At 56.3% G+C, this 57,671-nt stretch carries 54 protein-coding genes and 1 pseudogene (1 of these 55 running past the window's edge); 20 read left to right on the forward strand and 35 right to left on the reverse strand.

All coding sequences use genetic code 11. The features are described from left to right. Window positions 1-122 precede the first annotated feature (122 nt). Window positions 123-1,352 (reverse strand): peptidase T, encoded by a 1,230-nt coding sequence (pepT, locus tag CWM52_RS16555; protein WP_100685096.1) that lies wholly within the window; start codon window positions 1,350-1,352, stop codon window positions 123-125. 274 nt (window positions 1,353-1,626) lie between these two features. Here pepT and potA point away from each other — a divergent pair, with 274 nt between their 5' ends. The 7 genes from potA (at window position 1,627) to CWM52_RS16595 (ending at window position 7,582) form a co-directional block, all read left to right on the forward strand. Continuing rightward, window positions 1,627-2,745 carry a spermidine/putrescine ABC transporter ATP-binding protein PotA gene (potA, locus tag CWM52_RS16560; protein ID WP_100685097.1) on the forward strand — a complete coding sequence of 373 codons (1,119 nt, stop codon included), beginning with the start codon at window positions 1,627-1,629 and terminating at the stop codon, window positions 2,743-2,745. Then, window positions 2,729-3,586: a spermidine/putrescine ABC transporter permease PotB gene (gene potB, locus CWM52_RS16565; protein WP_100685098.1), complete on the forward strand. Its 858-nt coding sequence runs from the start codon at window positions 2,729-2,731 to the stop codon at window positions 3,584-3,586. The genes potA and potB overlap by 17 nt, the downstream gene beginning before the upstream one ends. Then, window positions 3,583-4,368 carry a spermidine/putrescine ABC transporter permease PotC gene (gene potC, locus CWM52_RS16570; RefSeq protein ID WP_100685099.1) on the forward strand — a complete coding sequence of 262 codons (786 nt, stop codon included), beginning with the start codon at window positions 3,583-3,585 and terminating at the stop codon, window positions 4,366-4,368. The genes potB and potC overlap by 4 nt, the downstream gene beginning before the upstream one ends. Continuing rightward, window positions 4,365-5,411: a spermidine/putrescine ABC transporter substrate-binding protein PotD gene (gene potD, locus CWM52_RS16575; protein ID WP_100685100.1), complete on the forward strand. Its 1,047-nt coding sequence runs from the start codon at window positions 4,365-4,367 to the stop codon at window positions 5,409-5,411. The genes potC and potD overlap by 4 nt, the downstream gene beginning before the upstream one ends. A 405-nt stretch (window positions 5,412-5,816) precedes the next feature. Continuing rightward, window positions 5,817-6,428 (forward strand): cytochrome b/b6 domain-containing protein, encoded by a 612-nt coding sequence (locus tag CWM52_RS16585; RefSeq protein WP_100685160.1) that lies wholly within the window; start codon window positions 5,817-5,819, stop codon window positions 6,426-6,428. 10 nt (window positions 6,429-6,438) lie between these two features. Continuing rightward, window positions 6,439-7,227, forward strand: a complete 789-nt coding sequence (locus tag CWM52_RS16590) for a molybdopterin-dependent oxidoreductase (protein WP_100685102.1) — start codon at window positions 6,439-6,441, stop codon at window positions 7,225-7,227. Window positions 7,228-7,276: 49 nt separating this feature from the next. Then, on the forward strand, window positions 7,277-7,582 hold the full coding sequence (locus CWM52_RS16595) for a pentapeptide MXKDX repeat protein (RefSeq protein ID WP_100685103.1): 306 nt from the start codon (window positions 7,277-7,279) through the stop codon (window positions 7,580-7,582). Between the two features lie 159 nt (window positions 7,583-7,741). Here the strand turns inward: CWM52_RS16595 and cobB are convergent, their stop codons facing one another. From cobB to lolC, 5 genes are all read right to left on the reverse strand, one after another. After that, window positions 7,742-8,566, reverse strand: a complete 825-nt coding sequence (cobB, locus tag CWM52_RS16600) for a Sir2 family NAD+-dependent deacetylase (RefSeq protein ID WP_100685104.1) — start codon at window positions 8,564-8,566, stop codon at window positions 7,742-7,744. A 14-nt stretch (window positions 8,567-8,580) separates the two neighbouring features. Further along, window positions 8,581-9,492: an N-acetylglucosamine kinase gene (nagK, locus tag CWM52_RS16605; protein WP_100685105.1), complete on the reverse strand. Its 912-nt coding sequence runs from the start codon at window positions 9,490-9,492 to the stop codon at window positions 8,581-8,583. A gap of 149 nt (window positions 9,493-9,641) precedes the next feature. Next, a complete protein-coding gene (lolE, locus tag CWM52_RS16610) occupies window positions 9,642-10,886 on the reverse strand; it encodes a lipoprotein-releasing ABC transporter permease subunit LolE (RefSeq protein WP_100685106.1) in 1,245 nt (414 codons plus the stop codon). Then, window positions 10,886-11,587, reverse strand: a complete 702-nt coding sequence (gene lolD, locus CWM52_RS16615; protein ID WP_100685107.1) for a lipoprotein-releasing ABC transporter ATP-binding protein LolD — start codon at window positions 11,585-11,587, stop codon at window positions 10,886-10,888. The genes lolE and lolD overlap by 1 nt, the downstream gene beginning before the upstream one ends. Next, window positions 11,580-12,779 carry a lipoprotein-releasing ABC transporter permease subunit LolC gene (lolC, locus tag CWM52_RS16620; RefSeq protein ID WP_100685161.1) on the reverse strand — a complete coding sequence of 400 codons (1,200 nt, stop codon included), beginning with the start codon at window positions 12,777-12,779 and terminating at the stop codon, window positions 11,580-11,582. The genes lolD and lolC overlap by 8 nt, the downstream gene beginning before the upstream one ends. 565 nt (window positions 12,780-13,344) lie before the next feature. Between lolC and mfd the strand changes: the two genes are divergently transcribed. Then, window positions 13,345-16,791 carry a transcription-repair coupling factor gene (gene mfd, locus CWM52_RS16625; RefSeq protein ID WP_100685108.1) on the forward strand — a complete coding sequence of 1,149 codons (3,447 nt, stop codon included), beginning with the start codon at window positions 13,345-13,347 and terminating at the stop codon, window positions 16,789-16,791. A 168-nt stretch (window positions 16,792-16,959) separates the two neighbouring features. Continuing rightward, a complete protein-coding gene (gene ldtC, locus CWM52_RS16630) occupies window positions 16,960-17,922 on the forward strand; it encodes a L,D-transpeptidase LdtC (RefSeq protein WP_100685109.1) in 963 nt (320 codons plus the stop codon). Between the two features lie 212 nt (window positions 17,923-18,134). Here ldtC and bhsA read toward each other — a convergent pair whose 3' ends face one another. After that, entirely contained in the window at window positions 18,135-18,392 is a 258-nt protein-coding gene (gene bhsA, locus CWM52_RS16635) for a multiple stress resistance protein BhsA (RefSeq protein ID WP_100685110.1), read from the reverse strand. A gap of 248 nt (window positions 18,393-18,640) precedes the next feature. Here bhsA and CWM52_RS16640 point away from each other — a divergent pair, with 248 nt between their 5' ends. Both CWM52_RS16640 and CWM52_RS16645 read left to right on the forward strand, forming a co-directional pair. Then, the gene (locus tag CWM52_RS16640) at window positions 18,641-19,276 is read left to right on the forward strand and encodes a TetR/AcrR family transcriptional regulator (protein ID WP_100685111.1); all 636 of its coding nucleotides are present in this window, start codon (window positions 18,641-18,643) and stop codon (window positions 19,274-19,276) included. A 244-nt stretch (window positions 19,277-19,520) separates the two neighbouring features. Next, a complete protein-coding gene (locus CWM52_RS16645) occupies window positions 19,521-21,707 on the forward strand; it encodes a TonB-dependent siderophore receptor (RefSeq protein ID WP_100685112.1) in 2,187 nt (728 codons plus the stop codon). A gap of 56 nt (window positions 21,708-21,763) precedes the next feature. Here the strand turns inward: CWM52_RS16645 and CWM52_RS16650 are convergent, their stop codons facing one another. The 22 genes from CWM52_RS16650 to yceD form a co-directional block, all read right to left on the reverse strand. Then, the gene (locus CWM52_RS16650) at window positions 21,764-22,303 is read right to left on the reverse strand and encodes a glycine zipper 2TM domain-containing protein (RefSeq protein ID WP_100685113.1); all 540 of its coding nucleotides are present in this window, start codon (window positions 22,301-22,303) and stop codon (window positions 21,764-21,766) included. Window positions 22,304-22,559: 256 nt separating this feature from the next. Then, the gene (locus CWM52_RS16655) at window positions 22,560-23,864 is read right to left on the reverse strand and encodes an NAD(P)/FAD-dependent oxidoreductase (protein ID WP_100685114.1); all 1,305 of its coding nucleotides are present in this window, start codon (window positions 23,862-23,864) and stop codon (window positions 22,560-22,562) included. Window positions 23,865-24,104: 240 nt separating this feature from the next. Further along, on the reverse strand, window positions 24,105-24,647 hold the full coding sequence (gene ycfP / locus CWM52_RS16660; RefSeq protein ID WP_100685115.1) for an alpha/beta hydrolase YcfP: 543 nt from the start codon (window positions 24,645-24,647) through the stop codon (window positions 24,105-24,107). A gap of 26 nt (window positions 24,648-24,673) precedes the next feature. Next, complete coding sequence (gene nagZ / locus CWM52_RS16665) at window positions 24,674-25,696, reverse strand: beta-N-acetylhexosaminidase (RefSeq protein WP_100685116.1); 1,023 nt, start codon at window positions 25,694-25,696, stop codon at window positions 24,674-24,676. Window positions 25,697-25,716: 20 nt separating this feature from the next. Beyond that, window positions 25,717-26,535 (reverse strand): thiamine kinase, encoded by an 819-nt coding sequence (gene thiK, locus CWM52_RS16670; protein WP_100685117.1) that lies wholly within the window; start codon window positions 26,533-26,535, stop codon window positions 25,717-25,719. Continuing rightward, on the reverse strand, window positions 26,516-27,151 hold the full coding sequence (gene lpoB, locus CWM52_RS16675) for a penicillin-binding protein activator LpoB (RefSeq protein WP_160704053.1): 636 nt from the start codon (window positions 27,149-27,151) through the stop codon (window positions 26,516-26,518). The genes thiK and lpoB overlap by 20 nt, the downstream gene beginning before the upstream one ends. Window positions 27,152-27,172: 21 nt before the next feature. Beyond that, the gene (locus CWM52_RS16680) at window positions 27,173-27,547 is read right to left on the reverse strand and encodes a YcfL family protein (RefSeq protein WP_100685119.1); all 375 of its coding nucleotides are present in this window, start codon (window positions 27,545-27,547) and stop codon (window positions 27,173-27,175) included. Window positions 27,548-27,550: 3 nt separating this feature from the next. Continuing rightward, on the reverse strand, window positions 27,551-27,907 hold the full coding sequence (gene hinT / locus CWM52_RS16685) for a purine nucleoside phosphoramidase (RefSeq protein ID WP_100685120.1): 357 nt from the start codon (window positions 27,905-27,907) through the stop codon (window positions 27,551-27,553). A gap of 344 nt (window positions 27,908-28,251) precedes the next feature. Next, window positions 28,252-29,685 (reverse strand): PTS glucose transporter subunit IIBC, encoded by a 1,434-nt coding sequence (gene ptsG / locus CWM52_RS16695; protein WP_100685122.1) that lies wholly within the window; start codon window positions 29,683-29,685, stop codon window positions 28,252-28,254. A 303-nt stretch (window positions 29,686-29,988) separates the two neighbouring features. Continuing rightward, a complete protein-coding gene (locus tag CWM52_RS16700) occupies window positions 29,989-30,774 on the reverse strand; it encodes a metal-dependent hydrolase (RefSeq protein WP_100685123.1) in 786 nt (261 codons plus the stop codon). A gap of 10 nt (window positions 30,775-30,784) precedes the next feature. Next, window positions 30,785-31,789, reverse strand: a complete 1,005-nt coding sequence (holB, locus tag CWM52_RS16705) for a DNA polymerase III subunit delta' (protein ID WP_100685124.1) — start codon at window positions 31,787-31,789, stop codon at window positions 30,785-30,787. Beyond that, window positions 31,786-32,427: a dTMP kinase gene (gene tmk / locus CWM52_RS16710; protein ID WP_100685125.1), complete on the reverse strand. Its 642-nt coding sequence runs from the start codon at window positions 32,425-32,427 to the stop codon at window positions 31,786-31,788. The genes holB and tmk overlap by 4 nt, the downstream gene beginning before the upstream one ends. Continuing rightward, window positions 32,417-33,439, reverse strand: coding sequence for a cell division protein YceG (gene yceG / locus CWM52_RS16715; RefSeq protein ID WP_100685126.1), 1,023 nt, complete (start codon window positions 33,437-33,439; stop codon window positions 32,417-32,419). The genes tmk and yceG overlap by 11 nt, the downstream gene beginning before the upstream one ends. 2 nt (window positions 33,440-33,441) lie before the next feature. Beyond that, entirely contained in the window at window positions 33,442-34,251 is an 810-nt protein-coding gene (gene pabC / locus CWM52_RS16720) for an aminodeoxychorismate lyase (RefSeq protein WP_100685127.1), read from the reverse strand. A gap of 132 nt (window positions 34,252-34,383) precedes the next feature. Then, window positions 34,384-35,625, reverse strand: coding sequence for a beta-ketoacyl-ACP synthase II (fabF, locus tag CWM52_RS16725; RefSeq protein ID WP_100685128.1), 1,242 nt, complete (start codon window positions 35,623-35,625; stop codon window positions 34,384-34,386). Window positions 35,626-35,711: 86 nt separating this feature from the next. Continuing rightward, entirely contained in the window at window positions 35,712-35,948 is a 237-nt protein-coding gene (gene acpP / locus CWM52_RS16730) for an acyl carrier protein (RefSeq protein ID WP_000103754.1), read from the reverse strand. Between the two features lie 210 nt (window positions 35,949-36,158). Beyond that, a complete protein-coding gene (fabG, locus tag CWM52_RS16735) occupies window positions 36,159-36,893 on the reverse strand; it encodes a 3-oxoacyl-ACP reductase FabG (RefSeq protein WP_100685129.1) in 735 nt (244 codons plus the stop codon). Between the two features lie 12 nt (window positions 36,894-36,905). Further along, window positions 36,906-37,835 (reverse strand): ACP S-malonyltransferase, encoded by a 930-nt coding sequence (gene fabD, locus CWM52_RS16740; protein WP_100685130.1) that lies wholly within the window; start codon window positions 37,833-37,835, stop codon window positions 36,906-36,908. A 15-nt stretch (window positions 37,836-37,850) separates the two neighbouring features. Next, a complete protein-coding gene (locus tag CWM52_RS16745; RefSeq protein WP_100685131.1) occupies window positions 37,851-38,804 on the reverse strand; it encodes a beta-ketoacyl-ACP synthase III in 954 nt (317 codons plus the stop codon). A 53-nt stretch (window positions 38,805-38,857) separates the two neighbouring features. Beyond that, complete coding sequence (gene plsX / locus CWM52_RS16750; RefSeq protein WP_100685132.1) at window positions 38,858-39,955, reverse strand: phosphate acyltransferase PlsX; 1,098 nt, start codon at window positions 39,953-39,955, stop codon at window positions 38,858-38,860. Window positions 39,956-40,155: 200 nt separating this feature from the next. After that, a complete protein-coding gene (gene rpmF, locus CWM52_RS16760) occupies window positions 40,156-40,329 on the reverse strand; it encodes a 50S ribosomal protein L32 (protein ID WP_000290724.1) in 174 nt (57 codons plus the stop codon). Between the two features lie 16 nt (window positions 40,330-40,345). After that, window positions 40,346-40,867, reverse strand: coding sequence for a 23S rRNA accumulation protein YceD (yceD, locus tag CWM52_RS16765; protein WP_032695736.1), 522 nt, complete (start codon window positions 40,865-40,867; stop codon window positions 40,346-40,348). Between the two features lie 141 nt (window positions 40,868-41,008). Between yceD and CWM52_RS16770 the strand changes: the two genes are divergently transcribed. After that, window positions 41,009-41,593 (forward strand): Maf family protein, encoded by a 585-nt coding sequence (locus CWM52_RS16770; protein WP_100685134.1) that lies wholly within the window; start codon window positions 41,009-41,011, stop codon window positions 41,591-41,593. 136 nt (window positions 41,594-41,729) lie between these two features. On the opposite strand, the gene rluC is transcribed toward CWM52_RS16770, so the two are convergent. Next, on the reverse strand, window positions 41,730-42,683 hold the full coding sequence (gene rluC, locus CWM52_RS16775) for a 23S rRNA pseudouridine(955/2504/2580) synthase RluC (protein WP_167686242.1): 954 nt from the start codon (window positions 42,681-42,683) through the stop codon (window positions 41,730-41,732). 828 nt (window positions 42,684-43,511) lie between these two features. Here rluC and rne point away from each other — a divergent pair. Then, entirely contained in the window at window positions 43,512-46,703 is a 3,192-nt protein-coding gene (gene rne, locus CWM52_RS16785; protein ID WP_100685136.1) for a ribonuclease E, read from the forward strand. Between the two features lie 42 nt (window positions 46,704-46,745). Here the strand turns inward: rne and CWM52_RS16790 are convergent. After that, window positions 46,746-47,774: pseudogene (locus CWM52_RS16790) on the reverse strand (LysR family transcriptional regulator). 16 nt (window positions 47,775-47,790) lie between these two features. Here CWM52_RS16790 and CWM52_RS16795 point away from each other — a divergent pair. Further along, window positions 47,791-49,005 carry an MFS transporter gene (locus CWM52_RS16795; protein ID WP_100685137.1) on the forward strand — a complete coding sequence of 405 codons (1,215 nt, stop codon included), beginning with the start codon at window positions 47,791-47,793 and terminating at the stop codon, window positions 49,003-49,005. 52 nt (window positions 49,006-49,057) lie between these two features. Here the strand turns inward: CWM52_RS16795 and murJ are convergent, their stop codons facing one another. The 4 genes from murJ to rimJ form a co-directional block, all read right to left on the reverse strand. Beyond that, window positions 49,058-50,593, reverse strand: a complete 1,536-nt coding sequence (murJ, locus tag CWM52_RS16800; RefSeq protein ID WP_100685138.1) for a murein biosynthesis integral membrane protein MurJ — start codon at window positions 50,591-50,593, stop codon at window positions 49,058-49,060. Window positions 50,594-50,705: 112 nt separating this feature from the next. Further along, a complete protein-coding gene (locus tag CWM52_RS16805; RefSeq protein WP_100685139.1) occupies window positions 50,706-51,629 on the reverse strand; it encodes a Gfo/Idh/MocA family protein in 924 nt (307 codons plus the stop codon). Between the two features lie 2 nt (window positions 51,630-51,631). Then, window positions 51,632-52,279 carry a YceH family protein gene (locus CWM52_RS16810; protein ID WP_100685140.1) on the reverse strand — a complete coding sequence of 216 codons (648 nt, stop codon included), beginning with the start codon at window positions 52,277-52,279 and terminating at the stop codon, window positions 51,632-51,634. 9 nt (window positions 52,280-52,288) lie between these two features. After that, window positions 52,289-52,873, reverse strand: coding sequence for a ribosomal protein S5-alanine N-acetyltransferase (rimJ, locus tag CWM52_RS16815; protein ID WP_100685141.1), 585 nt, complete (start codon window positions 52,871-52,873; stop codon window positions 52,289-52,291). Window positions 52,874-53,102: 229 nt separating this feature from the next. On the opposite strand from rimJ, the gene mdtH reads away from it, so the two are divergent. The 6 genes from mdtH to solA form a co-directional block, all read left to right on the forward strand. Next, window positions 53,103-54,311 carry a multidrug efflux MFS transporter MdtH gene (gene mdtH / locus CWM52_RS16820; RefSeq protein WP_100685142.1) on the forward strand — a complete coding sequence of 403 codons (1,209 nt, stop codon included), beginning with the start codon at window positions 53,103-53,105 and terminating at the stop codon, window positions 54,309-54,311. A gap of 113 nt (window positions 54,312-54,424) precedes the next feature. Further along, a complete protein-coding gene (locus CWM52_RS16825; protein WP_100685143.1) occupies window positions 54,425-54,985 on the forward strand; it encodes a lipoprotein in 561 nt (186 codons plus the stop codon). A gap of 122 nt (window positions 54,986-55,107) precedes the next feature. After that, the gene (gene pyrC / locus CWM52_RS16830; protein WP_100685144.1) at window positions 55,108-56,154 is read left to right on the forward strand and encodes a dihydroorotase; all 1,047 of its coding nucleotides are present in this window, start codon (window positions 55,108-55,110) and stop codon (window positions 56,152-56,154) included. Window positions 56,155-56,226: 72 nt separating this feature from the next. Next, on the forward strand, window positions 56,227-56,478 hold the full coding sequence (dinI, locus tag CWM52_RS16835) for a DNA damage-inducible protein I (protein ID WP_100685145.1): 252 nt from the start codon (window positions 56,227-56,229) through the stop codon (window positions 56,476-56,478). 381 nt (window positions 56,479-56,859) lie between these two features. After that, window positions 56,860-57,114: a biofilm formation regulator BssS gene (bssS, locus tag CWM52_RS16840; protein ID WP_100685146.1), complete on the forward strand. Its 255-nt coding sequence runs from the start codon at window positions 56,860-56,862 to the stop codon at window positions 57,112-57,114. Window positions 57,115-57,239: 125 nt separating this feature from the next. Next, window positions 57,240-57,671, forward strand: partial view of an N-methyl-L-tryptophan oxidase gene (gene solA / locus CWM52_RS16845; protein ID WP_100685147.1) — the 5' portion only. The gene runs 687 nt beyond the window's last position; the window shows 432 of its 1,119 coding nt (coding positions 1-432); it begins with the start codon at window positions 57,240-57,242; its stop codon lies off the right edge, out of view.

Below are 57,671 nucleotides of genomic sequence, written 5' to 3' on the forward strand. Positions count from 1 at the left end.
CCGGTGGCGGCTCGCGCCTTACCGGGCCTGTGGGCCGGGCTCCGGGTTTGTGCGCTGTGGTGGATGTGTCGCCCGGTGGCGGCTCACGCCTTACCGGGCCTGTGGGAGCGACGGGAGCGGGATCAGGCGCTGCGTTTTGCCGTCAGCTCCGAGATGCGCACAATCACCTGCACCGCCTTCTCCATCCCTTCCAGCGTCACAAACTCATGCTTACCGTGGTAGTTGTAGCCGCCGGTAAACAGGTTGGGACAGGGTAAGCCCATGAAAGAGAGCTGCGCGCCGTCGGTGCCGCCGCGAATCGGTTTCATTTGCGGTTCAATATCGCAATCCACCATCGCCTGGCGGGCAATCTCAACGACATGCGGGTGCGACATCACTTTTTCATGCATATTGTAATAGCTGTCTTCAATCACCAGCTCAATGTAGCAATCCGGATGCAGCCCCTTGCCAACCTTTTTGGCAATTTCCATCATTTTGCGCTTGCGGGCCTCGAACTGCTTACGGTCAAAATCGCGAATGATATAGTGCATTTCTGCCCGATCAACGCTGCCTTTCATGCTCGCCAGATGATAAAAGCCTTCGTAGCCTTCGGTCGTCTCCGGCGCCTCATCGGCAGGAACTTCGGCATGAATCCGTGCCGCCAGCGACAGCGCATTCACCATCACCCCTTTTGCGGTGCCCGGATGGACATTGTTGCCCACGATCTTAATGGTCACCGACGCGGCGTTGAAGTTTTCAAACTCCAGCTCACCCACGCCGCCACCGTCGACGGTATAGGCCCAGCGGGCGTCAAACGCGGCGACATCAAAATGCTTCGCCCCTTTCCCGACCTCTTCGTCCGGCGTGAAGGCCACGCGGATATCGCCATGGGGAATGTTTTTCGCCTTCAGCGTCGCCAGCGCGGTCATTATCTCGGCGATACCGGCTTTATCATCGGCACCAAGCAGCGTTTTGCCATCGGTGGTAATCAGCGTTTGCCCCAGCAGCTGGTGCAGGACCGGGAACATCACCGGCGAGAGCACTTCGTCACCAATCCCGAGAGCGATATCACCGCCACGGTAGTTTTCAACGATTTGCGGGTTGACGTTTTTGCCGCTGAAATCCGGCGCCGTGTCGACGTGGGAAATAAAGCCAATGGGCTGAATAGTGCCGGCAACATTGGCCGGCAGGGTTCCCGTCACCGTCCCTTTCTCGCTTAGCGTCACATTAACCAGTCCCATTTCTTCCAGCTGCGCTTGCAGCAGGCGTAACAGTTTCCACTGACCTTCCGTGCTTGGAACCTGACGCACGCCAGGCTTCGACTGTGTATCCAGAGAAACGTACTGTAAAAAACGCTCAAGCAATTTATCCATGTAGCCACCCTCATCTTTTGTGACAACATTATTCATAAGCGCGAATATACAAATATTGCGTCAGGTCATTTTTAGCCCGGCAAATAAGAATTTAATACCTGAACCCGCGTATTGATGTAAAGGTCGTGCATCCGGATGAGACAAGCATTGGCGTTCGTAAGCGTTTGCCGTAAAATGCCTGCCCTCGTTTATTATGCGCAACCGCAAAGGTGGTTAACCACAAACCCCGCAACGGTCAATCGTCCGCTGCGTCTACATGGGACAGAGTTAAAAATTGAATATACAACCGCGTTCGCTTTCGCCGCTGGTGCAACTGGCGGGAATTCGCAAAGGCTTTGATGGCAAAACGGTTATCTCAGATCTGAATCTGACCATCAACAACGGTGAGTTTCTCACCCTGCTTGGCCCCTCTGGCTGCGGTAAAACCACCGTTCTTCGTCTTATTGCCGGGCTTGAAAACGTCGACAGCGGGCGGATTCATCTCGAAGGTCAGGACATCACCCATGTTCCGGCGGAAAACCGCCACGTCAACACCGTCTTTCAAAGCTATGCTCTGTTTCCCCATATGAGCGTATTCGAAAACGTCGCCTTCGGTCTGCGGATGCAGAAAACGCCGGCGGCGGAAATCACCCCTCGCGTCCTCGATGCGCTGCGCATGGTCCAGCTGGAGGAGTTTGCCCAACGCAAACCGCATCAGCTCTCCGGCGGTCAGCAGCAGCGGGTGGCTATCGCCAGGGCGGTGGTCAACAAACCGCGCCTGCTGCTGCTCGATGAATCCCTGTCGGCACTGGATTATAAACTGCGCAAGCAGATGCAAAACGAGCTGAAGGCGCTGCAGCGTAAACTCGGCATTACCTTCGTCTTCGTCACCCACGATCAGGAAGAGGCCCTGACCATGTCCGACCGCATCGTGGTTATGCGCGACGGGAAAATCGAGCAGGACGGCACGCCGCGTGAAATCTACGAAGAGCCGAAAAACCTGTTCGTCGCCAGTTTTATCGGCGAGATCAACCTCTTTAATGCGACGGTCATTGAACGTCTTGACGAACAGCGCGTCCGCGCCAACGTTGAAGGCCGCGAATGCAATATCTACGTCAATTTCCCCGTCGAGCGGGGCCAGCGGTTGAACGTTCTGCTGCGCCCGGAAGATCTGCGCGTCGACGAAGTCCACCCCGGCAGCGACGCCGACGGACTGATCGGCTACATCCGCGAGCGCAACTACAAAGGCATGACGCTGGAGTCGGTCGTCGAACTGGAAAATGGCAAAATGGTCATGGTCAGTGAATTCTTTAACGAAGACGATCCGGACTTTGACCACCCGCTTGACCAGAAAATGGCCATTAACTGGGTAGAAAGCTGGGAGGTTGTGCTGGCTGATGAAGAATACCAGTAAATTGCAGAATGTGGTGATCGCCACTATCGTCGGTTGGCTTGTGCTGTTTGTGTTCCTGCCCAACCTGATGATCATCGGTACCAGCTTTTTGACCCGCGACGACGCCAGCTTCGTCAAAATGGTCTTCACGCTGGATAACTACGCGCGCCTGCTGGATCCGCTCTATTACGACGTGCTGCTGCACTCGCTCAATATGGCGCTGCTGGCGACCCTCGCCTGCCTGGCGCTCGGCTACCCTTTCGCCTGGTTTCTGGCCAGGCTGCCGGAAAAAGTGCGCCCGCTGCTGCTGTTTCTGCTGATCGTGCCGTTCTGGACCAACTCATTGATCCGTATCTACGGGCTGAAGATCTTCCTTAGCACCAAAGGGTATCTCAATGAGTTTCTGCTGTGGCTGGGGGTGATTGATACGCCGCTGCGCATCATGTACACCCCCTCTGCGGTCATCATCGGACTGGTCTATATTCTGCTGCCGTTTATGGTGATGCCGCTCTACTCCAGTATTGAGAAGCTGGATCGTCCTCTGCTGGAAGCGGCGAGGGATCTGGGCGCCAACAAGCTGCAAACCTTTATCCGCATCATTATTCCACTGACGATGCCGGGTATTATTGCCGGCTGTCTGTTGGTGATGCTCCCGGCGATGGGACTGTTCTACGTCTCGGACCTGATGGGCGGCGCCAAAAACCTGCTGATCGGTAACGTTATCAAGAGTCAGTTCCTGAATATCCGTGACTGGCCGTTTGGCGCCGCAACCAGCATTACTCTGACGCTGGTCATGGGCCTGATGCTGTTGATTTACTGGCGCGCGGCGCGTCTGTTGAACAAGAGGGTGGAACTCGAATGATCGGTCGCCTGCTGCGCGGCGGCTTTATGACCGCCATTTATGCTTACCTTTATATTCCGATCATTATTTTGATCGTCAACTCGTTTAACAGTTCGCGTTTTGGTATCAACTGGCAAGGCTTCACCACCCAGTGGTATAGCCTGTTGATGAATAACGATAGCCTGCTGCAGGCGGCGCGGCACTCGCTGACCATGGCGGTGCTGTCGGCCACCTTTGCGACGCTTATCGGGTCGCTGACCGCCGTCGCCCTGTATCGCTATCGTTTTCGCGGTAAACCGTTCGTCAGCGGGATGCTGTTCGTGGTGATGATGTCACCGGATATCGTCATGGCCATCTCCCTGCTGGTGCTGTTTATGCTGATAGGCATTCAACTGGGGTTCTGGTCGCTGCTGTTTTCCCACATCACCTTCTGTCTGCCTTTCGTGGTGGTGACGGTCTATTCGCGCCTCAAAGGTTTTGATGTGCGGATGCTGGAAGCGGCGAAAGATCTGGGCGCCAGCGAATTGACTATTCTGCGTAAAATTCTTCTGCCGCTGGCGCTGCCTGCCGTGGCCGCCGGATGGCTGTTGAGCTTTACGCTGTCGATGGATGATGTGGTGGTGTCGTCATTCGTGACCGGCCCAGGTTACGAGATCCTGCCGCTGAAGATCTATTCGATGGTCAAAGTGGGCGTCTCGCCGGAAGTGAACGCCCTGGCGACGATTCTGTTAGTTCTCTCTCTGGTGATGGTCATCGCCAGCCAATTGATTGCACGTGATAAAACTCAGGGGACGTTAAAATGAAAAAATGGTCACGCCACCTGCTCGCTGCCGGCGCTCTGGTCATGGGTATCAGCGCCGCGCATGCGGACAACAGCAAAACGCTCTATTTCTATAACTGGACCGAGTATGTGCCGCCGGGTCTGCTGGAACAGTTCACCAAAGAGACCGGCATCAAGGTTATCTATTCGACCTATGAGTCGAATGAAACCATGTACGCCAAGCTCAAAACCTACAAAAGCGGCGCTTACGACCTGGTGGTACCCTCCACCTATTTCGTCGATAAGATGCGTAAAGAGGGGATGCTGCAGAAGATAGACAAGAGCAAGCTGACTAACTTCAGCAACCTCGATCCGCAGATGCTGAATAAACCGTTCGATCCGGGCAACGATTATTCCATTCCCTACATCTGGGGTGCGACGGCCATTGGCGTCAATAGCGATGCTATCGATCCCAAAACCGTCACCAGCTGGGCCGACCTGTGGAAGCCGGAATACAAAAGCAGCCTGCTGCTGACCGACGATGCGCGTGAAGTATTCCAGATTGCCTTACGTAAGCTGGGCTATTCCGGCAATACCACCGACCCGAAAGAGATTGAAGCCGCCTACAACGAGCTGAAAAAACTGATGCCTAACGTGGCGGCGTTTAACTCCGATAACCCGGCTAACCCGTATATGGAAGGCGAAGTGAATCTCGGGATGGTATGGAACGGTTCAGCGTGGGTTGCCCGCCAGTCAGGCACGCCGCTTGAGGTCGTGTGGCCGAAAGAAGGCGGGATCTTCTGGATGGATAGCCTGGCGATTCCGGCGAATGCGAAAAATGTCGACGGCGCGCTGAAGCTGATTAACTTCCTGCTGCGCCCGGAAGTGGCAAAACAGGTGGCGGAAACCATCGGCTACCCGACGCCAAACCTCGCCGCGCGTAAGATGCTCAGCCCGGACGTCGCCAATGATAAGTCGCTCTACCCGGACGCCGACATCATCGCTAAAGGCGAATGGCAAAACGATGTCGGCAGCGCCAGCACGCTGTATGAAGAGTATTATCAGAAGCTAAAAGCGGGCCGTTAATCCCGTCTGGCGGAGCCCCGGCTCCGCCGTTTTTTGCTCCTTGCCCACTCGACGGCGCGCCACGCGCGATGATTTCCGCCAGATTAAACGTAACCGCGATGTAATGGCAAATGGTGGCGCGGGGCAATCCGCGACAGCCAAAGACCGGTTCAGCCCGCCGACGCCCTCCGCGGCATGGCTGATGTCATAGTCCTCCTCGTGTAACAGAAGCCCGGCGCTATTTTCGCCCCCTTCAATTATTAACACTTTTTCAGGCTTCCTCGCTGCCGCCTTACTGAACTCCGTCAGAGAAAGTCTCTACGACATTCGCGGTGCGAGTTATCACATTTAATTTAACTTTTCGTGATACATCGGCGAACAGATTCAGGCCACACTGTAGTTAACGCCATCACCGGGAATATCATGATGAACAGCCCCTCAAATCAGGTTAAGCCCGCTACCGTTCATCCTCTGTGGTTAAGAATTTGCCACTGGATCAATGCGCTTTCCCTGCTGATTATGGTAACCAGCGGTTGGCGTATTTATAACGCATCACCGTTGTTTAACTTTGATATTCCTGACGCGCTGACTCTTGGCGGTTGGCTGGCCGGCGCATTGCAATGGCATTTTGCCGCAATGTGGTTGTTTGCTCTTAACGGCGTATTTTATCTGCTGATGAATCTTGTCAGCGGGCGATTTCAACGGCAATTCTGGCCGCTGTCGCCACGAGGGATAATTCACGATTTTATTTCCGCACTACGCGGCAGGCTGACACATGACAATCCCGGCCATTATAACCATGTCCAGAAACTGGCCTATCTCTTCGTCATGCTCGATAGCATTATTCTGGCGCTATCCGGTGTGGTTATCTGGAAGTCGGTGCAATTTCCCCTGCTGCGAACCTTGCTCGGGGGATATGACAACGCGCGGGTGATTCATTTCCTGGCGATGTCGGCGCTGATGGGCTTTGTCGTTATTCATCTGCTGATGGTGCTGCTGGTGCCGAAAACATTACTGGCGATGCTCCGCGGGCGATAAGGTAAATATCATGAGCGATCATAAAAATATATTCTCCGCTGCCGACAAGGCAATCGTGGTTCAGGAGGCAAGGCGGGAAATCAACAAGCAGCTCTCATCCGAAGGCCGCCGCCGCTTTATCCGGCAGGGGTTAACCTTTGGCGGCCTGATGCTATTAACCGGTTGCGATATCAGCGATAACCGCGAGGTCGAAAAAACCTTAAGCCAGATGTCCCGATTTAACGATCGTATTCAACGCTGGTTATTTAATGCGAATAATCTTGCGCCGGTTTATTCCGAAAGTATAATCGCTCGCCCTTTCCCGTTTAATGCTTTCTACAGCGAGGATCAGGCACCCACGATCGACGGCAGCGATTATCGCCTTGAACTGGCGGGGTTAGTGGCTGATAAACGCCCCTGGACGCTTGCCGATCTCCATAAGATGGCGCAGGTCAGCCAGGTCACCCGGCATATTTGCGTGGAAGGATGGAGCGCCATTGGTAAATGGGGCGGCGTTTCGTTTGCCTTATTTCTCAAAAGTATCGGCGCCGATCTGAGCGCCAGTTACGTCAGCTTTCGCTGTGCTGATAATTATTACACCAGTATCGATATGGCCACTGCGCTCCATCCGCAGACGATTATTGCATTAACTTACGATGGTCAGATATTACCGCGTAAATATGGTTTCCCGATGAAGTTAAGAATTCCGACCAAGCTCGGTTATAAAAACCCGAAGCACATTATGTTGATTGAAGTGACCAATCGTTACCCCGGCGGCTACTGGGAAGATCAGGGTTATAACTGGTTTGCCGGTAGTTAATTCATGGTCGTCATCATCCGTTATTTATACAACCTGAAGGAATTGCAAAATGAAAAAGATGAATACATTACTGATGTGCTCTGCATTGCTTTTTGGCATGTCCGGAGCGTACGCTGCCGATAATATGGCGAAAGATCATATGGCCAAAGATAATATGGGTAAAATGTCTCACGACTGTACCAAAGATAGTATGAAAAAAGAGTGTATGTCTAAAAATGGGGTGTCTAAAGATGGCATGTCTAAAGGCGCCATGTCGAAGGATAACATGAGCAAAGACGCCATGAGCAAAGACGGCATGGCCAAAGATGCAATGACGAAAGACAAGATGGGTAAAGACGCGATGGGCAAACAATAACCGCGCGGCCCGACGACGAGGTCAAAGGGGTGGCCTGCCGACTGGCCAGGTCACCCCTTTTTCATCCTCTGTTCCGCTGCATGGTCGCCAGCCGAAGCCCACAAGCGCCGGAGAACCGTTCTCCTGCGGCCTGAACTTCAGAAGCCTGGCGGCACGGGATCACCAGCCTTTCAACAACTGGTCGACAAACGCCGGTACAACCTCGCTCGCCAGACCGTAGTGTTTTTCGGCAAATTCGCTGCCGACCTGGCTGGGTTCGAGGTTGAGCTCCACGGTATGCGCTCCCTGCAGACGGGCTTCGTGCACGAAGCCTGCCGCCGGGTAAACGTGCCCGGAAGTGCCAATGGCGATAAAGATATCGGCATCGGCCAGCGCGCTGTAAATATCATCCATCCCCAGCGGCATCTCGCCAAACCAGACCACATGCGGGCGCAGCGGCGCCGGGAACTGGCAGCAGTGGCACTTATCTTCCGTCGTGACGTCTCCGGTCCACTCCAGCACCTGACCGCTCCACGAACAGCGCACCTTCAACAGTTCGCCGTGCATATGAATCACCCGGCGGTTTCCCGCGCGTTCGTGCAGGTTATCAATGTTCTGAGTGACCAGCACAAAGCGGTCGCCCAGCTCCGCTTCCAGTCGCGCCAGCGCCTGATGCGCCGCATTCGGCACTATCTCCGGGCTTTGCAGTTGCCGACGGCGGGCGTTATAAAACGCCTGTACCAGCGCCGGATCGCGGGCGAAGCCTTCCGGCGTCGCCACATCTTCCACCCGGTGCTCTTCCCACAAACCATCGGCAGCGCGAAACGTTTTAATCCCGGACTCCGCCGAAATACCCGCGCCGGTCAGCACCACGACTTTGGGCTTAGCTATTGTTTCCACAGCCGACTTATCCTCTTTAAAAAAAATCCGCTGGCGCAGGCGTTCACGCAAGCGACGTTTATTGCGTCGAAAACGGCTCAATCGGTGTAAGCGGCGCGACAACATAGCTCCCCCTGTGGTTAATGAGTCAAATGAAGGAAGGCCGCACCGCGCATACCTCCGGCATCGCCATGGCGCGCGCGTTCGATACGCGGCACCCGGGCAACGGGAAGTAAATGTCGCGGCAGGCGCTGCGCCAGCCCTTCGCTTATGGCAGTAAAGTTAGACAATCCTCCGCCAAGCACCAGCAGATCCGGATCAACAATAGTCAGAATATTACCCAGACAGACCGCCAGCAGGTCAAGATAGCGCTCGACGTGCTCGCGCGCCCGCACATCGCCTTGCTGCCACAGCGTCACGATGTCGGGTGCGGTTATGGCGTGTTGATAATAATGTTCATAGAGCCAGGCAAAACCGCGGCCGGAGAGATAGTTTTCAATGCAGCCCAGCTGGCCGCAGCCGCAGCGGGTGAGCGGGAAGTCACGCCCCACCACCGCCAGCGCATCCACCGGCAGCCGGATATGGCCAAATTCACCGGTAATATAGTTATGTCCGGTAATCGATTTGCCGTTGAGGACCAGGCCACCACCGACGCCGGTACCGAGAATCAGCCCCATGACCAGCGGATATTGCGTAAACTCATCGTCCCAGGCTTCAGAGAGCGCAAAACAGTTGGCATCGTTATCCAGACGAACTTCACGCCCGAGCCGGTCGCTCAGATCGCTGCGCAGCGGCTGACCGCTGGCCGCGGGAACGTTGGCGGCATATAGCGTGCCGTCTGCGGTTTCCGGCATCCCCGGAATCCCGATCCCGACACTCCCCTGACAGTCAAAGCGGCTGTCGGCTTCACCTACCAGCGCCTCAACCGCCTGCAAAAAATCGGCATAACTCGCCTTCGGCGTGGCAACGCGTTTTTCCCACTGCAATCGCCGCGTTTTATCAAACACGCCCAGCGCTATCTTGCTACCGCCAATGTCAAATCCGTAGTACATAGCCATTCCTCTTTACTGACCGCAAAGGTCAGGACGACGTAAAGAGTGGATTACCGGGGACCTTGTCGGCCCGCGTAGCGAGCGCCGCCGGGCGCAAGGTCGGGTGGCGGCTTCGCCTGACCAGAGTGTATACCCCGCAATCCACTGAATTACTGGCCACTCAGCACCCTCGCCGGGTCAATGCGGCTGGCGCGGCGGGCGGGATACCAGCTGGCCAGCAAACTCAGCAATAGTGCCGTCGCCAGCACATAAATAACATCCAGCCAGTGCAGTTCAGACGGCAGGAAGTCAATAAAATAGATGTCGCCGGACAAGAATTTATGCCCGATCAGGTATTCGAGGCCGTTAATAATGGACGTCAGATTCAGCGCGCAAACGACGCCGATCGCTACGCCAATCAGGCTCCCGACCGAACCTGCAAGCAAACCATACCAGACAAAAATGGCGCGGATCAGGCCATCTTTCGCCCCGAGCGTGCGCAGTACCGCAATATCGCTGCTTTTATCTTTCACCGCCATCACCAGGGTGGAAACGATGTTAAAGCAGGCTACGCCTATCACCAGCACCATCGCCAGGTACATAATGGCGCGGATCATCTGGATATCGCGATACATATAACCGTAAGTCCCGATCCAGCTCTTGATGTAAACGTAGCTGTTGGTCACTTCGCCGGCATCGCGCACCAGCGTATTGGCGTGGAAGACATCGGTGACTTTAATCGCAATCCCGGTCACGCTGCCAGCCATATCCAGATACTGTTGGGCATCGTCCATCGGGATCATGGCAAAACTGTGATCGAGCTGGCCGCTGAGCTGCAAAATCCCGGTCACATGCAGCCTGACGCGTTTCGGCTGCAGGAGCTGATGTTCGGCGTCAGAGTTGGGGATCATGATGGAAACCCAGTCGCCCTGCTTCACGTGCAGCGCATCCGCCACCCCTTTACCCAGAATAACCTGCTGTTCACCGGCTTTAAAATTAGCCCACGCGTTATTCTGGACAAACTGAGGCAGCGAACTCAGGCGGCTCTCCTGCTGCGGATCGACCCCTTTTACCTGAATGGCGCGCATGTTGCTGCCGCTCTCCACCAGCCCGGTAAAATTAATATACGGTGCCGCAGCAACAATACCTTTAACCTTTTCCACCTTCGCCAGCGCGTCGCTCCAGTTGGTCCACGGCTGCTTCACCGGCTCGATTTCGCCATGTGGAACCACCGCCAGAATGCGGTTGTTCAGCTCACGTTCAAAGCCGTTCATCGCGCTGAGGCCGACGATTAAGACCGCCACCCCGAGCGCAATCCCGATCGTCGAAATCACCGAAATCAGCGACACCATACCGCCGCGCCGCCGCCCGCGGCTAAAACGCAGGGCAATCAATAACGATAACGGAGAAGTCATTACCTGGCCCCCATCAGGGTCAGTTTCGCGTCCAGATGACCATCACGCATTTCCAGCTGGCGGCCCATCCGTTTGGCCAGTTGCAGGTCGTGGGTCACCACCAGAAACGCGGTGCGCTGGGCAACATTCAGTTCCCCCAGCAGCTGAAAAATGCTGTCGGCATTGCGGGCATCGAGGTTACCGGTCGGTTCATCCGCCAGCACCAGACGTGGCTTGTTAACCAGCGCGCGGGCAATAGCCACCCGCTGGCGTTCGCCGCCGGAAAGCTCTGACGGGCGGTGGTTGCTACGGTGCTCCAGCCCCACGGCATGCAGCATTGCCTTAGCCTGACGTTCAATATCCGCGGCTTTCTGTTTGCCAATCAGCAGCGGCATTGCCACATTTTCGAGGGCGGTGAAATCCGGCAACAGGTGGTGGAACTGGTAGATAAAGCCGAGTTCACGGTTACGCAGGTCGGCGCGTGCGGCGGCAGAGAGCCGGTTCATCGACTGTCCGGAGAAAATCACATCGCCGGAGGTCGGCGTATCCAGCCCGCCGAGCAGATGGAGCAGCGTACTTTTCCCGGAACCCGAGGTACCGACAATCGCCATCATCTCCCCTTCCTCAATACTGAAGCTGACATTGTGCAACACATCGGTTTGCACACTGCCTTCCTGATAGCGTTTGCACAGATTGTCGCATTGCAGCAGGATCTTATTCATAACGTAAAGCCTCAGCGGGTTGAGTGGCGGCAGCGCGCCAGGAAGGATACAACGTCGATAACAGTGCCAGCACCATGGCCACCAGGACGATAATCGTCACCTGTAACGGCTCGATTGCGACCGGCAGCGCCGAGCCGTCAAGGAATGCGCCGATAATCGGCATTAAATTGTTCAACTGGCTGGCGAGCAGCACGCCAAGCGCGGCGCCAAGCAGCGCACCGACGATCCCGGCGCTGGCCCCCTGGACCATAAAGACCAGCATAATCTGTCGCGGGGTCAGCCCCAGGGTTTGCAAAATCGCCACTTCGCCCTGTTTTTCCATGACCATCATCCCCAGCGAAGTAATAATATTAAACGCCGCGACGGCCACGATCAGGCTCAGCAGCAGGCCCATCATATTTTTTTCCATGCGCACGGCCTGGAACAGCTCGCCTTTGCGCTCGCGCCAGTCCTGCCACTTCGTCCCCTGCGGCAGCGCCTGTTGACTGAGGGTATCCACCTGCAAAGGATGACTCAGCCACAGACGCCAGCCGGTGATGTTACCCAGCGGGTAGCGCATCAGGCGCGAGGCATCGTCGATATTGGTCAACATCTGATAGCCGTCCACTTCACTGTTGGCGGCAAAGGTGCCGATAACGTTAAACAGTCGTTGGCTCGGCACCCGCCCCATAGGCGTGAACTGACTGGCGGAGGGCACCATGACGCGAATCTGATCGCCGCGGTTAACCCCTAGCTGACTGGCCAGCTGTTCGCCAAGAATGACGTTATATTTCCCGGCCTGAAGATCGCTTTGCTTCACGTTGACAAGATACGGCGTGAGCGGATCGTTTTGCGTCGGGTCGATACCCAGCATCACGCCAACCGCGACGCTACGGGCGCTTTGCAGCACCACATCACCGGTGGTTAATGGCGCAATGCGCGTGACGCCCTGTAATTTGATGGCACTTTCCGGCAGCTGCTGAGGGTTCACCGAGCCCTGCTGCGCGCTAATTATGGCCTGTGGCATCAGCCCCAGGATGTTGTTCTGCAGCTCGCGCTCGAAGCCGTTCATGACCGAAAGCACGGTCACCAGCGCCATCACGCCAAGCGTAATGCCGATGGTGGATAGCCAGGAGACGAAACGACCGAAGCGGTCGGCTGCGCGCCCGCGCATGTAGCGAAGGCCGATAAAGAGTGCGGCAGGTTGGTACATGTAATCCATCTGGTTGCTGATAGCCGATGCACGAGTATATATGGCATAGCACAACGCGTAAATCACTGAAACGGTAAGTTTTTGTCGCGCAATAAGAAAAAAGTAAAGATAAATCAAATGGATATTTGATTAGTCAGCGCTTATCTATCAGAATCTTTCACCGTAGCGGGCCCGCATGTCGTCAATCAGGTTGGCGAATACGGGTCAATCGCGGATAATCATCAACATTGAATATGCGCGGTTTGCCCTTATATAGCCGTCATACCGCACGCTGCATGTGCATTGACGACGCTGGTTTACCGGAATCGCTTACCTGCATAAGCTCATCGGGAAGCAATCGGGAAATTTGAGAGATATTCTGCTCTCTCGCCAGAGGCAGCGTCGACTGTTCAGGTTCGCTCCTGACGAATTTGTCGCTCACTTGCTGCGTAACCTGGCCTGTGGCCTTGTCCCTTCGGGGTCAGTGCAAGCGCGGTTCAACAACGCCTGAGGTGTTTTGAGCCGCAACTCGAAATATTTAGGGTACACATATAGAGCGAATCAAGAAGGGATCCTGATAACAGCTATGCCTCAACAATACCGATACACACTGCCGGTCAAGCCCGGCGAACAGCGGCATCTCGGTGAATTAACCGGCGCGGCTTGTGCCACGTTGGTTGCGGAAATGGCCGAGCGCCACGGCGGGCCGGTCATACTCGTCGCCCCCGATATGCAAAATGCCCTGCGTCTGAATGATGAAATTCGCCAGTTTACCGACAGCATGGTGACAGGACTGGCTGACTGGGAAACGCTACCTTACGATAGCTTCTCGCCGCATCAGGACATTATCTCTTCCCGTCTCGCCACGCTTTATCAATTACCTACCATGCAGCGCGGCGTGCTGATCGTGCCGGTCAGCACGTTAATGCAGCGCGTCTGTCCGCATAATTTCCTCCACGGACACGCGCTGGTGATGAAAAAAGGCCAGCGTCTGTCGCGCGACGGCCTGCGCACTCAGTTAGATAGCGCCGGCTATCGCCATGTCGATCAGGTGATGGAGCACGGGGAGTATGCTACCCGCGGCGCCCTGCTTGACCTGTTCCCGATGGGGAGCGAGCAACCCTATCGCCTCGACTTCTTCGATGATGAAATCGACAGCCTGCGCCTGTTCGACGTCGACAGCCAGCGTACGCTGGAAGAGGTGGCCGCCATTAATCTACTGCCCGCTCATGAGTTCCCGACCGATCAGGCGGCGATTGAGCTGTTCCGTAGCCAGTGGCGCGATCGCTTTGAAGTCAAACGCGACGCCGAACATATCTATCAGCAGGTCAGCAAAGGGACATTACCGACCGGCATCGAATACTGGCAGCCGCTGTTTTTCAATGAGCCTCTGCCGCCGCTGTTCAGCTACTTCCCGGCGAACGCCCTGATCGTCAATACCGGCGATCTGGAAGCCAGCGCCGGGCGTTTTCAAAACGAAACCCGCGCCCGCTTCGAAAGCCGCGGCGTCGACCCGATGCGTCCCCTGCTGCCGCCGGAACAGCTCTGGCTGCGGAGCGACGAACTGTTCAGCGAGCTGAAAAAATGGCCGCGTATCCAGTTAAAAACGGAGCGTCTGGCCGACAAAGCCGCCAATACCAACCTCGGCTATCAGAAGCTGCCGGACCTCTCTGTTCAGGCGCAAAACAAAGCGCCGCTGGATAATCTGCGCCGCTTCCTCGAAGCCTTTAGCGGCCCGGTGATTTTCTCAGTGGAGAGCGAAGGTCGCCGCGAAGCGCTGGGCGAAGTGCTGGCGCGGATCAAAATCGCGCCGAAACATATTCTGCGGCTGGAAGAGGCCACCGGCAGCGGCCGCTATTTAATGATAGGCGCCGCCGAACACGGGTTTATCGATAGCCCGCGGAATCTGGCGCTGATTTGCGAAAGCGACCTGTTGGGCGAGCGCGTGGCGCGTCGTCGCCAGGATTCGCGACGCACCATTAACCCCGATACCTTAATCCGCAACCTGGCGGAACTGCATATCGGCCAGCCGGTGGTACATCTGGAGCATGGCGTTGGCCGTTATGCCGGCATGACCACGCTGGAGGCAGGCGGCATCAAAGGGGAATACCTGATGCTGACCTACGCCAATGACGCCAGACTGTATGTGCCGGTGTCATCATTGCACCTGATCAGCCGCTACGCCGGCGGCGCGGAAGAGAGCGCGCCGCTGCATAAACTCGGCGGCGATGCCTGGGCGCGCGCGCGGCAGAAAGCGGCAGAAAAAGTGCGCGATGTGGCGGCGGAACTGCTCGATATTTACGCCCAGCGCGCGGCGAAAGCGGGCTTCGCCTTTAAGTACGACCGCGAACAGTATCAGCTGTTCTGCGATGGTTTCCCGTTTGAAACCACCCCGGATCAGGCGCAGGCGATTAACGCCGTTCTCAGCGACATGTGTCAACCGCTGGCTATGGACCGCCTGGTCTGTGGCGACGTCGGCTTCGGTAAAACTGAAGTGGCGATGCGAGCCGCCTTCCTGGCGGTGGAGAATCACAAGCAGGTCGCGGTGCTGGTGCCGACCACTCTGCTCGCGCAGCAGCACTTCGATAACTTCTGCGACCGCTTCGCCAACTGGCCGGTGCGCATTGAAATGCTGTCGCGCTTTCGCAGCGCGAAAGAGCAGGCGCAGATTCTTGAACAGGCTGCCGAGGGTAAAATCGATATTCTTATCGGCACGCACAAGCTGCTGCAAAGCGAAGTTAAGCTGCGCGACCTTGGGCTGCTGATCGTCGATGAAGAGCACCGCTTCGGGGTTCGCCACAAAGAGCGAATCAAAGCGATGCGTGCCGATGTCGATATTCTGACGCTGACCGCCACGCCGATTCCGCGAACGCTGAACATGGCCATGAGCGGTATGCGGGATCTGTCTATTATTGCCACGCCGCCCGCCCGCCGTCTGGCGGTAAAAACCTTCGTCCGGGAGTATGACTCGCTGGTGGTTCGCGAGGCGATTCTGCGTGAAGTGCTGCGCGGCGGCCAGGTCTACTACCTTTATAACGACGTGGAGAATATCCAGAAAGCGGCGGATCGGCTCGCGGAGTTGGTGCCGGAGGCGCGAATCGCCATCGGTCACGGGCAGATGCGCGAGCGCGAGCTGGAACGGGTGATGAATGATTTCCACCACCAGCGTTTTAACGTGCTGGTCTGTACCACTATTATTGAGACCGGGATCGATATCCCGACCGCCAATACCATTATCATCGAACGCGCGGACCATTTCGGCCTGGCTCAATTGCACCAGCTGCGCGGACGCGTCGGCCGTTCGCATCATCAGGCCTATGCCTGGCTGCTGACGCCGCACCCGAAAGCGATGACCAGCGATGCGCAAAAGCGTCTGGAAGCCATCGCCTCGCTGGAGGATCTCGGCGCCGGTTTCGCGCTGGCCACGCACGACCTGGAGATCCGCGGCGCTGGCGAGTTGCTGGGCGAAGATCAGAGCGGGCAGATGACCACCATCGGTTTTTCGCTGTATATGGAGCTTCTGGAGAACGCTGTCGATGCGCTGAAAGCCGGACGTGAGCCTTCACTTGAGGATCTGACCAGCCAGCAGACTGAAGTTGAACTGCGGATGCCTTCGCTGTTGCCGGACGACTTTATTCCTGATGTAAACACCCGACTCTCGTTCTACAAGCGGGTTGCCAGCGCCAGGAATGAGCACAGTCTGGAAGAGATTAAAGTCGAACTGATCGACCGCTTCGGCACGCTACCGGATGCGGCGAGAAACCTGCTGGATATCGCCCGTCTGCGTCAACAGGCGCAGAAGCTGGGGATCCGTAAGCTGGAGAGCAATGACAAAGGCGGCGTGATTGAGTTCAATGAAAAGAACAACGTCAACCCGGTGTGGCTGATTGGCCTGCTGCAAAAACAGCCTCAGCACTTCCGCCTGGATGGCCCGACGCGGCTGAAGTTCATGCAGGAACTTGGCGAACGTAAAACGCGTATGGAGTGGGTTCGCCAGTTTATGCGGCAGTTAGAAGAGAACGCGACCGCATAATCGCAGCGCGAAGGCGGCGCCCGTCACCGCCTTCGCGCCTGTTTTCTTCCCTCGCAGTGACACCCGGTAAACTTTACAAATGTTTTGCAATTCACCTGGGTTTCCCCACAGACAACCGCGTGATAATTCCCGTCCGTTTCCTCATAAAAAAATAACCACTTATTTATTATGACTACTTTTATATCGCGTTTCTCTCTGTGGCTGGCCCTGGCAGCCGTGGCGGCCGTACTGACCCTCCCCGCCCGCGCCAATACCTGGCCGCTGCCGCCTCCCGGCAGCCGCCTCGTCGGGCAAAATCAGTTTCACGTCGTCCAGAATAACGGCGGTTCTCTGGAGGCTATCGCCAAAAAATACAACGTCGGCTTTCTGGCATTGCTTCAGGCGAATCCCGGCGTCGATCCTTACGTTCCACGTGCCGGCAGCGTACTGACCATTCCGCTCCAGACGCTGCTACCGGAAGCGCCGCGCGAAGGGCTGGTGATTAACCTCGCCGAGCTTCGCCTCTACTATTACCCGCCGGGGAAAAATGAGGTCACCGTCTACCCTATCGGCATCGGTCAGCTGGGAGGCGATACCCTTACCCCGACGATGGTCACCACCGTCTCCGACAAGCGCGCAAATCCAACCTGGACGCCGACGGCCAATATTCGCGCGCGGTATAAAGCGATGGGAATAGAGCTGCCGGGCGTGGTACCTGCCGGGCCGGATAACCCGATGGGCCATCATGCTATCCGCCTTGCGGCCTACGGCGGCGTCTATCTGCTGCATGGCACGAATGCCGATTTTGGCATCGGCATGCGCGTGAGCTCCGGCTGTATCCGCCTGCGCGATGATGACATCAAAACCCTGTATAACCTCGTTACCCCAGGGACAAAAGTCAATATCATCAACACGCCAGTTAAAGTCTCCGTGGAGCCTGACGGCAGGCGTCTGGCGGAAATCCATCAGCCGCTGTCCAAACACATAGATGACGATCCGCAGACGCTACCGATCGTCCTGAATGGTGAAATGACAGCATTTAAGCAGGCCGCGCAGACCGACCAGACGGTGATGGAGCGCGCGATGACGCTGCGTTCAGGTATGCCAGTTGACGTGACCCGCCACCACACCGCTGGCGAACAGTCATTGTAAGTGCTTAATGACAGAGATAAAAAAACCGCTGAAGGCGGTTTTTTTATGAGGTAAAAGCAGGGTAAAACGCCAGGACGACGCTTCGCGGTTTCATAAAGGGGTGAAAACCGCGCAACGTAAGTGGCATAACGGAGAACAACTTACTGCTCGCGGCCTGATAAAGGGGTCAGGGGCCGCGTTTTGTCAGTGGCATGACAGGGGTAAAACGAAACTTATTTGTAGATAACCGCAGTGCCGTGCAGGGTGTTTGGACCCGTTACTGAGGTGATACGGAAAGAGGTCGCGCCCATTTCCTGCGCTTTCTGCGCCAGCTGGTCTTCCAGCGAACCCAGGTTGGTCCCGGCGGAGGCTGAAACGGTACCGATTTTGTGTTGGCCAGCAGGTGTGGATTGCACTTCAACAGCCGCGAAGCTGGCGAAAGAAAGAGAACTCAGTACGGCGGCAAGCGTCAGCGTTTTGATGTTTTTCATGATTATTATACCTATGCAGATGTTTTTTAGTCGGGTCGCAAGAATTAACTTAACGATCGATAGGTAAATCATAATGTGACCTGAATCACACGTCAATTTATTTTTATAACGATCGTTAATTTATTTATAAACGACTTAAAATTCATACATATATGAATTATTTATTTTTGTGGGCTCAGTGCTGGAACGTTGTAACATTTATTTTTATAATGCCCGCTTCAACAAACCAACATAGGTACAGCGGCATCATGACAACTGACGTTCAAAGTTGCACAAAAAAAAGCCGTGGCCGACCCAAAGTGTTCGACAAGGAAGCGGCGCTGGATAAGGCTATGGCACTGTTCTGGCAGCACGGCTACGAGGCAACTTCTCTTGCCGATCTGGTGGAGGCGACCGGGGCAAAAGCACCGACGCTGTACGCCGAGTTCGTCAACAAGGAAGGGTTATTTCGCGCGGTGCTGGATCGCTATATTTCACGTTTTGCCGCCAGACACGAAGCGCTGTTGTTTGCCGAAGAAAAAACAGTCGATCAGGCGCTGCGGGACTATTTCACCGCCATCGCCACCTGTTTTACCAGCAAAGACACGCCGGCAGGCTGCTTTATGATCAATACTTCCGCGGCGCTGGCGGCATCATCTACTGCGATAGCCAATACCATTAAGTCGCGGCACGCGATGCAGGAACAAACGCTGACGCAGTTCCTCCAGCAGCGGCAGCTGCGCGGCGAACTGCCGGAAAATGGCGATGTGCGACAGCTGGCGCAGTTCTTAAACTGCGTGTTGCAAGGTATGTCTATCAGCGCGCGCGAAGGGGCTGATTTCACCAGGCTGATGCAAATCGCCGATACCACCCTGCGGCTGTGGCCGCAAATCCTCCAGCACTAATTTGCGTTCCCCCGGTGACGTTCGCCGCCGGGTTTTCACCCCCCGCCCTGATTTATCCCCTGTTTTATTAATGTTTTCACATCGTTACGCGCCATTTTTGTTGTAAATGATATTGATAATAATAATCACTACGTGCAAAATCCGCTCTTAAGTTTTTCTGCTTATTTCCATCTGTAACAATCGATGCGCCCGCATCGAAAACTAAAAACAACATGAATGCCGTTAACTCATAAAAGGAATGCGTATGAACAAGCGTCTCTGGGTGCTGAACCCACTGCTGCTGGCCACCGCCCTGCCCGCTTTTGCCGCGCAGGCAGATGAAGAAAACATTATCGTCAGTGCCAACCGAACTCACCGCACCGTCGCCGAAATGGCCCAAACGACCTGGGTTATCGAAGGCCAGGAGATAGAACAGCAGGTGCAGGGCGGAAAAGAGTTCAAAGACGTTCTGGCCCAGTTGATTCCCGGCATTGATGTCAGCAGCCAGGGACGAACCAACTACGGAATGAATATGCGTGGACGGGCTATCGTGGTGTTGATCGACGGCATACGCCTCAACTCCTCCCGTACCGACAGTCGTCAGCTCGACGCTATCGACCCGTTCAACATTGAGCATATTGAAGTCATCTCCGGCGCGACCTCGCTGTACGGCGGCGGCAGTACCGGCGGCCTGATCAATATTGTGACTAAAAAAGGGCAGCAGGAACGGCAGGTCGATCTGGAAGTGGGCGGTAAAAGCGGATTTGCCAACAGCAACGATCGCGATGAACGCGTAGCGGCGGCGGTCAGCGGCGGCACAGACCATGCATCCGGGCGGTTATCGGTGGCATATCAGCGTTTTGGCGGCTGGTACGATGGCAACAACGATGCGCTGATCCTTGATAATACCCAGACCGGCCTGCAGCACTCGGATCGCCTGGACGTGATGGGGACAGGCACCATCAACATTGACGATAACCGTCAACTGCAGCTGGTGACGCAGTATTATAAAAGCCAGGGCGATGATTACGGCCTGTATCTCGGCAAGAACATGTCAGCCGTCACCGGTGAGGGCAAAGCCTATACCACCGACGGACTCAATTCCGACCGCGTTCCTGGTACCGAAAGGCATCTGATTAGCCTGCAATACTCCGATGCCGACTTCTATGGTCAGAACCTGGTCAGCCAGATCTATTATCGCGACGAGTCGCTGACCTTTTATCCCTTCCCGGCCCTCAGCAAAGGCAAGGTCAGCAGTTTCTCCTCGTCAAAGCAGGATACCGATCAGTACGGCGCGAAAATTACCCTCAACAGCCAACCGCTTGACGGCTGGGATCTGACCTGGGGACTGGATGCCGATCACGAGACCTTCAACGCTAATCAGATGTTCTTCGATCTGCCGCGTTCGATGGCGTCAGGCGGGCTGCACAACGAGGCTATCTACACGACGGGACGCTACCCGGGCTACAGCATCACTAACCTGGCGCCGTTCCTGCAAAGCAGCTATGACCTGAATGACATTTTCACCCTGAGCGGCGGCGTGCGCTATCAGTGGACGGAAAACCGGGTTGATGATTTTGTCGGCTACGCTCAGCAGCAGGATGTCGCCAGCGGCAAAGTGAAATCGGCCGATGCCATCCCGGGTGGTAAAACGGATTATGATAACTTCCTGTTTAACGCCGGCATTGTCGCCCACCTCACCGACCGTCAGCAGACCTGGTTTAACTTCTCACAGGGCGTTGAGCTGCCGGACCCGGGTAAATACTATGGTATCGGCAAATACGGCACGGCGATCAACGGCAACTATCCCCTGCTGTCGAGCGTCAACGTCGGTGATTCGCCGCTGCAGGGGATCAAAGTCAACTCCTACGAACTGGGCTGGCGTTACACCGGTGATAACCTGCGCACCCAGCTGGCGGCATACTACTCCACCTCGGACAAAACCATTGTCGTTAACCGTAGCGATATGACTATCGACGTACAATCCGACAAGCGGCGTATTTACGGTGTGGAAGGGGCCGTCGATTACTTCTTCCCGGATAGCGACTGGAGCACCGGTGCGAACTTCAACGTGCTGAAATCTCAGGTGAAGAGTGCCGGTAGCTGGCAGAAATGGGATGTGACTCTCGCTTCGCCATCAAAAGCCACCGCCTGGGTCGGCTGGGCGCCGGACCCGTGGTCGCTGCGCGTGCAAACCCAGCAGGTGTTCGACCTGAGCGATGCCAGCGGTAAAAAACTCGACGGCTATAATACCGTAGACTTTATCGGCAGCTATGCGCTCCCGGTGGGCAAACTGACCTTCAGCATCGAAAACCTGCTGAACGAAGACTATGTCACCATCTGGGGACAGCGCGCCCCGCTGCTGTATAGCCCGACCTACGGCAGCAGTTCACTGTATCAATACAAAGGTCGTGGCCGTACCTTTGGCCTGAACTACGCCGTCAGTTTCTGATAAAAAAAGCCCCTCAGCCTGAGCGAAGGAGGGGCAAATCACAGTCAACGTCTTTTTTACGCTTTGTTGTTGAGGACCAGCTGGCCGTTACTGTCCAGCGGAATTTGCGTGCCGGGATCGTGTTCCATGCGGATTTTTCCTCGCTGCTCGCCGATTTTATAGGTCACATCGTAGCCCAGCATTTTATCCGACTTATCGTACACCGTTTTACAGCGCTGCTGCGTGGTGGTGTAGGTATCCCCGTCCTGCATCGACCCCTGAATCTGGTTACCGGCGTAACCGCCGCCCAGCGCGCCCACCACGGTCGCCACGCTGCGGCCACGACCGCCGCCAAACTGATGACCGATGACCCCGCCAGCAACGGCACCAAGAACGGAGCCGGCGATGCGGTTTTCATCCTGTACCGGACGACGATGGGTCACGGTGACGTTGCGACATTCCTGACGCGGAGTTTTTACGGTCTCTTTTATCGGTGTACTGGACACCACTTGCGCATATTGCGGGCCACGATCTAAGACGTTAAGACCAGCGACAGCTGCAACACCCAGCGCGGCAGCCACGCCAATCCCTATACCCGCCAACATTGATTTATTCACGGGGTATCCTCCCTTGTTGCTGATAGAAACAATTTTGCTATCGACCCGGGGACCTTGCAAATGAGAAAGCGGATGAAAAATGCGGGGAAAAGCGGCAAATGGCGTGGATTCAGAGGAATCTGAGATGTTATGCGCGAGATGACAGACGGAAATTCTGTCATTGAGCCGGCAAGGCGCTGACCGGCTCAACCTGCGTCGCCGCCCGCCATCCCGAACTGGCCTGGCGGCACAATCCGGGAACGGGGCGAACAGACAATCAGTGCAACTTCAGGCGCGGGCGAATGATGCGGTTGATGCGACCTACCAGCATCATCAGACCGGTCTTACAGTAGCCGTGCAGCGCAATCTGGTGCATACGGTACAAAGAGATATAGACGAAACGCGCAATACGCCCTTCGACCATCATCGAACCGCGCATCAGGTTGCCCATCAGGCTCCCCACGGTTGAGTAGTTGGAGAGCGAAACCAGCGAACCGTGATCTTTATAGACGTAGGATTTCAGCGGTTTGTCTTTCATCTGCGCCAGAATATTATTCAGCGCGCAGGTTGCCATCTGGTGGGCCGCCTGGGCGCGCGGCGGCACAAATCCGCCTTCCGCACGCGCGCAGGAGGCGCAGTCGCCAATGGCATAAATATCCGGGTCCAGCGTCGTTTGCAGCGTTGGCTGAACCACCAGCTGGTTAATGCGGTTGGTTTCCAGACCGCCGATCTCTTTCATAAAGTCCGGCGCTTTGATCCCTGCCGCCCACACCATCAGGTCGGCATTAATAAACTCGCCGTCTTTGGTGTGCAGGCCGTTCGCATCGGCGCTGGTTACCATGGTTTTCGTCAGAACGCGCACGCCAAGCTTGGTCAGCTCACTGTGAGCGGCGCCGGAAATACGCGGCGGCAGCGCAGGGAGAATACGCTCACCCGCTTCAACCAGGGTGACATTCAATGCTTCGTTGGTCAGCCCTTTATAACCGTAGCTGTGCAGTTGTTTTACCGCATTATGCAGCTCAGCCGAGAGTTCAACGCCGGTCGCCCCGCCGCCGACGATCGCGATATTGACTTTGCCGTTGGCGCCGAGGTTAGCCGAGTATTTCAGGAACAGGTTCAGCATTTCCTGATGGAAGCGACGGGCCTGATGCGGGTTATCAAGGAAAATACAGTTCTCTTTGACGCCCGGGGTATTAAAGTCGTTAGAGGTACTGCCCAGCGCCATCACCAGCGTGTCGTACGGCAGCTTGCGCTCGGCAACCAGCAGCTCGCCCTTCTCGTCACGCAGCTCAGACAGCGTAATGGTTTTCGCTTCACGGTTAATATCCACCACTGAACCCAGCTGGAACTGGAAACCGTGGTTGCGGGCATGGGCCAGATAGCTCAGCGCATCAACACCTTCATCGAGCGAACCGGTCGCCACTTCATGCAGCAACGGCTTCCACAGATGGCTATGGTTACGATCCACCAGCGTGATTTTCGCTTTTTTGCTACGCCCCAGCTTTCCACCCAGCTGAGTCGCCAGTTCCAGTCCACCGGCGCCGCCACCTACGATTACGATTTTTTTCAATGGTGTAGTCACGAGACCCCCTAAAAATATTAACCAATTGTTAATTAAAAGTTATACAAATAGCTCTTATTTAACAACAAGTTACAGCAGTGAAACCATTCAGCGAAATTGAGAATACCATGAACGGGTCATTGGTCATACCAAAATTGATATGCATCAAGTTTTACCGCCTGTTTTTTAACCATGCCACTATTGGCGACATAAAAAAAGCCCGTCGTATGTCTCTACGACGGGCCGCTGCGGAGGAGTGACTCAGCCTAGCGTCTTAAAGGCTTTTATCCGCTGCAGATGAGGTGAGATGTTCTTGAACTTGTGGGTCTGCTCATTATCCCAGATGATTTCATAGTAGTGATGCAGCAGGTCAGCCGAACGCTGGCTGTCCAGCGCCTCGTCCTGGCGGGAGAGTACCACCAGACAGCGATCGCGGTTTTTCTCGCGGAAATTGTTGACGCACTTGGTCCCGATATCAGCGTACTCTTCAGGCCTGTCGATCTTGCCTTCCATGTTTTCCGCGGGAAACAGATTGGGGTTAAAAATGGCCTGACGCACATCGCAAAGGAAACCAATCCGTTCCGCCCAATAGCCGCCCAGGCCGACGCCGCAAATCAGCGGCCGATCGTCAGTATTGAGCTGCAGCATTTTATCGACTTCTTTTAACAAGTGCTGCATATCATGTTTTGGGTGCCGCGTGCTGTAGCTTATCAGACGCACATCGGGATCGATAAACTGCAGCTGCAGCACCTTCTCATGGTTTCCGGGACTGTTTGAGTCAAAACCGTGTAAATAGATAATCATCGTATCCTCACCAGACTTCAGGTCAATTACGCAGACTTCGCCTCTTGCCAACGCGCGTGGAGCTGCTCCAGCTGCGCATTAACCGTCTTCCAACGGGCAGAATCCCTTAACTCCTGACGGGTAAATGAGCCTTTATGATACAATTTCGTAACACGCTCTGCTTTGATCGGCGACAGGTTATCCAGCACGCTGACCGCCCCCTTACGATTATTGCAGACCAGGATCATATCGCAACCGGCATCCAGCGATGCCTGCCCGCGTTCGGCATAGCTGCCCATGATCGCCGCCCCCTCCATCGACAGGTCGTCAGAGAAAATTACGCCGTCAAAACCTAACTCGCCGCGCAATACCGTCTTCAGCCAGTGCGCTGAACCGCTGGCCGGGCGCGGATCCACATCGCTGTAAATAACGTGGGCGGGCATAATGGCGTCGAGACGATGTTCCGCCACCAGGGTGCGGAAAACCGCCATATCCCGGGCCCGAATCTCGGCTTCAGCCCGCGGATCCCGCGGCGTCTCTTTATGCGAATCTGCGGTCACGGCGCCGTGTCCCGGGAAGTGTTTCCCGGTGGTTTTCATCCCCGCCTCGTGCATACCGTCGATAAAGCGGCGGGCGATAGCCAGCGCTTTATCCGGATCCTCATGATAAGCGCGTTCGCCGATCGCGGCACTGATGTGGCCGACATCAAGAACCGGCGCAAAGCTGATATCGATATCCATCGCGATCATCTCGCTGGCCATCAGCCAACCGGCCTGAGCCGCCAGCGCGCCGCCCTCTTCCATCCCCAGCAGCGCGGCGAAAGATTGCGCGGCCGGCAGGCGGGTAAAGCCCTCGCGAAAGCGCTGCACGCGGCCGCCTTCCTGATCGACGGCCACCACCAGGTGATTGCGCGAGGCCTCGCGGATCTGGCGCACCAGCTCCCGCAGCTGGGCCGGATCGTGATAGTTGCGGGTGAATAAAATCAGTCCGCCTACCAGCGGATGGGCGAGAATCTCACGCTCTTCCGCATCCAGTTCAAACCCTTCGACATCCAACATTACCGGACCCACACTGACCTCTCTTATCCTTTTCATTCTTTGTCTAACTGACACCATGTTTCATCTGCCAGCGTGATAAACTGCCGGTCGCCGGTCTGCTGCCAACGGCGTTCATACCAGCCGGCCATCAGCAAAATGACCCACGGACGCCAGCGTTGTACCTGTCGCCACAGCAGCCACTCATCAATGCGCGCCCGCCGGGCATATGCGGCGACCAGCTGACGATGCTCTGCCGGCGCAACCCACACCGCGGCCAGCTCCAGCGCAATATCGCCATCGCCCGCATATTCCCAGTCGATCAACCGCAGCCCTGTTTTGGTATGGACAATATTGCCGGCATGCACATCCATATGTAGCGGCGCCAGCCGCAGAGGATGAGGCTCCCCGCGCTGTAACAAACGCTTATGCCAACGTAGCCATCGCGGTGTACGCCGCGCTGGATCACACGCCAGCCAGTAGCGTTCAAGCAGCGGTGCCAGCACCACACGCCAGCCCAGACGCGGCTGCCGGTGCAGATGATACAATAACCCTGCCAGCTGCGGGCACTCCGGGAGCGCGCTTTTCATCTCACCGTCGCAATATTCCACCACCAGCCAGCCCGGCGCATAGAAAAGCGGTGCGGGGACCACGGTCGTCGGCAGGCGAGACAGAGTACGGTACTGGCGGAGAAATTCACGGACGGGCGCGTCAGAGTCGTGCGGCTGGCGCAGAACCAGCCGCCGGACACCATCGCTGATAATACAGCAGCCGCCGCTCAGGCCATTCTGGCCCAGGCCGGCGACAGGTGCATAGCGGGGGAAAAAGCGCGACAATACCTCATCGCGCGTCAGTTTACTGTTGCTGAACGGCACCTTTACCTGACCAAATAATCTCGCCAGTCTGAACCAGCATCAGCTGCATTTTCAGCTCAGGTGAATTGACGTTGCCGGTCGCGTTCGAGTACAGCACGTACTGAGCGCCCACTGTGCGGGCAATCCCCATCGCTTTGCTACGGCTGCCGAGACTATCCTGCGGGGATAAACCTAGCTGCTGTTTTGCCACGCCCAGCTGCTGAGCGGACACCAGCGTGAATTTGCCGTTCCCGCTCAGGGCATTGCGCAATGCCGCCGTCGCGTCGGCGGCGTTTAGCGTGCCGTTGGTGCGGTTATTCACGCTGTCGACCAACAGAATACTCCCCGCATTGACGCCGCCCGCCTGCAGCATTTGCCCCACCATCGGCTGTACCGCCGCATTCCAGTCATAATGACGCACGCGCGGCGCTGGCTGTGCCGGCTGCTGCTCGTGTTCAATCGGCCCCGGCTGCCCCGGAATAGACGGAACCGTCGGCACGGTTGGCACCGTCGGCTGCGGTTGCGCGGGCTGCGTTGGCTTCGGCTGCGCCTCCTCAACGGGAGCGGGCTCCTGACGTTGCCCCACGCACCCAGCAAGGAATATCGCCAGTGCCGTAATTAACGCGTAGCGACACATTTTAATCATTACAATTACCCCTTACAGATAAAGATACAGGCGGGCCTTATGCGCCCCCAAAATATTCGCGCTACCGTACAAGGTGACAGAAGAGTGCGCAGGCACCGTGATGCTACGGGCCGGCTCCAGCGGATGCATTTCCAGCCCTCTGGCGTCATACCAGAAGAAGCGGTAATGCACGGTGATCGGTTGCTGGCGTTCATTAAACAGCCTGGAGGTGGCGGTAGCCTGAATCTCGGAGGCCGTAACCTCTGGCGCATCGGCGCTGATGCCCGCCGCCAGCACGTTGGATTCCATCACCAGCGTCTGCTGTTCAGCAACGGGGATTTCCGCATGGGAACCGCACCCGACCAGGAGCACAGCCGCCAGAAGCGAGCCGAAATGAGCTGCGCGCATCGATTAACCTTTGTGAGCCAGCATCGGACCCAGCGGGCGACCGCCCAGCAGGTGCATATGGATATGGTAGACTTCCTGGCCGCCGTGGCGGTTGCAATTAACAATCAGACGATAGCCATCATCAGCAAGACCTTCGTCACGCGCAATTTTCGCCGCAACGGTCATCATGCGCCCCAGCGTCAGTTCATGTTCAGCGGTGACATCGTTGACGGTAGGAATCAGGATATTGGGGACAATCAGAATGTGGGTCGGCGCCTGCGGGGAAATATCGCGAAATGCGGTCACCCGTTCATCCTGATAAACCATATCCGACGGGATCTCCCGGCGAATGATTTTGCTAAAAATCGTTTCTTCTGCCATGACTGATTCCTTATTAATTTTTATACCGTGCTCTGGCCTGCCTCTGCAGATAAACGCGGATGCACAGGACTCGCCTAAGAGTATGAGCGAGTTGCTCCCTCTCTTTCAACCTGAATGCGCTTTTTCTTATGTCGCGACGATGCTAGCTGCCGATGGATTCATCATATCGCGGCTTGCGGCTTTCCGCCGCGCGCGCTTAAGCGCCCTTCCGACAGCAGCAGACGTATTAAAGACGCTCGCCGACCTCTCTTTTTTGCCCCGATACGCGCCTGCGGTTTCATCCGCCGGATTGAGAGCATAAAAAAGGCAGCCATTTGGCTGCCTTAGTCTCCCCACATCACAACTTAGTTGCTGCGGATGTATTCATCCATTTCAGTTTTCAGGTTATCGGATTTGGTGCCGAAGATTGCCTGAACGCCTGAACCAGCAACAACCACACCGGCAGCGCCCAGTTTTTTCAGGCCAGCCTGATCAACTTTCGCGACGTCGGCCACGCTGACGCGCAGACGGGTGATGCATGCATCAAGGTTAGTGATATTGTCTTTACCGCCGAACGCAGCAATCAGTGCCGGAGCCATTTCGCTGGTCGCACCGACTTTGCTGTCTTCAGTGGTATCTTCACGACCCGGAGTTTTCAGGTCCAGTGCTTTAATCAGCACGCGGAAGATAACGTAGTAGACGATGGCGTAGCAGATACCGACGATCGGGAACAGCCACAGTTTGCTGCTGTTACCAGACAGGACGATGAAGTCGATCAGGCCGTGAGAGAACGACGTACCATCACGCATACCCAGCAGAATACAGATCGGGAAGGCCAGACCGGCAAGAATTGCGTGGATAACGTACAGAATCGGCGCAACGAACATGAAGGAGAACTCGATCGGCTCGGTGATACCGGTCAGGAACGAGGTCAACGCTGCGGAGATCATGATACCGCCCACTTTCGCGCGGTTTTCCGGCTTAGCGGAGTGCCAAATGGCGATAGCGGCAGCCGGCAGGCCGTACATTTTAAACAGGAAGCCGCCGGACAGTTTACCCGCAGTCGGGTCGCCTGCCATATAACGAGGGATATCGCCGTGGAACACCTGACCTGCCGCGTTGGTGTATTCACCAATCTGCATCTGGAAAGGAACGTTCCAGATGTGGTGCAGACCAAACGGTACCAGGCAGCGTTCGATGAAGCCGTAGATACCGAAGGCTACTACCGGGTTCTGGTATGCCGCCCACTGAGAGAAGGTCTGGATAGCAGAGCCGATCGGTGGCCAGATGAAGGACAGGATCACGCCGGTGAAAATAGCGGCAAGACCGGAGATAATCGGAACAAAACGCTTGCCCGCAAAGAAGCCCAGATATTCAGGCAGCTTGATACGGTAGAAGCGGTTGAACATGTACGCTGCAATAGCACCAGAGATAATACCGCCGAGTACGCCGGTATCAGCCAGGTGTTTGGCCGCAATTTCTTCCGCAGGTAAATGCAGAACCAGCGGCGCAACGACCGCCATGGTTTTCACCATGATGCCGTAAGCAACAACAGAAGCCAGCGCAGATACGCCGTCGTTATTGGTGAAGCCAAGCGCCACACCGATAGCGAAGATCAATGGCATATTGGCAAAGACTGAACCGCCTGCTTCTGCCATAACGTGGGAAACAACGGCTGGCAGCCAGCTGAAGTTTGCGGAACCGACGCCCAGCAGGATACCTGCGATAGGCAGTACGGAGACCGGCAGCATCAGCGATTTACCGACCTTCTGCAGGTTAGCAAATGCATTCTTAAACATAATTGAGAGTGCTCCTGAGTATTTGGTGCTTTTTACGTTTTCACGCATTGGCACGGGGGGAGAACCGTGCAGTGGACAGGACATCTAAGCGCCCTTTATTTATTACACAGAGTAAAATAATTGGCGGAATGATTGTTTGACGGCTATCACGTTTCAATCAGTCGGCGTGGGAAAGTTTACATCAACTTACATAATCTGTATCTAAATGTAACCAAAAGCACGTCACCGCCCCTTTTGTGGCGGTGAACTTTACTCGCTTTATTTATTAATTACGAGCCTTAAAATAATAGAAAGATCGGCAGGTTACAGTCTGGCGGGGTCAATGTGGAACAGGCTGGCGAAATTTTGCGTGGTCTGTTGCGCAAGTTGCTCAAGCGAAACGCCCTTCAGTACCGCCATGTATTCCGCCACATCGCGTACCATTGCCGGCTGGTTCTCTTTACCGCGATGCGGGACCGGCGCCAGGTACGGCGAGTCGGTTTCCACCAGCAGGCGGTCAAGCGGAACATAGCGCGCGGCATCGCGCAGCTGCTCGGCATTGCGGAAGGTGACGATACCGGAAAACGAGATATAGAACCCCATATCCAGCAATTTACCGGCGGTCTCCCTGTCCTCAGTGAAACAGTGTAGTACGCCACCGCAATCCGTCACTTTTTCTTCCTGCAAAATAGCCAGCGTGTCGGCGCGGGCTTCGCGGGTATGCACGATAACCGGCTTGTTTAGTTCGCGGCCAATGCGGATATGATCGCGGAAGGAGGCCTGCTGACGGGGTTTGGTTTCCGGGGTGTAAAAATAGTCCAGCCCGGTTTCCCCCATTGCCACAACCCCCTCTTCCGCCGCCAGCTTGCGCAGCTCGTCAACATCGTACTCTTCATCCTGATTAAGCGGATGGACGCCGCAGGAGAAAACCACATTGTCGCGCGGGCCGACCAACTCACGCATTCCGCGGTATCCCGGCAGCGTCGTGGCCACGGCGAGGAAAAACTTCACATCGCGGGCAGCGGCTTTCGCCAGCACATCGTCTACGTCTTTGTGCAGCGTTTGATAATCCAGACCATCCAGATGGCAGTGGGAGTCGACTAAAAACATAATGTCTCGCTCAGAGGTGGGATACGGGAAGTACCGTCCCAGGTTGCAGGTAATGTTCCCAGCGCAGAAGGCGCTCGGTTAGCAGCAGTTCGCGGTTGACGCCAACCACGTTCAACAGCTGGTCCCGGCAGGCGCTGACGTCGCGTGCGATCGCCTGCAAACGGGCGGCAGGCAGCGTCTGCGCCAGCTGATTGACCAGCGTCCAGGCATCAGGGTTGCTCACCAGGGTGATTCCCTGCTGCCGTTTTTGTGCATCCAGCAGCAGCGATGCCAGCCAGTGCAAACGAACCGCAGCCTGTTCGTGATTCAGTATCGGCAGCAGCGCCAGCCAGTCGCCGCTGCTTAAGACCCCCGCCAGCGACTGGATCAACTGCTGCCGGGAAGCCCAGTGACTCTCCTGCAGCAGATCCAGCGCCGCCGCAGGCGCATTCGCGCTCAGACGCAGCGCGGAGAGCAGCGCCTCCTGCGGCATCGTCACCTCGCGTTCCAGCCACGCCAGCCCGTAGGACTCTGACGGCGGCGCAAGATGATGGAGGCGACAGCGGCTACGCAGCGTGGCCAGCAACCGCGCGGGCTCCTGACAGGCGAGGAAAAACCAGGTGTTTTCCGGCGGCTCTTCCAGCGTTTTTAACAGGGCATTCGCCGCCGCATCCGTTAACAAGGCCGCATCGCCTGTCCACACTACTTTGGCGCCGCCAAGGCGGGAACGCTCATAAAGCTTTTCGTTAACGTCACGCACGGCGTCAATGCCGAGGGCGCTTTTGCCTTTTTCCGGTGCCAGGGTGTAGTAATCGGGGTGCGTGCCAGCCTGCATCAGCTGGCAACTGTGACACTGCCCGCAGCTTTTATTTCCTTGCGGCTGGCGGCACATGAGATAGCGGCACAGCGCATAGATCAGCGCCTCGCCCCCCATGCCAGGCAAGGCCTGAAGTAGTAACGCATGGTGACCCCGTCCAGCCTGATAGCCGGCGACTAATTGTTCAAATGACGGGCGTAACCATGGGTACCATTTCATGCGCTTTGCTCCGCGACCCAGCGGCTGATAACCGCTCTGATATCGCTTGCGACGGCTTCCAGCGACTGCGTCGCATCGATGGTGTGGATAGTGGGATCTTGCGCCGCCAGCTCAAGGTAGCGCGCGCGGGTACGATTGAAGAAATCCAGCGATTCTTGTTCAATACGATCGAGTTCGCCGCGCGCGCGCGCGCGCTTCAGGCCCACCTCCGGCGTCACGTCCAGATACAGCGTCAGGTGCGGGCGAAAATCGCCCAGTACCGCATCGCGTAGCGTAGCCAGCATCGTCTGGTCGATACCGCGACCGCCGCCCTGATAGGCCTGGGTCGACAGGTCGTGACGATCGCCAATCACCCACTGGCCGTTTGCCAGAGCGGGTTTGATCACCGTCTCGACCAGTTGAACGCGGGCGGCGTAAAACATCAGCACTTCGGCTTTGTCATTAATCACTTCATCGCCGGTGGATTGAATATCCAGCACCAGGCTGCGCAGCTTCTCGGCCAGAATTGTGCCGCCCGGCTCACGGGTAAACACCAGATCGCTGATACCCGACTCCTGCAGCGCCTCCACCACCAGATTGCGCGCGGTGGTCTTCCCTGCACCTTCCAGGCCTTCGATAACGATATAGTTACTGCGCATTTTTTTCCTTAAGTACTTTCAGATAATCCTGTACCGAGCGGTTGTGGCTGGCCAGATTGGTATTAAACGTATGCCCGCCTTTACCATCGGCAACAAAATAGAGATAAGGCGTTTTCGCCGGATGCGCCGCGGCGTTCAGAGAGGCTTCTCCCGGTACGGCGATGGGCCCCGGCGGCAAACCGCCGATCGCGTAGGTATTGTATGCCGTCGGCGTCTCCAGATCTTTGCGGGTCAGCTTGCCAGTATAACGCTCTCCCATACCGTAGATCACGGTCGGGTCGGTCTGCAGACGCATGCCGATGCGCAGACGATTGATAAATACCGACGCCACGCGGTCGCGTTCTGCGGCAACCGCCGTCTCTTTTTCAATAATGGACGCCATGGTCAGCAGCTGGTTCTGATCTTTGTACGGCAGATTATCCATCCGCCCTTCCCAGGCTTTTTCGACCTGCGCAACCATCTTCTGATGCGCGCGCTTGAGGATCGCCACATCGCTGGTATGGGCGGTATACATCCAGGTATCTGGCCAGAACCAGCCTTCAACCCAGTCCGCATGTTCGAGGTTAAGCGCCTCGGCAACCGTTTCGTAACGGTCGTCTGCCAGCGTATGTTTGATGTACGGCGCATCGCGCAGCTGACGCAGGTAGTCGCTCACCCGCATCCCCTCCACAAACCGCAGCGGGAACTGGGCCTCTTTGCCGCTGCCCAGCAGTTGCAGCATGTCACGTACCGTCATGTTCGGCATGAAGCGGTAGGTACCGGCTTTGAAGTGGGATAATTCGGGTTCAAGACGCAGCAACCACTGGAATACCCGCGGCCGGTTGATCACCTTGTCGCCATACAGTTGCTCACCCAGCGCCATGCGCCCGGTACCGGCCTCTAAGGTGAAGATAGTCTCTTCTTTTATCAGCAACTTGCTCTGCGCAAGCTGACGAACTTTCCAGATGCCTGCGCCTGCGGCAATGCCCAGCACGACCAACAACAGCAGGATAAATCGTAACATTTTCTTCATGACTAACCAGACAGCTCACACAGTGGGGCTAAAAAATGATAAAGCTCTCGCGAGGACCAGTATGTCTCGTCCCAGCGGCGAACCGGTATCAGCGGCATCAGCGCATTGCATATCAGCACTTCATCGGCGTCTCGCAACGCATCAGCGCGCGCTGTGACTTCGACAACGCGAAACGGCGATTGTGCCAGTTGCGCGATACAATGCTGACGCATAATGCCATTGACGCCGGCGTGATCGAGACGTGGCGTAAACACATCCCTCCCCTTGCGCCAGAACAGATTCGCGGCACAGCATTCCGTAAGCCACCCGTCGCTGTCAAGAACCAGCGCTTCATCGGCGTCCGTCTGCTCAAGATGAGAGCGGATCAACACTTGTTCCAGTCGGTTCAGATGCTTCAGCCCGGCCAGCAATGGATTACGCCCGAGGTGAACCGGGCTTAGCGTCAGCGTAACGCCAGCTTCTTGCCAGCGCGCATAATGGGCCGGATACGCTGAAACGCTGAGAATACGCGTGGGCGACTGGCAGTTTGCACCGCTGTAGCCGCGACCACCCGCGCCCCGCGTCAGTATCACTTTCAGCACGCCGCTTTGCTGTTCATGCGCCAGGCGCTGCATTTCAGCTTCCAGCTGCGGCCATTGCGCGTAGGGAATCATCAGCGCCGCGCAGGCCAGTTGCAAACGACGAAGGTGGGCGGGCAACATCTGCACTTTATGTTCCACGATACGCGCGGTAGTAAAGCACCCGTCGCCGAACTGAATTGCCCGGTCACTGGCGGCGAGGGTGTCCTGTTCAATGCCATTAATCAAGAACATAGCGGCTCCTTATCGGTGGCCTGTCAGTGTCTCAGGATGAATTACGCAGGACAAGCAGAGAAAGCTGAAGAAAAAAGAAGGCCCGCATTTTATGCAGGCCTGAGTCAGAATTTAGCGGCAAGCGCAACGGGTTTAGATCTTTTTAAAGATCAGTGAACCGTTGGTGCCACCAAAGCCGAAGGAGTTACACAGCGCGTACTCCATACCGGAAACCTGACGCGCTTCGTGCGGAACGAAGTCGAGGTCACAACCGTCATCCGGATTATCCAGGTTGATGGTCGGCGGAACCACGCCATCGCGCAGCGCCAGAATGGAGTAGATTGATTCTACTGCTCCGGCGGCGCCCAGCAGGTGCCCGGTCATTGATTTGGTTGAGCTGACCATCACGCGGCTCGCCGCATCGCCGAAGACAGACTTAACCGCCTGAGTTTCTGCTTTATCGCCCGCCGGCGTCGAGGTGCCGTGCGCATTGACGTAAGCAATCTGGCCAGGTTCAATCCCTGCATCGCGGATGGCATTCACCATCGCCAGGGCCGCACCGGCGCCATTCTCCGGAGGAGACGTCATATGGTAAGCATCGCTGCTCATACCAAAGCCGACGATTTCCGCGTAAATTTTCGCGCCGCGTTTTTTGGCGTGCTCGTACTCTTCCAGCACGACCATACCCGCACCGTCGCCCAGCACAAAACCGTCACGATCTTTATCCCACGGACGGCTTGCCGCCTGCGGATTGTCGTTGCGGGTTGAGAGCGCACGCGCGGCACCAAAGCCGCCCACGCCAAGCGGGGTACTGGCTTTTTCCGCACCGCCGGCCACCATTGCGTCTGCATCGCCATACGCAATGATACGCGCAGCCTGACCAATATTGTGTACGCCGGAAGTACAAGCGGTCGCGATAGAGATACTCGGCCCACGCAGACCAAACATGATGGTCAAATGTCCGGCCACCATGTTAACAATTGTCGACGGTACAAAGAACGGGCTGATCTTACGAGGTCCGCCGTTGGTTAACGAACTGTGGTTTTCCTCGATCAGGCCGAGACCGCCAATGCCGGAACCAATAGCGGCACCGATGCGGGTTGCGTTCTCTTCCGTTACTTCAAGACCAGAATCCTGCATGGCCTGCCAGCCTGCAACAATTCCATATTGAATGAAGGCATCCATCTTGCGCTGTTCTTTGCGCGAGATAATGTCATCACAGTTAAAATCCTTTACTAAGCCAGCAAATTTTGTTGCATAGGCGCTAGTATCGAAATGGTCGATCAGGCTGATGCCACTCTGACCGGCAAGGAGAGCTTTCCAGGTAGACTCTACGGTATTGCCGACAGGAGACAACATGCCCAGTCCGGTCACAACTACACGACGCTTAGACACGGTTGTCCTCCAGGGAGGGAAAATAGATTCTTGTGGGACAAAAAGATAAAACTCAGGCGGTCGAATGACCGCCTGGAGATGTTCACTTACGCCTGGTGACCGTTGATGTAATCAATGGCAGCCTGAACAGTGGTGATTTTCTCAGCTTCTTCGTCCGGAATCTCAGTATCAAACTCTTCTTCCAGAGCCATTACCAGCTCAACGGTGTCAAGAGAATCAGCGCCCAGGTCTTCAACGAAGGAAGCATTGTTGGTAACTTCTTCCTGCTTAACGCCCAGCTGCTCGCCGATAATTTTCTTAACGCGTTCTTCGATAGTGCTCATACTCTTAAATTTCCTATCAAAACTCGCTTTCGCGATGGTTTTCGTAGTGTATAAAATGTTGAAAAATTTGCAACTAAATCCCGGCAGGTCTTACCACGATTTTACGCTATTTTGCGGGTGTTTGCCCTCAGAACGCAAATCATTTTGCACAAAACCGCATTCGGGACCACACAGACTGAGTGGTTCCTGAGCGTTTTGCGCAAATCTCGGTCAGACCATATACATTCCGCCATTGACGTGCAGGGTTTCACCAGAGATGTAACCTGCTTCGTCAGAAGCTAAGAACGCAACCGCACTGGCGATTTCTTTTGCATCGCCGAGGCGACCCGCAGGAACTTGCGCCAGAATACCCGCACGCTGCTCTTCAGACAGCGCACGCGTCATGTCCGTTTCAATAAAGCCCGGAGCAACAACGTTAACAGTAATACCGCGGGACGCGACTTCACGTGCCAGCGATTTACTAAAACCAATCAGACCCGCTTTCGCCGCAGCGTAGTTGGCCTGACCAGCATTTCCCATGGTACCGACCACAGAACCGATAGTAATAATGCGCCCGTGACGCTTTTTCATCATAGCGCGCATTACTGCTTTTGACAGACGGAAAACTGATGACAGGTTGGTTTCGATAATATCGTTCCACTCATCATCTTTCATCCGCATTAACAGGTTATCACGAGTAATACCGGCATTATTAACCAGGATATCCACTTCACCAAACTCTGCGCGAATATTTCCCAGTACCGATTCGATAGATGCCGCATCGGTCACATTCAACAGCATACCTTTGCCATTGGCACCGAGGTAATCGCTGATCGCCTGCGCACCGCTCTCGCTGGTGGCCGTGCCGATCACTTTCGCACCACGGGCGACAAGCGTTTCTGCGATTGCGCGGCCAATGCCGCGACTTGCACCGGTAACCAGCGCGATTTTTCCTTCAAAACTCATGGTATTCCTCTTTTATTGCTCAAGCGCCGCAGACATCGCTGCTGGCTCGTTAAGCGCGGAAGCGGTCAGGGTGTCAACAATACGTTTGGTCAGGCCGGTGAGGACTTTACCCGGCCCCACTTCATACAGGTGTTCTACGCCCTGGGATGCCATAAACTCAACGGTTTTAGTCCACTGAACCGGGCTGTACAGCTGGCGAATCAGCGCATCGCGAATCGCGTCTGGCGCCGTTTCACACTTCACATCAACGTTGTTCACCACCGAAATAAGCGGTGCGTTAAAAGTGATGTTTTGCAGTTCAACGGCCAGTTTTTCCGCCGCAGGCTTCATCAGCGCGCAGTGGGACGGGACGCTCACCGGCAGCGGCAGCGCCCGTTTAGCGCCGGCAGCTTTACAAGCCGCACCTGCACGTTCTACAGCCTCTTTGTTACCGGCAATCACGACCTGGCCCGGTGAGTTAAAGTTGACCGGGGCCACGACCTGCCCTTCAGCGGACTCTGCGCAGGCTTTGGCAATCGACGCATCGTCCAGACCGATAATCGCGGACATCGCGCCGGTCCCTTCCGGGACGGCTTCCTGCATAAATTTGCCGCGCATCTCGACCAGACGCACCGCGTCGGCAAAATCAATCACGCCGGCGCAAACCAGCGCGGAATACTCACCCAGGCTATGACCTGCCAGCAGAGCCGGGGTCTTGCCGCCCTGCTGCTGCCAGACGCGATACAGCGCCACGGAAGCGGTCAGCAGCGCAGGCTGAGTCTGCCAGGTTTTGTTCAGTTCTTCCGCCGGGCCCTGCTGAGCAAGCGCCCACAGATCGTAACCCAACGCCGCAGAGGCTTCACGGAAAGTTTCTTCGATAACCGGATACGCTGCTGCCATGTCAGACAACATGCCAACCGTCTGAGAACCTTGTCCCGGGAACACAAAAGCAAATTGCGTCATGTCTAAATCCTTATACTAAAAACGAACCAGCGCGGAACCCCAGGTGAAACCGCCACCAAAGGCTTCCAGCAGAATCAGCTGACCACGCTGGATGCGGCCGTCGCGAACTGCTTCATCCAGCGCACAGGGAACGGAAGCCGCGGAGGTATTGCCGTGACGATCGAGCGTCACCACCACGTTATCCATCGACATCCCCAGTTTTCTTGCCGTCGCGCTGATAATTCGCAGGTTAGCCTGATGCGGTACCAGCCAGTCCAGCGCCGAGCGATCGAGATTGTTAGCCGCCAGCGTCTCATCAACAATGTGCGCCAGTTCGGTCACGGCAACCTTAAACACTTCGTTGCCCGCCATCGTCAGATAGACAGGATTTTCCGGCTCAATGCGATCGGCGTTCGGCAGCGTTAACAGCTCGCCGTAGCGGCCATCCGCATGCAGGTGGGTGGAAATGATCCCCGGCTCTTCAGAAGCGCCCAGCACCACGGCTCCCGCGCCATCACCAAAAATAATGATCGTCCCGCGATCGTCAGGATCGCAGGTGCGCGCCAGAACGTCAGCGCCAATCACCAGCGCGTAGTCCACCGCGCCGTTTTTCACATATTGATCGGCGATGCTCAGCGCGTAGGTAAAGCCTGCGCACGCTGCCGCCACATCAAAGGCCGGGCAGCCATTAATACCCAGCATAGACTGAATCTGACAAGCCGAACTTGGAAAGGCGTGAGTCCCCGAGGTGGTCGCAACAACGATCAGACCAATTTGCTCCGGTTTAACACCCGCCATCTCCAGCGCATTTTTTGCCGCTTCGAAACCCAGCGTCGCAACGTTTTCATTCGGTGCAGCAATACGACGTTCACGGATACCCGTACGAGTGACAATCCACTCGTCAGACGTTTCTACCATTTTTTCCAGGTCGGCGTTAGTACGCACTTGCTCGGGCAGATAACTGCCGGTACCAATAATCTTCGTATACATGTACGCTCAGTCACTCTTGGGTAATATACCCGCCTTGTTCAAACCGCCGGTCGTCAGCCTTCTTCGTTCGTCCCGCGTTGCTGCCGGGAGTTCCCGTTTCTGTCGCCGGTGGGCAGTTCGAAACCTGCTGGGTATAAAGATTCCAGGCGAGCGGCGATCCGCTGAGGAATTTGCCGCTGCACTGCCTGCACTGCCTGCTCTATCGCCACGCTAAAGGCGCGCTGATTGGCAGCACCATGACTCTTAATCACGGAACCGCGCAATCCTAACAGACAGGCGCCATTATACTGGTCGGGGTTGAGGTGACTGAATCGCCTTGCCAGGCTTTTTTGTAACCAACGCTTCAATAACAGCAGCCACCACGACCGTTTTTTGCCCTCACCCTGTGATTTCAGCAGCGAGAGGAACATTCTGACAACACCTTCCATAGTTTTTAATGTGACGTTGCCCGTGAATCCATCACAAACCAACACATCGGTTTTGCCCGTCAATAATTCGTTGGCTTCAAGATAGCCGATATAGTTCAGCGACGGCAGCGTCTTCAGCACCGCAGCGGCATCGCGGATACTGTTGAGGCCCTTCATCTCTTCTTCGCCGATGTTCAACAGCGCGACGCGGGGATTCTCAATGCCGACCACTTCTTCGGCCAGTACCGCGCCCATGACCGCAAACTGCACCAGCATCGTACTATCGCAATCCACGTTAGCACCTAAATCAAGCACCACCGTTTTGCCCTTTTGCTGATGCGGTAAGACCGTCACCAGCGCCGGACGCTCAATCCCTTCAATCGGTTTGAGCAATAATTTTGCCAGTCCCATCAGCGCACCGGTATTCCCCGCGCTGACGCAGGCTTGCGCCCGCCCTTCTTTTACTAACTCCAGCGCCACGCGCATTGAGCTTCCGCGACTATTGCGCATCGCCTGTGCGGGCCGCGCATCACTAGCAATAACTGACTGCGCAGGGATCACCTGCAGGCGCGAACGTTGTTCGAAATCAGCTTTGGCAAGTAATGGCGTGATGGTGTCGGGGTCGCCGACTAAAAGAAGTGTGAGTTGCGAATTAGAGTTCAGTGCCTGCAGTGCTGCAGGCACTGTCACGGATGGGCCAAAATCGCCCCCCATGACATCTAACGCCAGGGTTAGACGTGTCAAGATATCGTCGCTGCCCGGTTCGGTTATTCCCCAGTCACCTGGGGAAATCCTCGCTAAGCTTCATCACGCTTATACTCTTTGTCTTTCACGCTGCAAGTATGTTGACTGCGCTCGTTCATCCCGGTCACATAGTTGTCTATGCTACCGCGATGCTTTCGCTCACGCCTCTTGCCGCGCGAAATCCATGGAGTCGTGCGTGATTACTTAGCGATAACCTTGCGACCGCGGTAGAAACCGTCGGCAGTGATGTGGTGACGCAGGTGTTTCTCACCAGAAGTTTTGTCTACAGACAGGCTGGTGACTGCGGTCAGAGCGTCATGGGAACGACGCATGCCACGTTTGGAACGGGTTGGTTTATTCTGTTGTACGGCCATGGACCTTACTCCTCAATTACTTATGCTTTAAGCTGGCTAATACGGCAAATGGATTTGGTTTTTGTGCCTCTTCAGGCAGTTCACCAAAGACCATGTCCGCGTCGGACACTTCACAGTGTTCAGAATCATGCACCGGAACTACAGGCAAGGAGAGAATGATTTCATCCTCAACCATCGCTTGCAGGTCGATTTCACCGAATTCGTTAACCTCAATCGGCTCATACGCTTCCGGTAGTGCTTCGGCCTGTTCGTCATTTCTGACGGGGCTAAAACAATACGTGGTGTGGACATGATGGGGGAACGGTTTCCCGCAACGCTGACATTCGAGGGTTACTGATACCTTTGCATCGCCGGTAATAACGGCAAGGCGCTGATTATCAATAGCGAACGACATGCTGCATTCCACATCGCTGTCCACGCTGACTACAGAATCGGCTACACGTTCAACCTGATCACGGGCATAGATACCTTCGTAATCGAGGCGTTTTTGAGCCGTGCGGACCGGATCAAGAGTCAGGGGTAATTTTACCTTTTGCATAGGGCGCGCATATTAACTTTGTAATGTCATAGAGTCAAAGAAAAAGGCAGCCTCAGGTTGCCTTTCGCCATTTATTCGCACACATTGCGGCCCATAGTTTAAAATGATGCTCTTCGAAGCGCTATATGTGGATGAAAAAATATGTCTGAGCTTATTCTGGCATCGACATCGCCCTGGCGGCGGATGTTGTTGGAAAAACTGGCCATGCCGTTTGACTGCGCAGCGCCTGATGTCGATGAAACTCCCCATCCAGGCGAACCTGCCCGCCAGCTGGTAGTCCGTCTGGCGCAGGCAAAAGCGCAGGCGCTCGCCGCCCGCTACCCTCAGCACTTAATTATCGGATCCGATCAGGTCTGCGTCCTCGATGGCGAAATTACCGGCAAGCCGCATAGCGAAGAGAATGCGCGCCTGCAGTTAAGAAAAGCCAGCGGCACGATAGTGACCTTTTATACCGGACTGGCGCTTTATAATTCCGCCAACGGCCATCTGCAGACCGAATGTGAGCCCTTTGATGTCCATTTCCGCCACTTAAGCGACCAGGAAATCGACAATTATGTGCGCAAAGAGCGTCCGCTGCACTGCGCCGGGAGTTTTAAAAGTGAAGGACTGGGGATTACGCTCTTTGAACGACTGGAAGGACGCGATCCGAATACGCTGGTCGGCCTGCCGCTGATCGCCCTGTGTCAGATGCTACGCCGGGAAGGCTGTAATCCGCTGTTGCGCTAGCCGTTTATTCTGCCGGGCCGGAACCGCCGTTCTGGCCTGCTTCTTTGCCATCGCCTTTTCTCGTCTCAGCCGGTAATCTCATTTTATCCCCTTTATCGACCGGGAATAGCGGCGGACTCACCGTCCGCCGCGACGATCATTTGCTATTACGCAGCACCTGCAGACAGCGTTTCAACTGGTTATCAAGCGGCGCTTCTACGCGCATCACTTCCCCGCTCCCCGGATGAGTAAATTTCAGCGCGGCGGCATGGAGGAACAACCGATTCAGGCCGGTGCCGGCCAGCTGTTTGTCAAACTCGCGGTCGCCATAGCGGTCGTCAAAGGCAATCGGGTGGCCCGCATACTGCGTATGAACGCGGATCTGGTGGGTACGTCCGGTAACCGGGCTGCAGCGCACCAGGGTCGCATGCGTATAGCGCTCTTCAACCTTAAAGCGCGTCTCCGACGGTTTTCCTTCCTGACTGACGCGCACGATACGTTCGCCGCTCTGCAGAATGTTTTTCAGCAGCGGTGCCTGCACCACTTTGGTGTGCGACTGCCACTGTCCGCGCACCAGCGCCAGGTAATCCTTCTGCATGCCCTTTTCGCGTAGCTGTTCATGCAGCGAACGCAGCGCAGAACGCTTCTTCGCCACCAGCAGTACGCCGGAGGTGTCGCGGTCAAGGCGGTGGACCAGTTCGAGGAAACGGGCTTCCGGACGCAGCGCGCGCAGGCCTTCAATGACGCCGAAACTCAGGCCGCTGCCGCCGTGCACCGCAGTACCGGACGGTTTATTTAGCACCAGAATATGGTCATCTTCATACAGAATCACGTCGGCCAGCGCCGACACCTTCTGCAGATGCGGGGAGACGGCCTCTTCTTCACGCTCGGCAACCCGTACAGGCGGAATGCGGATTTCGTCGCCGGCTTCCAGCTTGTATTCCGGCTTGACGCGTTTTTTATTCACCCGCACCTCGCCTTTACGCAGGATGCGATAAATCATGCTCTTCGGTACGCCCTTTAGCTGCGTACGCAAAAAGTTATCGATGCGTTGCCCCGCTTCATCGGCGGTAATGGCAACCATTTTTACGCTTGGAGTCTCAGTTTTCATGGTGCGCGATTCTAAATAGCCCGACGCATTAGCGCCACTCATTTTTATATGCTTATATTTATCATTATCCGGTTTTCATTGAACGCTTCATCGACGTTTTGTTTGTTATTAGAACAATCTGTATCCGCTGGTGAAAAAACTGTGAGTAACCGGGTGATAAAAGGTAAAAGTCAACTTGCTATAACAAGGTTAGCAATGGAATAATGATGCCGTTTTCCGTGTTGAATCTTGTTAGAACAAGAAATTAGCGGAATGACCAATTTTGTCTGACCGATCATCCACGCAGCAATGGCGTAAGACGTATTGATCTTTCAGACAGTTAGCGGGCTGCGGGTTGCAGTCCTTACCGGTACAGGCCTCTATGGATTTCACGTCGCAGGAAGGCGTCGACTCCGGGTATTCCCGGGTGCTCTACTCAGTCCGCTGATTGAGATGAGCAGGTTAAGCCACTACCTCTGTAACGTGAAAGACGACGAGATATACGCAAAATTATTCAGGATGCGCCAAGGCGGCGAAAGAGAGAATCTCCGGAACTGACATCATCAGTGAGTCAGTAACAGGGGTGAACGAGCAAGCCGACGCAGAAGCAATCTGAAAAATGACGCGTATAAATGGAATCTTCTCTGGTGATACATCCCAGGCTGTTCCCCTGCTAATTGCGCTGTGTTTCCGTTTGAAATACAGGCGACCGACACTCTGCGCCTCTTAAGCGCGCGACAACCGTGAGGTTGGCGACGTGAAACAGACACGAGGCCATCGGTTCCCCCCGGCAAGGCAATACTCTGCCCGCAGCTTAGTCGTCAATGTAAGAATAATGAGTAAGTTACGATGAAAAGAATGTTAATCAACGCAACTCAGCAGGAAGAGTTGCGCGTCGCCCTTGTTGATGGGCAGCGCCTGTACGACCTGGATATCGAAAGCCCCGGGCACGAACAGAAAAAAGCGAACATCTACAAAGGCAAAATTACCCGTATTGAACCTAGCCTTGAAGCCGCGTTTGTTGATTACGGCGCCGAGCGTCATGGTTTCCTCCCCCTCAAAGAAATCGCCCGCGAATACTTCCCAGCCAACTACAATTCTCATGGTCGTCCGAATATTAAGGATGTGCTGCGTGAAGGTCAGGAAGTGATTGTGCAGATTGATAAAGAAGAACGTGGCAACAAAGGCGCCGCGCTCACCACCTTTATCAGCCTGGCGGGTAGCTATCTGGTACTGATGCCGAATAACCCGCGCGCGGGCGGTATCTCACGCCGCATCGAGGGTGACGATCGTACCGAACTGAAAGAAGCGCTGGCCAGCCTTGAGCTGCCGGACGGCATGGGGCTTATCGTACGCACCGCCGGCGTCGGCAAATCTGCCGAAGCGCTGCAGTGGGACCTGAGCTTCCGTCTGAAACACTGGGAAGCCATCCAGAAAGCCGCTGAAAGCCGCCCGGCGCCGTTCCTGATTCATCAGGAAAGCAACGTCATCGTGCGCGCCTTCCGTGATTATCTGCGCCAGGATATCGGCGAAATCCTGATCGATAACCCAAAAGTGCTTGAGCTGGCTCGCCAGCACATCGCCGCACTGGGTCGCCCGGATTTCAGCAGCAAAATCAAACTGTACACCGGTGAAATTCCGCTGTTCAGCCACTATCAAATCGAATCGCAGATTGAATCCGCCTTCCAGCGCGAAGTGCGCCTGCCTTCCGGCGGGTCTATCGTTATCGACAGCACCGAAGCGTTAACCGCTATCGATATCAACTCCGCTCGCGCCACCCGCGGCGGCGACATCGAAGAAACGGCATTCAACACCAACCTGGAAGCGGCCGATGAGATTGCCCGCCAGCTGCGTCTGCGTGACCTCGGCGGCCTGATTGTCATCGATTTCATCGACATGACGCCGGTACGCCACCAGCGCGCGGTCGAAAACCGCCTGCGCGAAGCGGTGCGCCAGGATCGTGCGCGCATCCAGATCAGCCACATCTCTCGCTTCGGTCTGCTCGAAATGTCGCGTCAGCGCCTGAGCCCGTCGCTGGGTGAATCCAGCCATCACGTCTGCCCGCGCTGTAGCGGTACCGGCACCGTGCGTGATAACGAATCCCTGTCGCTCTCTATCCTGCGTCTGATTGAAGAAGAAGCGCTGAAAGAGAACACCCAGGAAGTTCACGCCATCGTGCCTGTGCCGATTGCGTCCTACCTGCTGAACGAAAAACGTGCCGCGGTGAGCGCCATTGAAACCCGTCAGGGCGACGTTCGCGTGATCATCGTCCCGAACGATCAGATGGAAACCCCGCACTACTCCGTGCTGCGCGTGCGCAAAGGCGAAGAGACCTCTACCCTGAGCTATCTGCTGCCTAAACTGCACGAAGAAGAGATGGCGCTGCCTGCGGATGAAGAGCCTGCCGAACGTAAACGCCCTGAGCAGCCGGCCCTGGCCACCTTCGTGATGCCGGACGTACCGCCTGCGCCTGAGCAGGACGTTCCTGTTGCCGCACCTGCCGCCGCGAAACCCGCGGTAGCCGCTGTCGCGCCGGCGCAGCCTGGTCTGCTCTCACGCTTCTTTGGCGCCCTGAAAAACATCTTCTCCGGCGCAGAAGAAGCTAAAACGGCAGAACCTCAGGTAGAGAAGAAAGCCGAAGAGAAACCGGAACGTCAGCAAGAGCGTCGTAAACCGCGGACCAACAATCGCCGCGATCGCAACGATCGTCGTGATAACCGTGATAACCGCGACAACCGTGCTGAAAATACGGAAGGCCGTGAGCCTCGCGAATCCCGCGAGGAAAACCGCCGTAATCGTCGCGAGAAGCAGCAGCAGAATGTCGAGCCGCGTGAATCTCGCCAGACGGTGACCGAGGATGCAGAAAAAGGCAAAGCGCGCGATGAGCAGCAGCCGCGCCGTGAGCGTAATCGTCGTCGTAACGACGACAAGCGCCAGGCCCCGCAGGAAGCTAAAGCACCAACGCGCGAAGAGCCGGTAGTCCCGCAGGAAGCCGAACAGGAAGAACGCGTTCAGACGATGTCCCGACGTAAACCGCGTCAGTTATCCCAGAAGGTTCGCATTGAATCTGCGGTCGCTGAAACGGCTGCTCAGGTTGTTGAAACCGCGGCTGCGGTCCAGCCGGAAGCCGTCGCTTCGCGCACGGAACTGGCGAAAGTCGATCTGCCTGCCGTCGTTGAACATAATGGCGACCATGACGACAACAGCGAGTCCCGCGAAGCCAACGGTATGCCGCGTCGCTCTCGTCGCTCGCCGCGTCATCTGCGCGTCAGCGGTCAGCGCCGTCGTCGTTACCGCGATGAGCGTTACCCGACCCAATCGCCGATGCCGCTGACCGTAGCCTGCGCATCCCCGGAAATGGCGTCAGGTAAAGTGTGGATTCGCTACCCGGTTGTCCGTGCCCAGGATCAGCAGCAGGAAGAACAGCAGGTTCAGGCGTCCGTGACTGAAACTGTCGCGCCGGTTGCTGTCGCTGAAGCCGCCATCGCAGAAGTCGTCGCCCCGGCGGTTGCCGAGGCAGCGCCTGTTGCCGCCGAACAACCTGTCGTAGCCGAAGCGACCGTCGCTGAAGCCGCGCAGACTGTTCAGCCGGAGGTCGCCGCGCAGGACGTTATCGCCGCAGAAACCCCGGTTGTAACGGCCGAAACCAGCGTTGCGCCGGTTGCTGCCGAGCCGGAAGCTGCCGCTGAAGCCGTTGTTGAGGAGACTGCACCGGTTGTGGCGCAAGAAGTTCCTGCCGCACAGGCCATCGAGCCGACGCCGGTCGTTGAAGCCGCTCCGGTGGTAGAAACAGCGCCGGTCGTCGAATCAGCGCCTGCTCCGGTGGTGGCCGCCGCGCCAGCGGCAGCGGTTATCGTGTCTCACCGTCACGCGACCGCCCCGATGACGCGTGCCCCGGCGCCAGCCTACGAGCCAGAAGCGCCGCGTCACAGCGACTGGGTTCGCCCGTCGTTTGCCTTTGACGGCAAAGGCGCTGCAGGCGGCCACAGCGCGACTCATCAGGCGACGGCGGAACCTACCCGTCCGCAACCTGCCGAGTAAACGCAGCACGTCATAAAAAAACCGGCCTCTGGCCGGTTTTTTTTATTCCGCCTCCGGGCGCTGCATCCCGGCAACCTGCGGCATCACTTCGCGCATCAGATCGAGAAACTTTCGCAGTCGGGTTGGATAATAACGCGCCCACGGATAGACCAGGTGGACCGGCAGCGGAGAGGCCCGCCACTGCGGAAACGGCTCAACCAGCCGACCGGCGGCAATATCCTCGGCCACCGCCCAGCTCGACACGATAGCCGCGCCCAGCCCCGCCAGCGCCGTATTACGGGCCACATACACGCTATCGGTACTCAGACACGGCACAATACCAAACGCCAGCTCCCGGCTATCCTCCTGATGCTGCAACTCCACTTCATGTTGATAAAAGGTGCTGATGGCCACCCACGGCAACCGCGACAGATCCTGAGGTATCGCTAATGCCGGGTATTGCGCCAACAGCGCGGGGGCGACCACCAGGCTACGCGGAACTTCAGCCAGCTGTACCGATACCGTGGCCGGGTCAACTTCGGCGCCCACCCGAATCGCGCAATCGATATTATCACTGAGAAAATCGACGGTTTTGTCATTGAGCATCCACTCCACCGCCAGCTGCGGATAGCGTTGCAGAAAATTGACCAGCGGACCCAGCAGCTGCTGCTGACCAAAAGCATGAGGCGCCCGCACGCGCAGCACCCCCACCGGCCGATCGTCCGCGATACTCATCTCATCCTCCAGCGCCAGCCAGGCATCCACCACCTGACGCGCGTGCTGATAACAGCGCTCGCCATCATCGGTGAGCTTCATAGCATGCGTTGTACGCAGAATCAGTCAACTACCGAGCATGCTCTCCAGCGACTGCAGACGGCGGCTGACCGTCGCCTGGGTGGTATCCAGCTGCCGGGCCGCCGAAGAGAGTGAACCGGCCTCGACGATGCGAATAAAAGTCCGCATCAGTTCAATGCGATCTATACGTTCCTGTCTCTTCATTATCATTTTCTCTATACGTGAAGCGTATAACCGTTTTACCACCACGCTATCTACCGCGCCAGCGGCATTCGGGGAAGAATAGCCCCATCTCATCTACGAGGACTTCATCATGACCCCGACTCCACTCTCCTCCCGCGAAGCGGGCTGGATTATTTTTATACTCGCTCTTGGCGCTGGTTTTAGCGTGGCTTCTATTTATTACGCCCAGCCTCTGCTCCCGCTGATGGGGGCCAATCTGCATCTGAGCGTTGAAGGGATGGGCCTCGTCCCGACCCTGACCCAGGCCGGCTACGCGCTGGGCATTCTGTTTCTGCTGCCGCTCGGCGATCGCCACGACCGACGAACGCTGATTCTGCTGAAAAGCGCGGCGCTGGCGGTCCTGCTGCTGCTGTGTAGCCTGACGGGCCAGCTCACGTCACTGCTGGTGGTCAGCTTATTGATCGGGATGGCCGCGACGATGGCGCAGGATATTGTTCCGGCGGCGGCGATTCTGGCCCCGGCGGGGAAACAGGGGAAAATGGTCGGGACGGTGATGACCGGCCTGCTGCTGGGAATTCTGCTCTCGCGGACCGTCAGCGGACTGGTCGGTGCGCTGTTCGGTTGGCGGGTGATGTATCAGGCGGCGGCCGTCAGTATCGCCCTCATCGGTCTGCTGATGTGGCGTATTCTGCCCCGCTTTGCGATTCACTCCACGTTAAGCTATCCGCAGCTGATGAAATCCATGGCGCACCTGTGGCAACGCTATCCTGCGTTACGACGCGCGGCAGTGGCCCAGGGCTTTTTATCCATCGCTTTCAGCGCCTTCTGGTCAACGCTGGCGGTGATGCTGCTCGCTCATTATCAGATGGGCAGCGCCGTGGCCGGGGGATTCGGCATCGCCGGTGCAGCCGGGGCCCTTGCCGCGCCCCTGGCGGGCGGACTGGCCGATAAATATGGCGCCGGAAGGGTCACTCAGCTGGGCGCGGGGCTGGTTACCCTCTCATTTGCTCTGATGTTCCTGATGCCGGTACTGCCGCCACATGGTCAGCTGCTGTTGATTGGTCTTGCGGCCATCGGCTTCGATCTCGGTCTGCAGTCCAGCCTGGTCGCCCACCAGAATCTGGTTTACAGCCTCGAGCCGCAGGCCCGCGGCCGCCTGAACGCCCTGCTGTTCACCGGCGTGTTCATTGGTATGGCGCTCGGCTCGGTCCTCGGCAGTCGGCTGTACGTCGTTGCCGGCTGGAACGGCGTCGTTATTCTGGCCGTGGTGACCGGCGCCATCGCGCTGGCGATTCGTCTGCGGGAAAGCGCCCGTCTGGCATCCGTAGCGCGCCCAGTCCGCTAAAAAAACCCGCTCCGCCATGCGGAACGGGTCTCTTACAATCCGGCGTCTGGCGTCAGGCCGTACGTCGGGCAAACTCTTTTACCCGGAAGCCCAGCGCCATTAAGGTGGCAAAATACGCCACCACGCCCACCGCCACGACCGCCATCAGGCGCAGCAGACGGAACGGCATAGCACCCTGCGACCACTCCGGCATGAGATACATCATGCCCAACAGCGCCGCCGACATCACCAGCACCGCAACCACCAGGCGCAGCAGGAAGGAGAACCATCCCGGCTGCGGAGTAAAGATTTTTTGTTTGCGCAGCTGCCAGTACAACAGACCGGCGTTAAGACAGGCCGCCAGACCGATAGACAGCGACAGCCCGGCATGCTTCAGCGGGCCAATAAAGATCAGGTTCATCACCTGGGTCATAATCAGCGTAACGATCGCGATTTTTACCGGCGTTTTAATGTCCTGCCGCGAATAAAAGCCCGGCGCCAGTACCTTAACGACAATCAGCCCCATCAGTCCGACGGAGTAAGCCACCAGCGCGCGTTGGGTCATCGCGGCATCAAAAGCGTTGAATTTCCCGTACTGGAACAACGCAACGGTGAGCGGCTTCGCCAGGATCCCCAGCGCCACGGCGCTGGGCAACGCCAGCAAAAAGCACAGGCGCAGCCCCCAGTCCATCAGGCGGCAGTACTCATCATGATTACCGCTGGCAAAGCTTTTTGACAGCGAGGGCAGCAGGATAGTCCCCAGCGCCACGCCAAGCACCCCGGACGGAAACTCCATCAGACGATCCGCGTAATACATCCACGACACCGAACCTGACACCAGGAACGAGGCGAAGATAGTGTTGATAATCAATGAAATCTGACTGACGGAGACGCCGAGGATCGCCGGCCCCATCTGCTTGACCACCCGCATTGCGCCGGCATCTTTCAGGTTAATGCGCGGCAGAACCAGCATGCCAATTTTTTTCAGATGCGGCAGTTGATAGGCCAGCTGCAGCACCCCGCCGACGGTCACCGCCCACGCCATCGCCAGCATAGGCGGGTGAAAATAGGGCGCGGCAAACAGGGCAAAGCCAATCATACTGACGTTGAGGAACGTCGGAGCGAAGGCGGGAACGGAAAAACGGTTCCAGGTGTTAAGGATCGCCCCGGCTAACGACGCCAGTGAAATCAACAGAATATAAGGAAAGGTGATGCGCAACAGCTGGGTGGTCAGGGTAAATTTATCCGCGCTGTCGGCAAAACCGGGCGCGGTCACGGTAATCACCCAGGGCGCCGCCAGCATGCCAAGAAGGGTAACGACCGCCAGAACCAGCGTCAGCAGGCCAGAAACATAGGCCACAAACACGCGGGTCGCCTCTTCGCCCTGCTTGCTTTTATATTCGGCAAGAATGGGAACAAATGCCTGAGAGAACGCCCCTTCAGCGAAGATACGGCGCAGTAAATTCGGTAATTTAAACGCGACGAAAAAGGCATCCGTCGCCATCCCTGCGCCAAAAATTCGCGCGACAATAGCATCACGCGCAAATCCGAGAACGCGTGAAAACATGGTCATCGAACTGACTGCTGCCAGTGATTTTAAAAGGTTCATTAACGTCTTATTCCACAACCCTGAAGTACAACGCCCGCGATTGCGGGCGCTGGAAAGTGGCGATAGTCTACCGGGTTCGTCATGAATTACTACTCCCAGATGTTACAACCAATTATTCACTCATTGCCTCGCGCCAGAGTTTTTCGACCACCCGTTGGGCCAGCAGCGCCTGCTCACCGGCGGTTTCCGGAACCGTCTGATTTTGCACGCATTCGATAAAGTGACGCGCGCAGCCGACAAAACCTCGCTGCTCCAGCGTGGTTTGCCAGCCCGGAACCGGGCGCATCATCAGCCCCTGACCGCGCTCCTCCTGCCATTCGCGCATATCACAGACGCCGTACAGTGCGCCGTCGGTCACGGCCTGCACCCACTCCCGCTGGCTGCCGGCGCGACGGTGCATGCTGGTGGTGACCTCCAGTTGAGGCGTGCTGAAGTGGTGTTCAGCATAGAGCATTTCGCCGTGGGCCGTGGTTTGCAGCGAGCCGCCGCTCAGGCGCGCGGTACCGCCCGCCAGCCACAGCGCGGTATCCACCACATGCAGATAATCATCCAGGAGCGTAAAACGCAGATCGTGGCCAACGCTGTCGCTGCGATGCTTATCCATACGCAGCGATGCGGCGCTGCCCATCTGCGTTTTGAGTTCACGGTACAGCGGCGCAAAGCGACGGTTAAAACCGACCATCAGCGTGAGCTTGCGGCGCGCCGCCAGTTCGACCAGCGACTCGGCCTCATTCAGCTTATCGGCCAGCGGTTTATCCACGCACACATGCACCCCGGCATTCAGCAGGCGGCTGACGACCTCAAAATGCGACGCCGTTGACGTATGCACAAAGACCGCATCGCACTGCGCCGCCAGTTGCTCCAGCGAGTCGGCATAAGGAATGCGCCAGGCATCGCAGATACGTAGCGCTTTCTCTTTACCCGGCGACCAGGCCGCCTGCAGCGTCCAGTCGTCTGCGGCACCCAGCACCGGCAGCCAGGCCTTCTGCGCGATGCCCCCTAACCCCACCACGCCAATGCGTAATTTTGCGGTCACGATTAGTCTCCCAGGTGAGCCAGCAGCGAGGCCAGTCGCTCTTTCAGTTCCGCGACTTCCCCTTCCAGCGTCTCAACCCGCGCGAGGAGATCATCGGTCGGCGGCGAGACGGCTTCAACGGCGGTAATAAGCGAGTCCATATCATCGCAAAACAGATGCATATAGCGGGATTCTCGTTTTCCCGGCTCGCGCGGCAGACGAGCGACGAAAGGCCCGTCATCCCGGGTGGCCAGCGTTTCCAGCACGCTCTCCACTTCCGCCATATCGCTAAAGTCATGCATTCGCTGCGCGCGGCTGCGCAACTCGCCCGGCGTCTGCGCGCCGCGCAGCAGCAGCGTTGTCACAACCGCCACTTCCGCCGGAGACAGTTTCAGATCGCCAAATTCAGAATTACAAAACCGCTGCTCATATTTGGTCACCCGGTTGCCGAAACCGCTGACGGTACGCAGGTAATGGCGTTTGACCAGGGCATCCAGCAGATCCTGAATATCACTTTCGCTCAGCGACATCACCGGCTCGCGGTTGGTTTTCTGATTGCAGGCGGTCACCACCGCATTGACCGACAGCGGATACTGCTCAGGCGTGGTGACCTGTTTTTCCAGCAAACAACCGATGACGCGCGCTTCGTGCGCGGTTAACTGATATTTCATGCTTTCTCCTCAGCGACCCGGAGTCCAGTCCGGGGTCGTCAACGCCGTCAGTACGTGGTCACGCCACTGCCCGTCAATCAGCAGGTAATTTTTGGCGTACCCCTCTTTTTCAAAGCCAAGACGAGCCAGTAAATCGCCGCTACGTTGATTATGCGGCATGTAGTTGGCCATGATGCGATGGATATGCTGCGTGCGCTGCATATAGCGAATCGCCGCGGTCAGGGCTTCAAACATCAGCCCCTGGCCTTGCCACTTCTCGCCAATGGAATAACCGAGGTAGCAGGCATGAAACGACCCGCGTACCACATTGGAAAAATTTGCCACGCCGATAATTTCTTTCTCTTGCGGATCGAGCAGCGCAAAATAGAATGCCGATCCCTGTTTATGAAACTCGGAAATCATCGATAAACGCGCCTGCCAGCCAGAGGGGTAGCAGTGGCTGTCGTCGCGCACCGGCTCCCAGGGTTTTAAGAACCCTTTATTCTCCGCGTAATAATCGGCCAGACGCCAGGCGTCACGATCGTATACCAGCCGCACCACCAGCCTGTCCGTCGTCAAACGCACCTTAGGTACGTTACTGCGATAGCCAAACATTCCCCTCTCCTGTTCCCCTGACTGATTACCCTGCTCTCTTCACTATACCTGTCCTGAACGCTTGTGTGAAAACAGCAACATACCATTTTCTGCACCAGCTCCCTTTTTCGATGAATAGACTCTATCGATCTTGCATTTTGATAAAAAAATATTGTCGCAAGGATGCTGGGAAAGTCAGCATATTCCCCGCACACTATCCCGGTAACTGTTTATTTTCCCTGGAGGGGAAATGTCCCGCGTATCGCAGGCAAGGAGCCTGGGTAAATATTTCCTGTTGGTCGACAACATGCTGGTGGTGCTGGGCTTTTTTGTCGTCTTTCCGTTGATTTCTATTCGCTTTGTTGACCAGATGGGCTGGGCGGCGCTGATGGTCGGGATTGCGCTCGGCCTGCGTCAGCTGGTACAGCAAGGATTAGGCATTTTTGGCGGTGCGGTCGCCGATCGCTTTGGCGCCAAACCAATGATCGTCACCGGCATGCTCATGCGCGCGGGCGGTTTCGCGGCAATGGCCGTGGCCCATGAGCCGTGGGTTCTGTGGCTCTCCTGCATTCTCTCCGGTCTCGGCGGCACGCTGTTCGATCCGCCGCGCGCCGCGCTGGTCGTCAAACTGGTGCATCCGCATCAGCGCGGGCGGTTCTTTTCGATTCTGATGATGCAGGACAGCGCCGGGGCGGTGATCGGCGCCCTGCTCGGCAGCTGGCTGCTGCAATATGACTTCCGTCTTGTCTGCAGCGTGGGCGCGGCGTTGTTTGTCGCCTGCGCCGCGTTCAACGCCTGGTATCTCCCGGCGTGGAAGCTCTCTACCGTGAAAACCCCGGTTCGGGAAGGTCTGGGCCGGGTGCTGCGCGATAAGCGCTTTGTCACCTACGTCCTGACGCTCACCGGCTACTACATGCTGGCCGTCCAGGTGATGCTGATGCTGCCGATTATGGTCAACGACATCGCCGGTTCACCGACCGCGGTGAAATGGATGTACGCCATTGAAGCCACTATCTCGTTGACCCTGCTCTACCCCATCGCCCGCTGGAGCGAACAGCGCTTTCGCCTGGAACATCGGCTGATGGCCGGGTTACTGGTGATGACCGTCGCCATGTTGCCCATTGGCTTGACCAGCAATTTACAGCAGCTGTTTACCCTGATTTGTCTCTTCTATATGGGCTCGATCACCGCCGAACCGGCGCGGGAAACGCTGGGTGCCTCTTTAGCCGACGCCCGGGCGCGCGGCAGCTATATGGGCTTTAGCCGACTGGGGCTGGCCTTTGGCGGCGCGTTTGGCTACGCTGGCGGCGGATGGTTGTTCGATGCGGGTAAAGCGCTGAATCAGCCCGAACTGCCGTGGCTGATGCTGGGTATTATCGGTCTGTTTACCTTCATTGCCCTGTGGTGGCAGTTCAGCCAGAAGCGCTCGACATCCGGCATGCTGGAACCACGTACCTGACCCGACCCGCAACGTAAGGCCTGTTTTCAGCATTTTCCGCTAGTGCGCCGAATGCTGGCAGGCCATGCTGCTTTATGTCAGGATAAGCCCTGGTATGACCGTTAAGGAATCCAATGAAAAAGATGTTTATCGTGGCCGTGCTGCTTGTCAGCGGCCTTCTGAGCGGCTGTAACCAGCTCACGCAGTATTCAGTCAGCGAGCAGGAAATTAACCAGGCGCTGCAGAAACGTAACCATTTCGCCAAAGATATCGGCCTGCCGGGCGTGGCGGATGCGCATATTGAATTACGCGATCTGACCAGCGCGATTGGCCGTGAAGAGCCGAACAAAGTGACGCTGAGCGGCATTGCCAACCTGGATCTGAACTCGTTGTTCGGCAATCAGAAAGCCACCATCGATCTGAAGCTCAAGGCGCTGCCGGTCTTTAATAAAGACAAAGGCGCGATCTTCCTGCAGGAGATGGAAGTGGTTGATGCGAAAGTGTCGCCTGAGAAGCTGCAGTCCGTCGTGCAAACGCTGATTCCCTACCTGAACCAGTCTCTGCGCAGCTATTTTAACCAACAGCCGGCCTATGTTCTGCGCGAAGATGCCAGCACCGGCGAAGCGCTGGCGAAAAAATACGCGAAAGGCATCGAGGTGAAACCGGGCGAAATTATCATCCCGTTCACCGATTAATACGACGGGCGCTGCGGCGCCCGTTTTTTTACGGAAATTGATGCAAAGGAAAACGTTTACGCTTATCCTTAGTGCCCGGCAAAAACAGCCCTGATGACTGACCCTATTAGCCGGAGCTTTCCATGACAGCACAACCCCAGGTATTGAAAATCCGCCGCCCTGACGACTGGCATATCCATCTGCGCGATGACGATATGCTGAAGACCGTCGTGCCTTACACCAGTGAGTTTTATGGCCGGGCGATCGTGATGCCGAATCTGGTGCCGCCTGTCACCACCGTTGAAGCGGCGATAGCCTATCGCCAGCGAATCCTTGACGCCGTTCCCGCCGGGCACGACTTTACGCCGTTGATGACCTGCTACCTGACCGATACGCTCGACCCGGCAGAGCTGGAGCGTGGATTCCACGCTGGCGTATTCACGGCGGCCAAACTCTACCCGGCCAATGCCACCACCAACTCCAGCCACGGCGTCACCAGCATCGATGCCATTATGCCGGTACTGGAGCGCATGGAAAAACTGGGTATGCCGCTGCTGGTTCACGGTGAAGTCACTCACGCCGAGATCGATATCTTCGATCGCGAAGCGCGCTTTATCGAAACGGTAATGGAGCCGCTGCGTCAGCGTTTACCGGGCCTGAAGGTGGTGTTTGAACATATCACCACCAAAGATGCCGCCGAATACGTCCGCGACGGCAACGAACTGCTGGCCGCAACCATTACGCCTCAGCACCTGATGTTTAACCGTAACCACATGCTGGTTGGCGGCGTGCGCCCCCATCTTTACTGTCTGCCGATTCTGAAACGCAATATTCACCAGCAGGCGCTGCGTGAACTGGTTGCCAGCGGTTTTACCCGCGCGTTTCTGGGAACCGACTCCGCCCCGCACGCCCGCCATCGTAAAGAAGCCAGCTGCGGATGCGCCGGCTGCTTTAACGCGCCGACCGCGCTGGGCAGCTATGCAACGGTGTTTGAAGAGATGAATGCCCTGCAGCACTTCGAAGCGTTTTGTTCACTGAACGGTCCGCGTTTCTACGGCCTGCCGGTGAATGAGACCTTTGTTGAGCTGGTGCGCGAAGAGAGCGCCGTCGTTGAAAGCATCGCCCTGCCGGACGATAGCCTGGTGCCTTTCCTTGCCGGTGAAACCCTGCGCTGGACGATGAAAAAATAAAAGCGTTGCCCCTTGTTGTAAATGCAAACCGAATACTGTATAAATAAACAGTATATTACACAGGGGGCAATCATGCGCATCGAAGTGTCTATCGCCAAATCCACAGCCTTACCCAACGGCGCCTTAGAAGCGCTAAACAATGAACTCTCCCGACGCATTGAACAGCAGTTCCCGGCTCATTCAAGCCAGGTAACCGTACGTTTTGCCGCCAATAACAATTTGTCGGTCATTGGCGGCCTGAAAGAAGATAAAGACCGGATAAGCGAAATCCTGCAAGAAACCTGGGAAAGCGCTGATGACTGGTTTGTCCATGACGTATCCTGACCCTCTCTGGCGGTATGCCGCTGCAGAATGGCGTAGGCTCTGAGCAAACTGAGCAGGCCCCTCTGAAGCCGCCGCCGGGACATAGCGTCAGGGACAGCAAATTTTATTTGCTCCCTCATTGTGCTTTTTTTGCCGGGTCGCCCCGGCTTTTTTTATCCCCGTTTCAGCCTCAGATTTTTCTTTTTTCCCGTTCATTTGCTTAAAAAATAACGTTTCGCGGCTTTCACTCTGTACAAAAAATCACCAAAAAGAGGTGACCTCGCCCCGTTTGATTTAATTTCTCGAGTTTATTCTTAACACCTGATATAATTAACTTGCTTCAAAAAATATGCATTAAACCTCGAGAATTGTTGTCTTTTAACATATGAATAAGGGGTTATGATGGAAAAGAATAATGAAGTCATCCAGACCCATCCCCTCGTCGGATGGGACATCAGCACCGTTGATAGCTACGATGCCATGATGTTGCGCCTGCACTACCAAAACCCCACTCATGAAAGCAGTAACGAAGCTGAAATTGGCCAGACGCTATGGCTAACGACGGAAGTCGCACGTCAATTTATTTCTATCCTGGAAGCAGGTATTGCGAAGATAGAATCAGGTGAATACCAGGTAAACGAGTACCGCAGGCATTAATAATAATGCCGCGATCGATATACGCCAACTCAACAGGCACCTGCGGGTGCCTGATTTATTTTCGGGCTTGTATATGTGCAGGTTGTTAATTACCCTGCTAATAAAGCAAAAAACCGGAACAGACCATGCAATACGACCTCATCATTATCGGCAGCGGCTCCACTGGCGCCGCTGCTGGCTATTATGCCCGCCGGGCTGGACTTAACGTGTTGATGACCGACGCGCATACCCCTCCGCATCAGGAAGGCAGCCATCACGGTAATACGCGCCTTATCCGCCATGCCTACGGTGAAGGAGAGAGATATGTCCCGCTGGTGCTGCGTGCGCAGGCGCTGTGGGATGAGCTTGCTACTCTCAGCGGCGAGGCCATCTTCGAACGCACCGGGGTGATTAACCTCGGCCCGGCAAACTCGGCGTTTCTCAGCAACGTTGCCAACAGCGCCCGGGAGTTTCAGCTGAACGTCGAAGAGATGGATGCTCCGGCTATCATGGCCCGCTGGCCTGAGATTCGCGTCCCGGAAGATTACCGGGGAATATTCGAACCGGCATCAGGGGTG

The organism is Raoultella sp. T31, assembly GCF_002806725.1.
Lineage (GTDB): Bacteria > Pseudomonadota > Gammaproteobacteria > Enterobacterales > Enterobacteriaceae > Klebsiella > Klebsiella electrica.

Coding starts and splice junctions, on each gene's coding strand:
- fabG (WP_100685129.1), bottom strand. CDS start 36,893: ATGAGTTTTGAAGGAAAAATCGCGCTGGTTACCGGTGCAAGTCGCGGC.
- lpoB (WP_160704053.1), bottom strand. CDS start 27,151: ATGTGTCGCTACGCGTTAATTACGGCACTGGCGATATTCCTTGCTGGG.
- CWM52_RS16645 (WP_100685112.1), top strand. CDS start 19,521: ATGAACAAGCGTCTCTGGGTGCTGAACCCACTGCTGCTGGCCACCGCC.
- lolE (WP_100685106.1), bottom strand. CDS start 10,886: ATGACTTCTCCGTTATCGTTATTGATTGCCCTGCGTTTTAGCCGCGGG.
- CWM52_RS16700 (WP_100685123.1), bottom strand. CDS start 30,774: ATGTTTTTAGTCGACTCCCACTGCCATCTGGATGGTCTGGATTATCAA.
- cobB (WP_100685104.1), bottom strand. CDS start 8,566: ATGTTGTCGCGCCGCTTACACCGATTGAGCCGTTTTCGACGCAATAAA.
- ldtC (WP_100685109.1), top strand. CDS start 16,960: ATGACTACTTTTATATCGCGTTTCTCTCTGTGGCTGGCCCTGGCAGCC.
- CWM52_RS16585 (WP_100685160.1), top strand. CDS start 5,817: ATGAACAGCCCCTCAAATCAGGTTAAGCCCGCTACCGTTCATCCTCTG.
- ycfP (WP_100685115.1), bottom strand. CDS start 24,647: ATGATTATCTATTTACACGGTTTTGACTCAAACAGTCCCGGAAACCAT.
- CWM52_RS16810 (WP_100685140.1), bottom strand. CDS start 52,279: ATGAAATATCAGTTAACCGCGCACGAAGCGCGCGTCATCGGTTGTTTG.
- dinI (WP_100685145.1), top strand. CDS start 56,227: ATGCGCATCGAAGTGTCTATCGCCAAATCCACAGCCTTACCCAACGGC.
- rluC (WP_167686242.1), bottom strand. CDS start 42,683: ATGAAAACTGAGACTCCAAGCGTAAAAATGGTTGCCATTACCGCCGAT.
- mdtH (WP_100685142.1), top strand. CDS start 53,103: ATGTCCCGCGTATCGCAGGCAAGGAGCCTGGGTAAATATTTCCTGTTG.
- fabD (WP_100685130.1), bottom strand. CDS start 37,835: ATGACGCAATTTGCTTTTGTGTTCCCGGGACAAGGTTCTCAGACGGTT.
- bssS (WP_100685146.1), top strand. CDS start 56,860: ATGGAAAAGAATAATGAAGTCATCCAGACCCATCCCCTCGTCGGATGG.
- lolC (WP_100685161.1), bottom strand. CDS start 12,779: ATGTACCAACCTGCCGCACTCTTTATCGGCCTTCGCTACATGCGCGGG.
- pabC (WP_100685127.1), bottom strand. CDS start 34,251: ATGTTCTTGATTAATGGCATTGAACAGGACACCCTCGCCGCCAGTGAC.
- holB (WP_100685124.1), bottom strand. CDS start 31,789: ATGAAATGGTACCCATGGTTACGCCCGTCATTTGAACAATTAGTCGCC.
- hinT (WP_100685120.1), bottom strand. CDS start 27,907: ATGGCAGAAGAAACGATTTTTAGCAAAATCATTCGCCGGGAGATCCCG.
- CWM52_RS16825 (WP_100685143.1), top strand. CDS start 54,425: ATGAAAAAGATGTTTATCGTGGCCGTGCTGCTTGTCAGCGGCCTTCTG.
- murJ (WP_100685138.1), bottom strand. CDS start 50,593: ATGAACCTTTTAAAATCACTGGCAGCAGTCAGTTCGATGACCATGTTT.
- lolD (WP_100685107.1), bottom strand. CDS start 11,587: ATGAATAAGATCCTGCTGCAATGCGACAATCTGTGCAAACGCTATCAG.
- CWM52_RS16745 (WP_100685131.1), bottom strand. CDS start 38,804: ATGTATACGAAGATTATTGGTACCGGCAGTTATCTGCCCGAGCAAGTG.
- pepT (WP_100685096.1), bottom strand. CDS start 1,352: ATGGATAAATTGCTTGAGCGTTTTTTACAGTACGTTTCTCTGGATACA.
- yceD (WP_032695736.1), bottom strand. CDS start 40,867: ATGCAAAAGGTAAAATTACCCCTGACTCTTGATCCGGTCCGCACGGCT.
- CWM52_RS16680 (WP_100685119.1), bottom strand. CDS start 27,547: ATGCGCGCAGCTCATTTCGGCTCGCTTCTGGCGGCTGTGCTCCTGGTC.
- CWM52_RS16640 (WP_100685111.1), top strand. CDS start 18,641: ATGACAACTGACGTTCAAAGTTGCACAAAAAAAAGCCGTGGCCGACCC.
- CWM52_RS16795 (WP_100685137.1), top strand. CDS start 47,791: ATGACCCCGACTCCACTCTCCTCCCGCGAAGCGGGCTGGATTATTTTT.
- ptsG (WP_100685122.1), bottom strand. CDS start 29,685: ATGTTTAAGAATGCATTTGCTAACCTGCAGAAGGTCGGTAAATCGCTG.
- bhsA (WP_100685110.1), bottom strand. CDS start 18,392: ATGAAAAACATCAAAACGCTGACGCTTGCCGCCGTACTGAGTTCTCTT.
- pyrC (WP_100685144.1), top strand. CDS start 55,108: ATGACAGCACAACCCCAGGTATTGAAAATCCGCCGCCCTGACGACTGG.
- rne (WP_100685136.1), top strand. CDS start 43,512: ATGAAAAGAATGTTAATCAACGCAACTCAGCAGGAAGAGTTGCGCGTC.
- rimJ (WP_100685141.1), bottom strand. CDS start 52,873: ATGTTTGGCTATCGCAGTAACGTACCTAAGGTGCGTTTGACGACGGAC.
- potD (WP_100685100.1), top strand. CDS start 4,365: ATGAAAAAATGGTCACGCCACCTGCTCGCTGCCGGCGCTCTGGTCATG.
- CWM52_RS16595 (WP_100685103.1), top strand. CDS start 7,277: ATGAAAAAGATGAATACATTACTGATGTGCTCTGCATTGCTTTTTGGC.
- yceG (WP_100685126.1), bottom strand. CDS start 33,439: ATGAAGAAAATGTTACGATTTATCCTGCTGTTGTTGGTCGTGCTGGGC.
- acpP (WP_000103754.1), bottom strand. CDS start 35,948: ATGAGCACTATCGAAGAACGCGTTAAGAAAATTATCGGCGAGCAGCTG.
- potC (WP_100685099.1), top strand. CDS start 3,583: ATGATCGGTCGCCTGCTGCGCGGCGGCTTTATGACCGCCATTTATGCT.
- CWM52_RS16770 (WP_100685134.1), top strand. CDS start 41,009: ATGTCTGAGCTTATTCTGGCATCGACATCGCCCTGGCGGCGGATGTTG.
- nagK (WP_100685105.1), bottom strand. CDS start 9,492: ATGTACTACGGATTTGACATTGGCGGTAGCAAGATAGCGCTGGGCGTG.
- CWM52_RS16590 (WP_100685102.1), top strand. CDS start 6,439: ATGAGCGATCATAAAAATATATTCTCCGCTGCCGACAAGGCAATCGTG.
- rpmF (WP_000290724.1), bottom strand. CDS start 40,329: ATGGCCGTACAACAGAATAAACCAACCCGTTCCAAACGTGGCATGCGT.
- mfd (WP_100685108.1), top strand. CDS start 13,345: ATGCCTCAACAATACCGATACACACTGCCGGTCAAGCCCGGCGAACAG.
- potB (WP_100685098.1), top strand. CDS start 2,729: ATGAAGAATACCAGTAAATTGCAGAATGTGGTGATCGCCACTATCGTC.
- tmk (WP_100685125.1), bottom strand. CDS start 32,427: ATGCGCAGTAACTATATCGTTATCGAAGGCCTGGAAGGTGCAGGGAAG.